Origin of the sequence: Arthrobacter sp. cf158 (genome assembly GCF_900106835.1) — a bacterium.
Lineage (GTDB): Bacteria > Actinomycetota > Actinomycetes > Actinomycetales > Micrococcaceae > Arthrobacter.
Genome location: NZ_FNNR01000002.1, coordinates 510,797 through 568,467 on the forward strand (window position 1 = coordinate 510,797; position 57,671 = coordinate 568,467).

A 57,671-nucleotide genomic window follows, 5' to 3' on the forward strand; every position below is an offset into this window, starting at 1 on the left:
GAGACCATGGCCTCATGCTTAAGCACTTTGTCCATTACCGCGCAGTGACCAATGTTCCTTTGCTGGTGCACGTGCCGGGCAGCCTGCCGCGCCGCACAGAGGCCTTGGTTTCCAGCGCGGATTTGGCTCCGACACTTCTTGAACTCACGGGCTCCGCTCCGTACAGGGGAATCCAAGGTCGGTCACTGGTGCCGTTGCTGGAGGGAAAGACGGAACAGCATCGGAAGGCGCTCTTGGTGGAGGAAGAACAGCCCTTTGGCCTGGAAGGACTGCCGGGGCCGGTCAGCATGCGTACAGTCATCACCCTTGAGGGTCGTCTGACCCGGTACTTCGGAACGGACATCACCGAACTCTACGATCACCATGACGATCCCGGGGAACTGCTCAACCGAGCGGGGCATCCGGCGTCCGCAGGGTTGGAGGACCGCTTAATGCGGACGATGTTGGACGAGATGGCTGCGTTCGCGGACCGCGGTACGGCCCCGACGGCGGCTGCCTAGCGGTACGGCCCCGACGGCGCCTGCCTAGCGGTACGGCCCCGACGGCGGTCGCTGCGTTGGAGGCGCGGGCCGCCGTCAGTGGCTGTTGCGGTAGCCGGTGGGGGAGTTCCCGAAGGCGGCCCGGAAGATACGGCTGAAATGCGCGGCATCGGTGAACCCCCACCGCGCGGCGATGGCAGTCACCGGGCGTTCTGCAAGCACAGGATCCCTCAGGTCGCGCCGGCAACGCTCAAGCCGCCTTTGCCGGATGGACGAAGCCACCGTGGTACCAATTTCCTGGAAAAGGTCATGCAGATGTCGGGTGGAGATGTAGTGGGCCGAGGCGATGGTTCCGGGGGAGAGCTCCGGGTCGCCGAGGTTTGCCTCAATGTAATCGTGGATGCGGCCCAGCAGCAGCAGATGGGGATCCCGGCCCGTTTCGATCAGCTGGTCGAGTTCGCCGTTGAACAGCGTTGTCACCAGATCCAGGGCGTTGTGGACCAGGCGGAGGCCGTTGGCGCCCGACAAAGCCTCAAGGTTGTCTGCCAGTTTCACCAGGAAGGGGCTGATGAGTTCGCCGAGTCCCTCGTCACCCGGAATGCGCAAGGCCGTCACATGGCCCATGGCTTCGGCCGGCAAATCCAGCAACACGTGCGGGAACATCAACACCAGGGTACGGAAGTCGTCGTCGAACGTTAGCTCATAGGGGCGGGAGGTGTCGTAGATGGAAAGGTCGCCAGGGCGCAACACGGCTTCGCGTTCGTCCTGAACCAGTCGGCCGGATCCAGCGAGCTGGATGCTGAGTTTGAAGAAACGCCCCGATGACTTGGCGATCAGCTCAGGGGTGCGCAGAACAGTATGGGGTCCGGCCGTAATCTCCACTACGGAGATCTGTCCCAAAACGCGTGCCCGCATGGTGCCGTGGAAGGTGGAATCACGCGGCCCTTGGGCCAGTAATGGAACGAACGATGCGGAGATTGCCCGGCTCCACTCCTGGAACGACTCTGCCACGATGGTGTCCACGGTTGCGGGGCCCGTGTCAGCCGCAACGGTCATCAAACTCCCTTTCAATGGCCCGCGGTGCCGCTGCCACTGGGGCCGGAAGGCCGATCCTGCGGACGTGAGCTTGCCCACGATTCTACACCGGGGCCAGTGGGCCGCCGTGCTTGCGTGCAGCGACAAACACCTTGCCGTGTGAGACAAGTCACGCAACCTCCCGGCGGTGGAAGATTGCGGAATGACAGACACCGTGCCGCGCAATCTCCCGCGGCACCGAGGCAGGAGCACACTATGAGCGTGGACAACCCCGTTAAGGGCAGGACCGCCGCGGCCGCCGGCACCAAGAGGCGGCTGGGCGTACCGGCCGTGACTTTCATGATCATCGCGGCCTCGGCGCCGCTGACCGTCCTTGCTGGCGGAGTAACCACCACCTTCGCGGTCACCGGCGTAACGGGGGTGCCATTGTCCTTCCTGATCCTGGGCGGAATCCTGGCGCTGTTCGCCGTGGGCTATGCCGCCATGAGCCGCTACGTTACCAATGCAGGAGCCTTCTACGCCTACATAGCACAGGGCATCTCAAGGCCGGCAGGGGTGGGCGCATCGCTGATTGCCCTCATGGCCTACAACCTCATGCAAGTGGGCATCTACGGGCTCTTCGGCTTCACGGTCTCGTCACTGTTGTCCGCGAGGCTGGGCGTCAGCGTTCCCTGGTGGATCCCGGTGCTGGTGTGCATCGCCATCGTTGGGTGGCTGGGGGTGAACAGGGTGGACCTGTCCGCCAAGGTACTCGGCGTCCTGGTGGCACTCGAGTTCCTGGTGGTCATCGTGTACGACGTCATCAGCCTTGCTGTGGCTCCGGAGGGTATCAGCGCCGCGACGTTCAGCCCGGAGAGCCTGTTTGTTCCGGGCATCGGCGCCGTCCTGTCTTTCGGCATTGCCGCGTTCATGGGCTTTGAGTCCGCCGCCATCTACGGTGAAGAATCCAAGGACCCCAAACGAACTGTTGCCCGAGCCACCTTTGCAGCCGTGGGCATCATTGCCGTCTTCTATGCGGTATCGGCGTGGGCCATGACCATCGGAGCGGGACCGTCCGCCGTGATAGAGACGGCCACCAACAATGGTCCGGACATGATCTTCGCCTTTCTTGGAGCAAACGGGGGTGTGCTGCTGAGCGACATCGCCCAGGTCCTCTTCGTCACCAGCCTCTTCGCCGCATTGGTGAGTTTCCACAACGCGGTTGCCCGCTACTTCTTCTCTCTCGGCCGCGAACGTGTCTTGCCGGCGGCGCTGGCCAAGGTGCGGGCGCAAAGCGGTGCACCCTTCGCCGGTTCGCTGGCGCAGACGGTGATTGCCGTCGTCGTGACGGTCGCCTTTGCCATTGCAGGAACGGGTTCCGAACTGGGCGAACTGTACCCCGTACTGACCATGTTCACCTGGCTGACCAACAGCGGTGCCATCGGCCTCGTGTTGCTGATGACTGTGGTCTCTGTGGCTGTGATCGGCTTCTTCCGGCGGGAACAACACGGCGCCAGCCTGTGGGTCAGGGTTATCGCCCCGGGCTTGGGCTTTGTGCTCCTGGCCGTGGTCTTCGTGCTCATCCTGGCCAACTTCAACGTTCTGCTGGGCCAGACTGAGTCGACAGCCGTTACGTTCGTCTTGCCGATGCTGGTCCTGTTGCCCGGACTTGCCGGCGTGATCTGGGGCTTGCGTCTCCGGCGCTCGCAGCCGGCACTCTATGCCCGGATTGGGCACGGTGCCGAGGACTGATTCCGGCCCGATAGCAAAGTAAGCCCCGGCGGTTCGTGAACCGCCGGGGCTTACGTTCGTTCTCTGCAGTTGGATTAAGTCGCGTTGGCTTGGTTCAGTTCGGCGGCAGGGTTCAGTTGGGTGGCAGGGTTCAGTTGGGTGGCAGGGTTCAGGTGGGTGGCAGGGTTCAGTTCGGCGCTGTGGTGGGTAATGCTGATCAACCTGCCGTATGCACCAAACGTGAAGTGCACGGGTTCTGTTCCTGCCTCGTCCCAGCCGAAGAGGCTGCCGTGTGAGCGGATGGCGTGGGGATCCCGGTGGTCGGCCACCGTTACCGAGCCGCAGGGGATGACTTTCTCCCGCCACGTGAAGACAAAGATCCCGGGGCGTATCTGGAAGACGGTGTTGGAATCAGTGTCTGCCAGTCCCCGTTCCGGGCCGGCGAGGCATTGCCAGGTGTACCAGGTGGGGCTGAGGTAGATGTGCTCGTACGCGTGTGCATCGCTGTAGACCCATTCGACGCGTCGTCCGATGAGTGCATTGCTTTCAGAGATCGCCGGGCCGAGGGTGCCGTATCCTTCCAGGGTTCCGGCCCGGAAGTCGTGGTGGACTGCGACGCTGGATGGGGTTGCCCTGCCCAGCGCGGCGCCAATGTAGAGCGCCCGGCCGTTGGCCAGATCCAGGACCAGGGATACGGCAAGTTCCCGGTCCACAGGGCTACGCCATTGGGCGTAGTAGAGATCTTCGGCCACGGAAAAGGCCTCGTAGTTGGAGGTTCCCGCGTGGCCGGCGGCAGCCCATTGGACGTCTTCGTCGTCGAAGCTGAACGTCATTGGGCCGCCTTCGCTGCGGACGGAAAACTGTTGTCCTGCCAGGTCTTGCACGGCAGGGGCCTTGTTGGCATCGAAGCCGGGTGCCAGGCCGTCCAGTGGCAGCCAGTTGGAGGTGTCAAGAAGATTCAGGCTCATGGGTTCCTTCTGGTGTTCAAAAGAAGGACGGAACGGGTTTGTCCTGTCCTTCTTCGAGTATTCGGTGAACCGATGATTGCCGTCTTGTGCTGTGGGGCACGTCGTTTGACCTGGAAGGAAAGGTTCAGGCCAGTTGGCTTTCGATGCGGGCTGCGCTGGCGGCCAGCGCCTTGCCCACGGCGTCGGCGTCCTGGTCCAAGCGGATGTACACGACGGCGATCGCTGCCGGCCGCCCGCCGGGAACCCGGATGGGGGCTGCGATGGAGGAGAGGCCGGCGATGACTTCGTCATGGCTGGTTGCATAGCCCAGCCGGCGCGCCTCGTGCGCTTCAGCGCGGTAGGGGTTTCCTGCTCCGACTTGCTGCCAGCGTTCCTCGGTCATGGTTGATTGGATCGCAATTCCGGGAGCGCCTGTGGCGATGGGGTGCCGGTTTCCGGGGTGTTGGGCGAGGGCGGCTCCCGAATGTCTGGGTTCCACTGTGACCAGGTTGACGCATTCCTGGTGGTCCCACACGGCCACGAAAGCGGTCATGTGCAGGGTATTGGCCAGCTGGGTGAGTTCCGGGAGGGCAGCGGTTTGGAGGTTCCGGGAGACTCCGCGGGCCAGGACGGACAGGCCGGGGCCTGGTTGGACGCGTCCGGAGTCATCGCGCACCAGCAAGGAGTGGTCCTCCAGGGTCCGCAGGATTCTGTAGGCGACAGAACGGTGCACTCCGAGTGCCTCTGTCAGTTCCGCGATGCTGAGGGGGCGCTCGGCCGCGGCAAGAATCTCCAGTGCCCGGATGCCCCTGGACAGGGTTTGCGACGGCGGAACTTGCGTCGCTGTTTCCGGTGGACCCTTGATGTCGCTGCGGGGATTCATGCGGACCATCCTATGTTGGCGGGGATGTTCCCGGCCGGACGCCCGCTGTGCGGCGGCGTCGACGAGGCGTGTTCCATATGGGAACCATCATTCCGATTATAGAAGTGCCCGGTCTATTCACTCGGCGGGACGGCACAACTCACGCGATGTGGGGCCGGCTCTGCGCCCCTACTCTCCGTCGAGCCGCGCACGCCGGGCCCCGCAACGCGGAAGCCCTGTGCTTTGGGTCACAGTATGTAGTATCCTTTCCTAACTGACCGTTCTGTCGGTTAATGCACGTCACGCGCCGACCAGTCACTCTCACCCCATGGAGTTCCAATGACCGCAACTTCCACTGTCGACTCCCTGTCAGGACCCAGCAGCAAGCGCGAAGAGCGCCGGGTACTCGCGGGGACACTGGTGGGCACCACCATCGAGTGGTACGACTTCTTCATCTTCGCCCAGCTCACGGCCACCTTGCTGGCTCCGCTCTTCCTTTCTCCCCTTGAGAAGTCCAATCCTGGCGTAGCCCAGCTCTTGTCCTTCGCCACCATTGGTATCAGCTTCCTGTTCAGGCCACTCGGCGCCACCATCGCCGGACACCTCGGAGACCGCCTGGGCCGCAAGGCTGTGCTGGTCATGACGCTGGTGATGATGGGTGCAGCCACGGCCCTCATCGGTGTGCTTCCGACCTACGACACCATCGGCATCTGGGCTCCCGTGCTGCTCATCACCCTCCGTGTTGTCCAGGGCTTCTCCGCTGGCGGCGAATGGGGAGGAGCGGCGCTGATGGCAGTGGAGCACGCTCCCATCAAGAAGCGCGGGCTCTTCGGCGCTTACCCGCAGATCGGCGTTCCCATCGGCATGATCCTGGCAACAGGGCTCCTGTTCTTCCTGCAGTCCGGCATGTCGAAGGAAGATTTCGCTGCCTGGGGCTGGCGCGTCCCGTTTCTGCTGTCCGTGGTCCTCATTGTGGTGGGCTACCTGATCCGGCGTGCTGTGGGCGAAAGCCCGGTCTTCAAGGAAATCGCGCAGCGTAAGGCAGCCAGCAAGGCACCCCTGGGCGAGCTCTTCCGTAAGAACAAGAAGGAAGTCATCCTTGCGGCCATGATCTTCATTGCCAACAATGCTGCCGGGTACCTTCTGATCGCGTTCTTCATCTCCTACGCCACCAAGACCCTGAAGATGCCAACTCCCCAGGTCTTGCTGGCCACCACCATTGCGTCCTTCGGCTGGTTGATCTTCACCATGGTGGGTGGATGGTTGTCGGACAAGATCGGCCGCGTGAAGACGTTCCTGATCGGCTATGGCCTGGTCTTCGCCTGGATGATTCCCATGTTCGTACTCATCGATTCCAAGGACATCCTGCTCTACGGAACCGCCCTGTTCGTTCTGACCATCGGTCTGGGTCTCTCTTATGGCCCCATGTCCGCCATGTATGCGGAGATGTTCCCGGCGCAGGTCCGCTACTCGGGTATCTCCATCGGCTATGCCCTGGGGGCAATTCTGGGCGGTGCCTTTGCTCCGCTGATCGCCCAGGCCCTTCTTGATTCCACCAAATGGTCGGGCTCTGTTGGCCTCTACATCATGGGCCTCTGCATTGTCTCGGCAGTTGGCGTGATCCTGGCCAAGGAAACCAAGGGGCGCCCGCTGGGTTTCAGCGCGCACCACTAGCCCTTCACGGGAATTGACGTGAAAGGCGGGAGCGGTCCAAGTGGCCGCACCCGCCTTTTGCTTTCAGGCAGCGTTTCCGTCAGTCACCTGTTGGGGGTGCCTGCGCCTTCCAGTTGATGGACGACGTCGGAATCGGACAACTGCTCGAATCGTTCGTAGAACGCGCCAACAGCATGGAACTTGCCGGGCGTGTGGAGAGCGAACACGTAATCGCACACCCTGGCCAGGGAAGTGGATGCCTCGAGGGATGCCACCGGCACCGCAGCCACGATGACGCTGGCGCCGCCGGCCCGGACTGCTTCCACGGCTGCACGCATGGTGGCTCCCGTGGCCAGGCCGTCATCGGCCAGCACTATTGTCTTGCCCCGGAGGTCATGGTCCGTACCGGGATACTCTTCTGCCCGCCGAAGAAGCTCCGAGCGTTCATGGGTTTCCACAGCATCCAATGCGGACTGGGAAATACCGCGGGAAAGGATGAGCTCTTTGAGCGGCTTGTTCACGATGCGAAGAACGTCGCCCCGGGACCATGCCAGCGCCCCAAAGGCGGTCTCGTCACGGCCGGGGATACCGAGCTTGCGGACCAGCACGGCGCCAAATGGGAGATACAACTCAGCTGCCGCAGCTGCGGCTACGGGGATTCCTCCCCGGGCGAGGCCCAGGACAATGGTGTCCGGGCGCTCCCTCAGCTGGGGGAGTCCTTCAGCCAGGCGTCGACCGGCTTCCGCACGGTCCTTGAAACGCATGCCCATCTGCTCCACTTCCACGATATTCGTTGCACTTCCAAGCCTACCGTCCATGCCTTGCCCGGGGGCGCCTCCGCTGGAAGCATGGCCTTGTGAACAAGCCCATCGGATACTGGATCAAGAGGCTCGACGCTGCGCTGGACATCCAGCTGGACAGTACCTTGGCGCGGATCAAGCTCAGCAGGCGTCAGTGGCAGACCCTGGGCACTCTCTCAGGGGGCGCCATGCTTCCTGACGAGCTTGAGCAAGCACTGCTGCCACTGTGGGGCAGCGATATCCGCTTGCGCGAAAGGGAGCTTGAGGCCTTGGTGGGCCGCGGATTAATCACCATGATCGATGACCGGCTGGCGCTCAGCGAACGCGGCCGCGAGAAGTATCACGAAGCCCAGCGCCTGGTGGAAGATGCGCGCCGGGACTTGTCCATGGGCATCGGAATTGACGAGTACGCCATGACCTTAAGCGTGTTGGAGCGCATGAGCCTTAACGCGGAGCGGCTGGCCCGCTGACGTCAGCCAGCAGGACCAGCCGAGGGCGTCGGCGGGCCAGCGCCTTACACGCAGGCGCCTTGCACGCAGGCGCCTTACACGCAGGCGCCCTGCACACCAATGACCCTACACACCAATGAATTGGACGGCGGCTTCCTTGAAAGCGCGGCTGGTGATCACGTTGGTGTGCGTGCGTCCGGGGATAACCAGGGTTTCCACCATCCCGCCGCGCTTGCCGGCGATGGAAGCCAGCTCCGGCATGGTGGCAGCCCGCTCGTCCTTCTCGCCCGCAACCAGCAGCAGCGGTACCTGCGGAGCTGCCTCGGCGGGATCGAAGGGCTCACCCTTGATGGCCTCAATGAGGGACAACATGGCGAAAAGGTTGTTGCTGGGCAGCATTTGCGCCATCTTCAACAAGCCGGCAGTTGATGGGTCCTCGATGGGCGTGCCGTCGGCCAAATGCCGTTGGGCGGCCACGAGGTCGAACGCCGCCAACGGATCCGCTGAGCTGGGTCCACCCAGGACAATCCGGTGGACGAGGTCGGGCTGGGTGGCACCGAATTCCCACGCGAGCCTGGAGCCGAGCGAGTAGCCAATGAGGTCCAGCCCCGTGGACGAGTCGCCATCGCGCAGAGGCCGGGCGCCGACGTCGGTCACTATCTGCAGGAGGTCGGCACGGATGCGGCTGGGGGTGTACGAGTCCAGGTCCTCGGGGGAGTGACTGCGGCCGTGACCGGGCAGGTCAACAGTAATCACCCGCCGGCCGGCGTCCTGCAGGGTGGTAATCCATCCGCTGTCCGCCCAGTTCAGTTTGCTGGAGGAAGAGAAGCCATGGATCAACAGGACGGGGCGGAGTCCGGCATCGGCGGCGGGCTCATGGACTTCCACAAACAATCCGGGGTCGGTGCCTTCCACGGTGTGCCTGTTGTGTTCCACGGTGTGCCTGCCGGTCATGGTGTCAGTCCTCATCGAGTACGGCGCTCAGGCGGACCCGGCGCTTGGGTGCTTCGTCCTTCGGAACAGTGCCCACGATACCGGCAGTGTCATCCGGAACCTCGAACACAATCAGGGGTTCGCCGACGTTGATGGTGTCACCGGGCGCCCCATGAATACGCACCACTTTACCTGCCTGCGGGCTGGGCAATTCGAGGGCCGATTTGCTGGTTTCAAGCTCCACGAGCGGCTGGTTCCGTTCCACCTGCTGCCCCGGCTCCACCAGCCAATCCAGCACGGTTGCTTCGATGAGGCCTTCGCCCAGATCGGGGAGCGGGAAGGAAATTTCAGCCACGGCGGTACTCCAGTACGCGTTGGATCCCAAAGAGGATGCGGTCGATGTTGGGGATGTATTCGTCCTCCAGGTCTCCGGAGGGATAAGGCACGTCGAAGCCGGTGACACGCTCCACCGGCGCCTTCAGGGTTGCGAAACAGCTCTGCGTAATGAGTTGGGCCACTTCGGCGCCCAAGCCTGAGGTCAGCGGCGCTTCATGGACGACGACGGCGCGTCGCGTCTTGCCGACGGAGGTCGCCAATGCTTCGGCGTCAATCGGCTTCAGCCAGCGCAGGTCCAGGACCTCGACGTCGATGCCGTCCTCGGCCGCGAGCTCGGCAACCTGCAGGCATCGGGCAACCATTGCACCCCATGCCACCAGCGTAAGGTGGCGGCCTTCCCTGACCACGCGTGCGCCCGTGAGGTTTCCGCCGCTGTCCGTTCCGGCGTCGTGCGCTGCTGTATCCATGTCCGCGGACGCAAGGTTCACCGGGCCCTTTTGCCAGTAGCGGGACTTCGGTTCCATGAAAATGACAGGATCCGGCCGCGTGGCTGCGTACTTGAGCAGATGATAGGCATCGTGCGGGGTGGCGGGCGAGACTACCTTGAGGCCCGGTACGTGGGCGAAGAGCGCCTCCAGGCTTTCGCCGTGGTGCTCGGGTGCGCGGATACCGCCGAAGCTGGGCACCCGCAGCGTGATGGGCATCGGCAGGGTGCCGCGGCTGCGGTAGTTCATCCGGGCGATCTGGCAAACGATTTGGTTGATGGCCGGATAAGCGAAGCCGTCGAACTGGACCTCGGGGATGGGGTGGAATCCGGCCATGGCCAGCCCCACCGACATTCCGAGGATGCCGGACTCAGCCAGCGGGGTGTCGAAGACGCGGTCCTCGCCGTGCTTCGACTGGAGGCCGTCGGTGATCCGGAAAACGCCGCCCAGGCGGCCGCAGTCCTCACCAAAAATGACGGACTTCGGATTGTCGGCCAGGATCTCGTCCAAGGCCCGGTTCAGTGCCAGCTGCATGGACATGTGCTGAACGTTGGCGTCGGTTTCACCAGTTCCAGTCAGGGCTGTGATGGTCTCAGACATGTTCGGACTCCTCGCGCCACGCAGTGGCCTGGGACTGAAGGGTGGGTGTTGGCTCTTGGAAGACCAGGCTGAACATCTCAGCGCCGGGGCGGGGACCGAGGACCTCTATACCGGCACGGACGGCTTCTTCCTCTTCTTCTGCCAAACGTTGGGCCTCCATGAAGAAGGCCTCATCGGCAACTCCGTCGGCCAGCAGGCGCTGCCTGAACCGCTCGAGCGGATCCTCGCCGGCTCCGAGCCTCTCCTCGTCCAGCGTGCGGTAACGGCCAGGATCGTCGGCGGTGGAGTGTGGGCCGCGGCGGTAGGTCATGGCTTCAATGACCACGGGACCATTGCCGGCGCGGCAGTGGGCGAATGCGGATCGGGTGGCTTCAAAAACGGCCACTACGTCATTACCGTCCACTTGAAGGGATGGGATGCCGTACCCGGCGGCGCGGGCTGCAACGGAGCCGCCCGCCACTTGGCGTTCCGTGGGGACGGAGATGGCCCAGCCGTTGTTCTGGATGAAGAAGACCACAGGTGCTTTCATGACGGCGGCGAAGTTCATGGCTTCGTGGACGTCTCCTTGGGAGGATGCGCCATCGCCGAAGTACGTCATGGCGACGCCCATCTCCGGTGCCCCGGAGAGCGTCTGGCCGTGGGCCCAGCCGACGGCGTGCAGGACTGAACCTGCCACTACGGCCTGGATCGGTGCGAAGCGGGACTCCAGCGGGTTGTACATGCCGCCGTGCCAGGTGGCCTTGTGCGTGGACATGTAGCCCACCATGTCCAGGCCCATGGCCCGCGCAACGCCCATTTCGCGGTAGGTGGGAAAGACGAAGTCGCGGCTGCGGTCAACAGCGTAGCCGCTGCCCACCTGCGCGGCCTCCTGGCCCAGTTCGGGTGCATAGCCGGGAATAATTCCCTGGCGCTGCCAGGCGACAGCTGCGGTATCCAGGTGACGGACGGCGGCCATCAGGGTGTACAGCTCACGGAGTTGATGGTGGGTGAGCGGGGCCGCGTCATCATCGACAGCGGCCAGCACAGGTTCTGTAGTCATGGCTGTGACCCTAGTCACCCATCTTGTGTGTGCGCAATCAGCTCAGTTTAAATGGAACAGTTTGTACAATTTGGGCATACACAGAAGCCCTGCACGGTACAAATTGTGCAGGGCTTCTGGAAGGTTGCTAGCAGGTGCTATTCCGCGTGTGATGCCTGCTTGGCGGCCTTGGATTTGGCGTTGACGAAGCAGCCCGCCGCGATGACCAGGATCAGCAGGAAGGTGCCGATCAACTGCCCGGCGCTCTCCGGGTTGGCGAAGCCCACCACGAGGATGAGGCCCAACAACACCAAGCCAAGAATCGTGAGGTAGGGGAAGCCCTTCATTCGCAAGGGAAGGTCGGTGCCCTCCTTGTCCGCCCTGCGGCGCAGGATGAACTGCGACACCAGTGCCGTGCCCCAGACCACCAGGCAGGTGGAGCCCACAAGGTTCAGGAGTGCCGGCAGGATCTTTTCCGGGAACAGAAGTTCAAGGACGGTGGCGATGAAGCCAAACGCGACGGAGACGACGACGGCGGCCACGGGAACCTTGGAAGCGCTCAGGCGCGACAGGATCCGCGGAGCTTCCCCGCGCTCGGAGAGGGAGAAGATCATCCGCGAGGCGCCGTACAGGTTGGCATTCAGCGCGGAGAGCAGAGCCACAACTGCAACCAGCGTGATCGCAGCTCCGGCGCCCGGGATGCCTGCGATGTCCAGTACTCCGGCGAACGGAGACTTGAGTCCCTCTGAGCCTACGGGGAGAACGGCTGCGATCACGAAGACAGAGCCGATGTAGAAGACCAGGATGCGCCAAACCACCGTGCGGATGGCCTTGCCAACGCTGTGGGCGGGGTTCTCGGTTTCAGCGGCAGCAACGCTAACGATCTCTGTTCCACCGAAGGCGAAGATGACGACGAACAAGGCGGCGGCGATGCCGCCGATGCCGTTGGGGGCGAAGTCGCCGAACGCGGAGAAGCCGGGCGACGGGACGTTCGGCAGCCAGCCGAAGAGCAGGGCTGCGCCAATGAGCAGGAAGATGACGATTGCAGCGACCTTGAGGATGGCGAACCAGAATTCGAACTCGCCGAAATTGCGCACGCCCACCAGGTTGATGCCGGTGAACACCACCATGAACACCAGTGCAAGGACCCATACGGGGATGACTGGCCAGATGGAAAACAGGAGCCCGGCCGCTCCAATGGCTTCGGCGGCAATCACCACTACCAGCTGCAACCACCACAGCCAGCCGATGGTTCCGCCGGCTGTCTTGCCCATGGCTTTCTCCGCGTATACGGAGAACGCGCCGCTGTTCGGGTTGGCGGCCGCCATCTCGCCGAGGGCCCACATGACCAGGATGATCAGGGTGCCGGCCACGAGATAAGAAATGAGCACCGCCGGTCCGGCAGCCTGAACGCCTGCTCCCGAGCCGAGGAAGAGGCCGGCGCCGATCGCGCTGCCCAGGCCCATCATGGTGAGCTGGCGTGGCTTGAGGGAGTGGCCGAGGCCGGATGTAGGGGCAGGAGCCGCGATGGACTTCGTTGTCATACGTGTCTACCTTCTATGGATTACATGCTGGTTTTGCGCGTTGGCCTCATGGGCTTGGCACGCGGGCGTCGACGACGCAGCAAGAGCCGTGGAATAATTCTCGCAGATTGTAAGATACATCACTTTTTGCTGTAGCGATGTGATGGGTAAGGATCCCCGGGGACAGGAACTTTGATGCTGGTCGATGCGCTTGATGCAAAAATTGTACGTTTCTTTACTGATTCACCACGATCCTCGGTGCTGGAGGCCTCGCGCGTTCTGCGGGTTGCCAGGGCCACGGTGCAGTCCAGAATCGATCGCATGATCGAGAATGGGGTCATTGGTTCGTGGGTTCCCCAGCCGGATCCAGCCAACTTCGGCTTTCCCGTGGTGGCGTTCTGCTCGGTCACCATCACGCAGGAGATCGGCCATGACGCCATCATCGAAAGCCTGGGCGCCATTCCGGAGATCATCGAAGTGCATACCGTGACCGGAAACTCGGATCTCATGGTGCGGATTGCGGCGCGATCCAATCCGGACATGCAAAGGGTGCTGGATGCCATGATCGCCACCAAGTCCGTGGTGCGCTGCTCGTCGGTGATTGTTCTCAACAGCCACATCCAGGGCCGGACTCTGCCATTGATGGAAGCCGCCGCGAAGTCCGTGTGACGTAAAGCATTTTGCCAGAGGCCGGATCAGTCGTACCATTAGTTCTAGTCAAGATGACTTTAACTAATTCTTCGGCTTATGGGCCGGGTGGCGATGAAGCGAGGTGAACGCCGTGAACACCAACTCAGCAAACGTTGCAGAGCGGCGGCTCGCACCGCCGTCGTTGGCTATTTCCACGGTAATTTTCGCTCTCCGTCCCAGTGAAAAGTCCGGCCGCCCCACCCTGTGGCTCCCGCTGGTCCGCAGGATCCGCGAACCGTACAAGGACATGTGGGCCCTTCCCGGTGGACCGCTGGCCCATGACGAATCGCTCCAGGACGCAGCCTCAAGGAATCTTCGCGAAACCACGGGCCTCACCCCGCACTACCTCGAGCAGCTCTACGCTTTTGGCGGCCTCCACAGGTCACCCACCCAGCGCGTGGTCTCCATCGTGTACTGGGCCTTGGTGCAACCCACCGAGGCCGCCCTCGCTGACGAATCAGAGAATGTGCGGTGGTTCCGCGCGGACCGGCTGGGCGAACTCGCTTTCGACCACAACGCAATCGTGGACTACGCACTGTGGCGGCTCCGCAACAAGATGGCCTACGGATCAATTGCGTACCACCTGCTGGGGGAATTCTTCACCCTGGCGCAGGTCCGCGAAGTCTACGAAGCTGTGTTGGATCGCCAACTGGATCCGGCGAACTTCCGCCGGCACATCAAAGCCACACCGGAAATCGAAGAAACCGGTGAATACCTGCAAGGCGGAAAACATCGTCCGCCACGCCTCTACCGCTTCACCGGCACGCCCGGCCTCGGGCCAGATAACAGGAGTACACCATGAGCAGCGTCAACACTGCCGTCCAGCTGATCACTCGCGAGGAGGCCGAGAAAGGCCTCTCCCGCGCAGGGTCCACGTGCAGCCCGGCCCTGGCCAGGGGCCCATGGGAATACGACCTCGCTGAAGCCGTAGCGGGTGCGCCCGCCTACGGCCCCGGCGCTTCCAGCGAGGACGTCGCGCCCAAGGCCACTCCACGGCAAGGCCAACTGCCTGAGGAATATAAGAAAGCCAGCGACGCCGAACTTGACGCCCGGATCCGGGCCGCCAAGGCGACGCTCGGGGACCGTGCCGTCATCCTTGGCCATTTCTACCAGCGTGACGAAGTCATCCAGTACGCGGACTTCGTAGGCGACTCGTTCCAGCTTGCCAATGCAGCACTCACCAAGCCCGACGCCGAAGCGATCATCTTCTGCGGTGTCCACTTCATGGCTGAGACAGCGGACATCCTCTCCACGCCCCAGCAAGCAGTCATCTTGCCCAACCTCGCTGCTGGCTGCTCTATGGCGGACATGGCGGATGAAGACTCCGTGGAGGAATGCTGGGAGCAGCTTGAAGAAATCTTCGGCACGGAACCGGACGCCGACGGCCGCGTACCCGTCATCCCCGTCACCTACATGAACTCTTCGGCAGCGCTGAAGGCGTTCTGTGGGCGGAACGGCGGGATTGTCTGCACCTCCTCCAACGCCAAAGTGGTCCTGGAGTGGGCCTTCGAACGCGGACAGCGCGTCCTGTTCTTCCCCGACCAGCACCTGGGCCGCAACACGGCAAAGGCACTCGGCGTGCCCCTGGAGCAGATGCCCATGTGGAACCCGCGCAAGGAACTCGGCGGGAACGACGAACAAACACTGCAGGACTCCCGAGTCATCCTCTGGCACGGCTTCTGCTCGGTCCACAAGCGCTTCAACGTGGGCCAGATCGAGAAAGCCCGCCAGGACTTCCCGGGCGTCAACGTGATCGTCCACCCCGAATGCCCCATGGAGGTAGTGGACGCCGCGGACTCCGCAGGATCCACCGACTTCATCAAGAAGGCCATCGCCGCCGCCACCGAACCCACCACATTCGCCATCGGCACCGAGATCAACATGGTGAACCGGCTCGCCGCCGAAAACCCGCACCACACCATCTTCTGCCTCGACCCCGTCATCTGCCCGTGCTCCACCATGTACCGGATCCACCCCGGCTACCTCGCCTGGGTCCTTGAGGAGTTAGTGGAAGGACGCGTCGTCAACCGCATCACCGTGGACGACTCCGTGCAGGACAACGCCAAGATTGCGCTGGAGCGCATGCTGGCCGCCAAGCCGGCCTAGCAGCCAGGCACACCCGACCCATCGAATCGAGCCTCGCATGACCACAGAGAGCTTTGCTGAAGGGCACCGGCCCAAGCGGTTGATCGTCGTCGGAAGCGGCATCGCCGGACTGTACTCCGCCCTGTTGGCAGCCGAAGCGGGAACCGACGTGGTGCTGTTGACCAAGGGCGCGCTCGCGGACAGCAACACGTACTACGCCCAGGGTGGCATCTCAGCTGTTCTGGACGAGCCTGCTCCCGGCGACACCGTGGCGGCCCACATCGCCGATACCCTGAAGGCCGGTGCCGGGCACTGTAACGAAGAAGCAGTGCGAGTACTGTGCACCGAGGCGCGGCTGGATATCGCCGGGCTTGGCAGGTTTGGTGTCCGCTTCGACCTTGACGACGACGGAGGGCCCGCCTTGGGTCTGGAAGCCGCCCACTCAGCGCCACGCATCCTGCACACCGGTGGCGACGCCACGGGGGCCGGGGTAGCTGCTGCTTTGATCCGGGCCGTCCTGGACTTCCAGGCGGCAGGAAAGATCCAGGTCATCGGGCACGCCCAGGTCACGTCACTGTCCCAAGGCCCTGACGATCGGCGCGGCAACAGGGTCATAGGGGCAACCTTCCTTCACGACGGCCGTGAGCTTGGGGTCGACGGCGATGCCGTGCTTCTGGCTACCGGTGGCGCCGGGCAGTTGTTTGCCCAAACCACCAACCCTGCCGTGGCCACAGCAGACGGGCTGGCGCTCGCGTGGCGTGCGGGTGCCGCCGTGGCAGATCTGGAATTCTTCCAATTCCACCCCACCTGCATGGTGCTTGCTGATGACGCCAGGGAAGCCGAAGGCAACAACGACCCCCTGCTCATCTCGGAAGCAGTGCGGGGTGAAGGCGCCGTCCTGGTTGACGCCAGAGGACACAGATTCATGCCCGACTACCACCCTGATGCAGAACTTGCCCCACGGGACGTCGTCTCCCGCAGCATCGCCCTGCACCTGGCAAAACTCGGGGACCCCAACGGCCACGTCTTCCTCGACGCCACCGTGATCGAAGAACAGCGGGGCCGGGGCTTCCTGGCCAAGCGTTTCCCCACCCTCAGCCGACGCACCCGCCAAGCCGGAGTTAACTGGACAACAGAGCTCGTCCCCGTGGCACCCGCGGCCCACTACTGGATGGGTGGCGTGGTGACCGACCTCCACGGCCGGACGTCTGTTCCTGGTCTGCTTGCTGCTGGTGAGGTTGCCTGTACCGGTGTGCAGGGAGCCAACCGTTTGGCGAGTAACTCCCTCCTTGAAGGCCTGGTGTTCGGGCGTCGGGCCGTTGAAGCGTTCCTCTACGGTGACAGCGGCCCCACAGGCCCCTTGGCTCCGCTGGATGAGCTGGAAGCTGACGTCTCCGCTCACATTTCCTGGGAGTTTGAGTCTTTGCCTGGGCCGGGGGCCCGTGAGGTTACTTTTGCGCAGGCGGGAGCATTCTCCCGGCAGGCGCTGCGGCTCCTGATGACCGCCAAGGCTGGCGTACTCCGGAGCGGGGAATTGCTGGCTGAGGCCGCAGAGGTCTTGGCGGCTTGGGACGGTGACGTCATGCCTTTGAATGTGCCGGACTCTTTGGACGCCCGGGTGCATGAGGACTCCAACCTCCTGTTGGCTGCGCAACTGCTTGTTCATGCTGCACGGGAGCGGCGGGAGTCGTTGGGGGCGCATTACCGCAGCGACAGCGTGACCGAAGCGGCCGCCGTCGACGATTTTGACAAGCGTTACACCATGAGCCGGAAAGTGAGCCTCGTCCATGACTAACCTGACCCTCCCCGCAGCCCCTGTTCGGGAGATCCTGGAAAGGGCGTTCGCCGAGGATGCACCAAGCGGGGACATCACCTCGCAACTCCTGATCCCGGCCGACGCACACGCCACGGCCGTGCTGAATGCGCGCGTCCCCGGTGTTTTCAGCGGCGGCACAGTGTTCCGCGACGCCATGAAACTGGTGGACCCTGACACGGTGGTTGAGTTGCTGCTCGCCGACAGTGAAGCGTTCGACGCCGGAACGCACCTCGCGCGCGTCAGCGGCCGCGCCCGTTCGGTGCTGTTGGCCGAACGCATAGGGCTCAACCTGGTGCAGCGCATGAGCGCGATTGCCACCAAGACTGCTGAGTTCGTGCGGTTGGTTGAAGGGACCCGCGCCCGGATTACCGACACCCGCAAGACCACGCCCGGCCTCCGTGTTCTGGAACGCTACGCGGTGCGATGCGGCGGGGGAGCGAACCACCGCTATAGCCTCTCCGACGCCGTCTTGGCCAAAGACAACCACCTGGCCGTCATGACCGGAGGCGATTCCAGCAAGTTGACTGAGCTGCTGATCGCCGCCAAGGCGCAGCTGGGCCACACCACCCACTTCGAGGTGGAAGTGGATAAGGCTGAGCAGATCGAACCCGTCCTGGCTGCAGGAGTGGACACCATCATGTTGGATAACTTCTCCATCGCTGAGCTCCGTGCAGGGGTCAAGCAGGTTGACGGGCGGGCGATCATCGAAGCCAGCGGCAACGTGAACGTCAGCACCGTCACGGAGATCGCCGCGGCTGGCGTGGATGTCATCTCAATCGGGGGACTGACCCATAGCGTGAGCGCCTTGGACCTCGGCCTCGATATCGAACTCACAGCACCCCGGAACTGAAGGTCGCGTAAGCCATGATCTTCCTCGACGCTGCCGCGACCACTCCGGTCCGCCGCGAGGCACTTGAGGCCATGTGGCCCTACTTGAGTGGCGAGTTTGGTAACCCTTCCAGCCACCACAGCCTTGGCGAGGCCGCCGCAGCCGCGCTCGCAGAGGCGCGTTCCGGCGTCGCGAAAGTCCTTAATTGCCGCGCCGGCGAGGTGACCTTTACCTCGGGTGGCTCTGAGGCAGACAACCTTGCCGTCAAAGGCATAGCCCTTGCCCGGCAGGCGACTGATCCGTCGCTGAACCGCCTGGTCATCAGCGCAATCGAGCATCCCGCTGTGGAAGAGTCTGCCCGCTACCTGGAGCGGGTCCATGGCTTTGCCGTGGATGTGGTGCCGGTGGACCGCGACGGCCTGGTCTCCGCGGACGACCTTCGGGACATGCTGCGGGCCGGGACTGCGCTGGTCAGCATCATGTATGCCAACAATGAGATCGGAACTGTTCAACCAGTGGCCCACCTTGCCGCTGTTTGCCGGGAGTACGGAGTGCCCTTCCATACTGACGCGGTGCAGGCCGCGGGGTGGCTCCCCGTGGACGTCAAAGCGTTGGGCGTGGATGCATTGAGTCTCTCCGGACACAAGCTCGGAGCGCCCAAAGGATCTGGCGTGCTGTTTACCAAGGGCCGTTTGCGGGTGGAGCCCTTGGTTCACGGCGGCGGACAGGAACGCGGAAGGCGTTCCGGCACCGAAAATGTGGCCGGAGCTGTCGCATTGTCCACGGCGTTGGCAATGTCCCACGCCGAGCAGCCGGACCAGGCGGCGCGGGTTTCGGGTCTTCGGGATCGGTTCATCGGCCACATCCTGGCCACCGTGCCCGATGCCATGCTGACCGGACACCCCAGCCTGCGACTTCCATCAGTAGCTTCCTTCTGCTTCCCGGGAACAAGCGGCGAATCGGTGCTGCTTGAGCTTGAACGGCTGGGCGTCGTGTGCTCCAGCGGTTCGGCCTGCGCGGCTGGTTCCGATGCTCCTTCGCCCGTACTGGTAGCCCTCGGCCTGGCGACGGAAACCGCTCAGACCGCCGTGCGGTTCAGCTTCCCGTCGACTGTCACCGGGGCCGAACTCGAGCAAGCCGCCGCGGCCGTGGAAGCCGCCGTCGGGCGTGTCCGTAACCTGGCATCTCCACAGCCGAACTGACTACACGTGCCGGGCGCGACGGAAGATCCAGTGCCGCAGCAACGTGAACCGTACGGCGGTGGCAACAAATCCTGAAAGCGTAGTGGTCCAGAGTTCTTCAGTGACCGTAGCTTCCGGGCGTAAGAGGTGGAGCACAGCCAGGGAGCCCCCGGTGATGATCAACGCAATGGCGATGACTATCACCCCACTCAGATGGTCCTGGGCGCGTTTCTTCTTGCCCGTGATTTTGAAGGTCAGCCGACGGTTCAGCGCGGTGTTCATCAGCGATGTCACTATCAGGGCCACCGCGTTGGCCAGTTGCGGATCAATCCATGGGCGCAGCAGCGCGTAGATGGCCAGCGAACTCGCCGTGCACACAACGCCGACGCCAGTGAAGCGCAGTAATTGGCGCACCATAGGATATTTCAGGGGCCCGCGATGCCGTTTCTTGGGTGGCTTTTGTGCGGGAGAAGGGCGTAGCTCAGTGGCCTCCGCAGCGATCTCCATGAGGTTAAGCCTGACACACTATGCGGGATGTTCCTCCCAGGAGGCGCCGGTGACGGGGTTGTGCAGCTCGCCGATGCCCTCCACACGGCACACCACGGTGTCGCCGGGCTGGATGCGCGCGCACTCCGCCGGGAATCCGGTGAGCACCAGGTCGCCGGGTTGCAGGGTCATGAAGGAGGTGAGGTAAACGAGGATCTCTTCCACTTTCCAGCCGAGGTCCGCGGAACTGGCAGCCTTCAGTTCAGTGCCATTGTGGATGATCCCGATGGAGAGGTCTGAGTGGTCCAGCTCCGTGACAATCCACGGACCCGCGGGTGTGAAAGTGTCCTGGCTCTTGGCGCTGATCCAGAGCTCGTCGGTCTTTTGCAGGTCTCGCGCTGAGACATCATTGCCGATGGTGTAGCCCAGGATGGCGGACCGCGCTGTTTCGAGGGTCAGGTTCCGCGAAGCAACCCCGACGACGACGGTCAGTTCAGCCTCCGGGTCCACGTAACCCACCGTGGGGCTGAGCTGGATCGCCTCGCCCGGGCCGATCACGCTGGACGCCGCTTTGTGGAACGCCTGGGGTGGCAGGTCGCGGCCCGGTTGGCCCGTGTTGTGGGCCATGCCGAACACGTTGGCCGGAACTGACGGGGCCAGGAAAGTAAACGCGTCCTCGCTGACAACAGCGCCACGTTCCCATCCAAGCCGGGCTGGGCTGTTCACGTTGGCCCTTGATGCCGGGAAGGGCGAGTCGATGACGGTCCACTGCATGCCTTCGGCGGAATCGAACACGGATGCGTCATTGGCCACGAAGTATTGCTCGTCCAGTGACTGGTCAGTGAAAGACGTGTCCGGGGAGGACTGGCCTGCGGATGGCGGGCCGTCGAGGGGCCGGACACGGGCAATGCGACGGGGGAGGCGTGAAGTCATGAAGACATCCTACGTCCCCTCAGTTGTCATCAGTGCGTTGGCGGCCAGCTTTACGCCCCGCGACGACACGCGACCTCGCGGAGGTCAACCCGTCGCGCGGCCCCACAACGCGTCAGGCGAGAGGCGCAGAGCCGAAAGCCACGCTGAAACGGTCGCACCACAGAACTACGGAGGTCAGGCCTGAGAGATCGGTGCCGGCAGGGATGACGTAATTGTGATTGCCATGCGTGGCCTTGACCGCTCCGAGATCTACGTATCGTCCGGAGCGGTACTTGAACCAGTCGCCGCCGGCTTCGAGGCTGCTGAGCCACACCTTGACGTCCGGGCCATCGCTGCTGGCCAGGTTCTCAAGCCGAAGCAAGTGACCGCCATCGGGCAGCTCCAGGACCAGTGCGGTTCCGGATGTTGCGTGCTCCTGTGATTCGAAAGTACCCGAGCTGACCACCACCGGTTCCTGGGACACGGGACGTGGACCGTTGGCCGCAGAGGACGATGGTACGGAATGTGGTGTCCCGCTCACGGAAGCCCCCACAGCAGGCAGGGCCTCGTTGATGCTGCTGGAAGTGAAGATCCGCCACGGCTGAAACAGTGCGGCTCCTGCCAGCACCGCGCAAACGACCGCTGCACCGGCGATCGCGGCGAGTGTCGTGTGGGCCCGGATCAACCTCCGGAAACGGTTCATGGTCCAACGTTAGGCTTCAACACAGCACCGTGGGGGCGTCATTGCTTACAGTACGATGACATGCCGTTGACCGTGCCCCGGAGCTGGAACACAGGGCCCGGGCTTAGAATCCGTTTCATGCGTCTGGCGATCATCGGCTTGGTCCTTCTCGTGGCAGGTGGGGTCACCGTCGCCACGGGTGTCCTGCCATGGCAGGAAGTCGCGGTCCTGATAGACCGGGTGGCGCCCATCCTGGGCTTTGTGGTTGCCATGACAGTGGTGACCGAGCTGGTGAGCGAGGCGGGTGCCTTCCAATGGATTGCCCGGCATCTGCGCGGGTGGGGACGCGGACGCAGCGTCCTGCTGTGGCTACTCGTGGCACTGTTCGCCACCTTGAGTACCATCTTTCTGTCCTTGGATACGACGGCGGTGCTCCTCACCCCGGTGGTGGTCACGGTGGCCCGCCAGGCTGGCTTGCCCGTCCTGCCCTTTGCTTTGACGACTGTGTGGCTGGCGAACACGGCAAGCCTTTTGCTTCCCATCTCCAATCTGACCAACCTTTTGGCGCAGCACAATCTGGGAGGCATCAGTCCTGCCCAGTTCGCCCAGCTCATGTGGGCGCCGTCCCTGGCCGCCGTCCTGGTGCCTTTGGCATGTGTCGCTGTGGTGTTCCGGCGCGATCTGCGGAAGACCTATGCCAGGGACTCCACGCGTCCCGTCCACAGCCCTTCGGCAAGTCCGGCCGCGGACGGGGTCCTGTTGCTGGTCAGTGCGATTGTCCTGTTGTTGCTGTTGCCGGCTTTGGTATCCGGAGTGGCCATCTGGATTCCCGCCGCAGCGGCCGCGGCCATCCTGGCCGTGGCCTTTGCCGTCCGTCGGCCCAAGGTGCTCACAGTGACCTTGATTCCGTGGTCCTTGCTGCTGTTCACCTGCGGCCTCTTCCTGGTGGTTGAGGCCACCCAATACCTCGGGGCCTCCGTGGTGCTGGGAGAGGTGGCAGGCCAGGGCGATGGGTTCTTTGAACTGCTGCGGTTGGCCATGACAGGAGCCCTGGGCTCCAACGTCGTCAATAACCTGCCCGCCTACTTGCTGGCCGAACCACTGGCCGGGACATCCCAAAGAATGGCTGCACTGCTGGTTGGCGTCAACGCGGGCCCACTGATCACGCCGTGGGCATCACTGGCCACCCTGTTGTGGCATGACCGCCTGGTGCGGATGAATGTGCTGATCAAGTGGAAGGGGTACGCCGTCTTGGGCTTGATCGTGGCCCCGCTGACCATACTGGCTGCCATCGCGGCGCTCACCGTTGTGGGGCCTGGCGGGTTGTTTGGCTAGCCCAGGTACATTTCGCCGACGGGAACCTCACTGGCCAGGCGATTGGCTGGTCCTGCCAGTGGGCATGCCCAAGCTTCGTTGTAGGCGCACGACGGGTTGTAGGCGAAGTTGAAGTCCAGAATGAATTCCTGTTCCGCCGACGAGCCCCTGGTCCCGTGGAATGAGCCCTTCACCGTGTCCAGGAGATACCGCCCGGCTCCGTAGCTTCCGCCGGTTTTCCCGGCCGTGGCGTCGCGGAAGGGTACGAAGATGCCGCCCCCGTAGCTCCGCAGTCGCCAGGCAGCCAACGAGCCAAGACCGGGCAACTCAAAAGTGCCGATTCTGACAAACGGCACCACACCGTCGGTGCCTGTCTCAACATTCATTTCCTGCCCCGCACCTTCGGGGGACAATGCGGCGTACCTGCGGAAACCGGGATCGTACTCGGCGGTGCGCAGTCCGGTGAATGAAGCCTTCACTTCGGGTGTCAGTGCTGAGGCTGGATGCGTGGCGAACATCAGATCGCGTTCCTGCCGCCAAAACACGTGGGCGTCGAACGGATTGGTGGCCGCAAGCTGACGCACTTTGTCGTAGAGGGCGAACGTCCGCAAGCGCCAGTCAGCTATTTCCACTGCGGACATTGGGGGGACACTGTCCTCTAATTCGTCGTGCTGATCGGGAGCCATACCTTCAGCCTAGTCCTGTGCGTGTCGCGGCAACGCCGCCACTAGGCTGTGCTCATGAACCCGCACCGCATTCCAAGGAGGCTGGCCGCGTCGGCACTGGCGGTATCCCTGCTGACGGCGACTGCCGCATGCTCCACGGAAAACAAGGGCCCGCAAGTCAGTTCCACTGCCACCTCGCGTCCGAATACGTCGGAGTCAGGCACGGCGACTCCAACAGAAGGCACGACGACGGCACCCGGTTCACCGTCGGTGTCGCCAGGGTCCAGCGGGACGGCTTCTCCAACGGATTCAGCTGAGGTAAGCCCGACTCCGGCGGCCACGGCGGTGTCGTGGAAGACATACACCGATGCGGCCAAGTCTGTGAGTTTTGACTTGCCCAAGGAGTGGATTGCACAGTCGGTAGCTCCGGAGGCGGGCTCTTTGCCCGGCGCGCTGAAAGTCGAAGTCAAGGATGGAGAGGGACGCTACGTAGCCACGCTGCAGACTGGCCTGCCACCTGCTGTGCCGGCTGCCTGCCCAGCAGGACAAGGGCGGCCATACGTGGTGATCAGCAGCGTACCCTTGGATGTTCCGCACTCCGACGGCCCGGACACCATAGATCCCAGGGTGGTTTTTCGTGTTATTCAGGGCTATAAGTTTTTCGGCTCCTACGGAATCACCAATGTGGTGGCCGGTGCTGACGGGCAATCCTGCGAACTTCGGAACCGGGTGCTCGGGCCCGCCAACAAGGGGGATTACTCGTTCGGGGACGTCCCGGCTGTCCATGCCTTCGCCGCTGATGAGAAGGTGGCACCGGCCAAAGCATTCGACACTCTGGACCTGGCCGCCAAGTACGCAGTCCATGGCTCTGAGTTCGCCAATGTCCAGCGGATGCTACTGTCTCTGAAGGTCAATTTGTAGTCCTGCGATTGGCTGATCCACGCAACGGCGGCATTGGGGCTGCCCGCCGCAACCCACCCCGGAGATCAATTGGAACGCAACGTTGCTGCCACGCTCGTTTTCAAGACCGCAGCCAACACCAAGGTAGCGATGGCAATAGCCGTGGCCCGGAACTCCGGCTACGAGTCATTGACGGAGACCCTGTCCATCACTTCGGCTGGAGGAGATGTTCCGTTCGCCGAACTTAGCGACCACCACGGCGGACGCTTCCAGTACATGGAGTTCAGCGAACCGAGCGAAGTGTCGGTGGAGTACCGCGCCACCGTCCACGGCTTTGGCGTGCCTGATGAATCCTCTCCCATGGAGCTGATCCGTTACGTCCGTCCCAGCAGGTATGCCGAGTCCGACCGGCTGCTGCCCACGTCCTATGCCGAATTCGGTGGCCTGCAGGGAGCCGAACTGCTCCACGCTGTCCGCACCTGGGTCAACGGTGAGCTCCGCTACGTCAGCGGATCCTCGCGAGGTACCGACGGCGCCGTGGAAACGCTGCTTCACCGGAAGGGCGTATGCCGGGATTTTGCCCACCTCGCCATCGCCCTGTTGAGGGCAAAAGATGTTCCCGCCCGACTCGCCGCGGTCTACGCTCCAGGCTTGAGTCCCATGGATTTCCACGCCGTGGCGGAAGCTCACATTGACGGTGCCTGGCACATCATCGATCCCACTGGACTGGCGCCACGGGAATCCATGCTCCGCATTACGGCGGGTCGTGATTCCTCGGACACGGCGTTCCTGTCCACCGTGGGAGGCAGCCTTTCCCTCAAGACACTCAAAGTGAGTGCATCGATCAACGGGGAGCTCCCGGTGGAGGACCTCCGGGAGCTCATCAGCCTGCGTTAGTGTCCAGCCACGGAGGCCCGGAGCTTTTCGGTCAGGCGCAACAGCTCCCGCTGTTCGTCTGCGGTGAGTGCTGGTGCCACCAAGTGGGCGATGTCGCGAACGTGTTCGCGGCCGATCGTCTTTTGCAGTTCACTGCCGGCCTCGGTGAGTGACAGCAGGACCCCACGGCCGTCGTCGGGCGCTGTAGTCCGTTCCACCAAACCGCGCTTCTCCAAGCGGTCCACCAGCCGGCTCAGGCTGGACTGGCTCAACAGCACTTTGTCGTTGATTTCGTTGAGGCGCAGCTGGCCGGAGGGGCACCGGGACAGGGTGAACAGGACGTCATACTCCTTGACGGGGAGATTCTTGAACGCGGGTCCGGATTGGAGCTTCCGCATCACCGCCACCTGGGAGCGGAACAACGACTCCCAGGTTTCGGCGGCGAGGCGGACGGCGGACGACGCCGAGGGGCCGGACATCAGGCGTCCTGCCCCGCGGCCCCGGCGGCTGCGGATTCGCTGACCCTGGCCTCCAGCGCTGCGGCAACGCGGGAAGCGTGGGTGGGAGCGTCGGGTACATGGGCCGGCTTCATGGCAGCGTATTCCTTGCGGAGGACAGGAAGGACTTCCTCGCCGAAGAGGTCCAACTGCTCCAGGACGGTCTTCAATGGAAGACCAGCGTGGTCGATCAGGAACAACTGGCGCTGGTAATCGCCGAAGGCCTCGCGGAATGTGAGTGTCTTTTCGATGACTTCCTGCGGGCTGCCTACCGTCAGGGGTGTTTGGGACGTGAAGTCCTCCAGTGAAGGTCCGTGGCCGTACACCGGTGCATTGTCGAAGTAGGGGCGGAATTCCTTCACCGCGTCCTGGGAGTTTTTCCTCATGAAGAACTGGCCTCCCAGCCCGACGATTGCCTGGTCAGCCTTGCCGTGCCCGTAGTGCTCGTAGCGCTCACGGTAGAGGCCGATCAGCTGCTGGTAGTGCTCCTTGGGCCAGAAAATGTTGTTGGCGAAGAAGCCGTCGCCGTAATACGCCGCTACTTCCGCGATCTGTGGCGTCCGGATGGAGCCGTGCCACACAAAGGGAGCGACGTCGTCGAGCGGTCGCGGCGTGGAGGTGAAGTTCTGCAGCGGCGTGCGGAACTTGCCTGACCAGTTGACGGTGTCCTCGTCCCAGAGCTTGCGGAGCAGGCTGTAGTTCTCGATCGCGAGCTCGATCCCGTCCTGGATGTTCTTGCCGAACCAGGGGTACACCGGAGCCGTGTTGCCGCGTCCCAGGACCAGGTCCACGCGACCATCGGAGAGGTGTTGGAGCATGGCGAAGTCTTCGGCAATCTTGACCGGATCATTGGTGGTGATCAGTGTAGTGGCCGTGGAAAGTGTGATGCGCTCTGTCTGGGCGGCAATGTAGGCCAGCGTGGTGGTGGGGGAGGAGGAGAAGAAGGGCCGGTTGTGGTGCTCGCCCAAGGCGTAGACATCCATGCCGATTTCTTCGACCTTCTTGGCGATGGCAACGGAGGCCTTGATGCGTTCGTTTTCCGTGGGCGTGCGGCCCGTGGTGGGGTCAGTGGTGATGTCACTGACGCTGAATACGCCGATCTGCATGATGTGCCTTTCTCCCTGCCCGTGGTTCCGGGCTCTGTAAACAGTGTACCTCAAACTAGATGCATTTGCATGTATCACTGCCTGTAACAGGGCAGGGCCGGGAAATGTTCCCGGCCCTGCTGATGGTGTCGAGGGTGGCTACTCCGCGGTGTTGTGTGCCGCGCGGCGGCCCTTGACCCGGGGAATCATGCCCGTGGTCCAGTCCTGGAACTCGTCCGCTCCATTGCCGGATGGGCTGCCTGTGCCGCTTGTCGGCGTCGGCTTATCCTGAAGGTCCTTCAATAGTTGCTTCTTCTCCCGGCGGCCTTCCACCAACTTGTACAGCACGGGCACCAGGACCAGTGTCAGCGCAGTGGAGGAGACCAAGCCACCGATGACCACAATGGCCAAGGGCTGGGAAATGAACCCGCCGCCGCCCGTCAGGCCCAAAGCCATCGGAGTCAGGGCGAACACTGTGGCCAGCGCCGTCATCAGGATCGGCCGGAGGCGCTGGCGGGCACCGTGCGTGATGGCATCCGCCACGTTCATGCCCGGACTGCCGTCATGTGGTTTGCGGTATTGGTTGATGAGGTCGATCAGCACAATCGCGTTGGTGACCACGATTCCCACCAGCATGAGCATGCCAATCAGCGAGGGGAGTCCCAGCGGAACGCCGGTCAGCAGCAGCAGGCCAACGGCACCCGTTGCGGCGAAGGGGACCGAGACCAGCAGGATCAGCGGTTGGATCAGTGATTTGAAGGCTGCCACCATGATCACGTAGACGATGGCGATGGCGGCCAGCAGAGCCAAGCCGAGTTGCCGGAATGACTCCGCCTGTTGGGTGGTGGCGCCACCGATGGTGGCGGTGACCCCGGCCGGCAAATCGACGGAGGCCAGCCGCTCCTGAACCGCTGTGCTCACGCTTCCGAGGTTGGAGCCCGACGGCGTCACGGTCACCTTCGCTGTCCGCTGGCCGTTGCTGCTGGTGATGGACACAGGAGTGTCCACCTGCTCGACGGCGGCAATGGACTCAAGCGCTACGCCACCCCGGGCTGTGGGGAGTTGGAGTCCCCGGACCGCTGCAATGCTGGTGAAACGCGTTCCTTCACCAATCTGCACTGGGTAGTCGTTGGTGTCGATCCTGACAGTGCCGGCAGGAATGGGGCTGACCGTGGAGGCAAGGAAGGCTCCTACCTGCTCTTCGGTCAGGCCTGCCGCCACTGCCTTGGCCCGGTCAACGCGGACCTGGACCACCGACTGCTTGGCGGCCAGGTTAGTGGCTACTTCGGAACTGCCGGGAACGCCTTCCATGGCCTTCACCATGGCATCGCTGGCTGTCTGAAGATCGGCGGAGTTCGCTGCCTTGATGGTGATGTCCACGGTGGAGGAGGTGCCGAAACCGCCCTGCTGGGATCCCACCGTGACTTTCCCGGCGGCCCCTCCGAGCTTGCTGCGGACCTCGTCCTGAAGCTTGGTTTGGTTCACTTTCTCGTCCGTGACAATGGTGAACGTCGAGTTGGATGAGCCGGTGGACGTCAGCGCGGCAAAGCCCGTTTGGGCGTTGCCTGACGTGACCTGGACGTCCTTGATGCCGTCGATGCCCTTGAGGGAATCTTCGATCTTTGTGGCCTCTTCGCTGGTGGCCTGCAGGCTGGTTCCGGCCGGGAGGACCTGGCGCACAGTCATGCTGTTCTCGCCGGAGCGGCCCAAAAGATCAGTGGCCAGAAGAGGCGAGACGGCGATGGTGGCCACCAGAATCAATGCCGCGGCTGACAAGGTGATGACGGGATGTTTCTGCGTCTTGGCAAGAATCGGAAGGTAACCGCGCTGGAGGCGGCTCCGTTGTTCGGCTTCCCGGGCCTTCTCGGCGGCTTCCTTGGCTGATGCCTGTGCCTCAGCGCCCTTTCCGGGTGAGGAAAGGAACCAATAGGCCAGGACCGGAACGATCGTCAGGGAAACCAGCAGTGATGACAACAGCGCGATGGTTACAGTGAGGGCGAAGGGCCGGAACAGCTCACCGGCGAGGTCGCCCACGAAAGCGATGGGGAGGAACACGGCCACAGTGGTGAGGGTGGAGGCGGTAATGGCTCCGGCAACTTCACGGATGGACGTCACGATGGCGTTCAGTTTGTGTTCGCCATAGCTGAGGTGTCGTTTGATGTTCTCGATCACCACAATGGAATCGTCCACCACACGGCCGATGGCAATGGTGAGGGCACCGAGGGTGAGGATGTTCAGGGAGTACCCAGTGGCCGAGATGCCGATGAACGTGATGAGCAGGGACAGCGGAATGGACACTGCCGTTACCAAAGTAGACCGCACAGACATCAGGAACAGCAGGATGACGGCCACAGCGAAGCCCAAGCCCAGGAGGCCTTCGGTAGTGAGGTCCTTGATGGATTTCTCAATGAAGGGGGCTTGGTCGAACACCGGGGTGAAGGTGGCGTTGTTTCCCAGCTCGGCTTCCATGGGTGCAATTGCATCGCGTACGGCGTGCGATATCGCCACCGTGTCACCTTCTGGTTTCTTGGTGACAGACAATGCCAGCGTGGGCTTGCCATTGGTGCGCGTGATGGACGTGGCGGCATCGTCCTCAATGCTGACTTCCGCGACGGCCCCGATGGTGGCGGCGGTCCTGGTGCCCGCCAAGGGAAGGCCCTTGATAATGTCCAAGGAGTCCACCGGGCTGCCGAGCTGCAGGGAGAGGGTTTTTCCCTGATCCTCGATGGTTCCCACCGGAACCAAGGTCCCGTTGTTCTTCAGCGCATTGTTAATGGCCTGGACGGAAGCTCCGGTGGCAGCGAGATCGGCAGGACGTGGCTGGATGAGGATGTGCTGGCTGGCGCCGCCTGTCACATCGGCGCCGCGGACGCCGTCGATCTTCTGGAGCCGCGGGACGCTCAGCCGCAGGAGGTCGGCGTTGAGTTCGCTGAGCGGCTTGTCCGAGGACACGGCGAGGTAGACGATCGGGAAGTCACTGATGTTGCCGGCGATGGACTGTGGTTCCACGTTGGCGGGCAGTACCCGCTTCGCGTTGGAAATGGCCCGGTCGATCTGGTTGCGTGCCCGGTCCAGGTTGGAACCGTAGGTGAACACCATGGTGATCTGCGAAACGCCGTTGCGTGAGGTCGACGTGGTGGACTCAAGGCCCTCGACGCTGTTCAGCGCTGTTTCCAGGGGCTGGCTGAGCTGCTTGTCCACCACTTCCGGAGAGGCCCCAGGCATGGAGGTGACCACGGTGATTTGAGGGAACTCGATGGACGGGATGAGTTCCTGCTTCAGTGACCCCATGGTGATCACGCCGAACACCGCCGCAAAAACGGTGATCAGCGCGATCAGGGCACGATTTCCCAGGGACAGCGTGGCCAGGCGGAACATTTCATTGACTCCTGAGGTCTAACGAACGATTCAGCTGACGGGAACCGGCCGCAGCCCCGGGTGTGGCCTAGCTTTGGACGGCGTTGGCCACTTCCAGCTGCAGGGACCGTGCTGTGCTTGCTTCCAGCTCGGAAGCGAGCTCAGGGTTCTCGTTGAGCTTGACGCCGTAGCCCGGCATCATGTCCTTGAGCTTGGACTGCCAACCCTTGAAGTTCTTGGGGAAGGACTTCTGCAGCAGTTCGATCATGATGGGCACGGCCGTGGAAGCACCCGGGGAAGCTCCCAACAGGGCACCAATGGAACCATCACGGGAAGCAATGACCTCGGTGCCGAACTGCAGGACGCCACCCTTCTGCGGGTGCTTCTTGATGATCTGCACCCGCTGGCCGGCCGTGATGAGTTCCCAATTGGCGCCGGCAGCCTCGGGGTAGTACTCCCGAAGGGACTCCACCTTGGCTTCGTGGCGCTTGGCCACTTCCTTGATGAGGTAGGCGGTGAGGTCCATGTTGTCCTTGGCCACTGCAAGCATCGGGATGATGTTTCCCGGACGGATGGACAACGGGAGGTCCAAGTAACTGGAGGTCTTCAGGAAGTTCGTGGAGAACCCGGCGTACGGGCCGAACAGCAGGGAGCGCTTGCCGTCCACGTACCGGGTGTCCAAGTGGGGGACAGACATGGGGGGAGCGCCAACGGATGCCTGGCCGTAGACCTTGGCGCTGTGCTGGGACGTAATGGCGTCATCCGTGCAACGGAAGAACTGGCCGGACACGGGGAAGCCGCCGTAGCCCTTGCTTTCGGGAATTCCCGAGGCCTGCAGCAGGTGGAGTGCTCCGCCGCCGGCTCCTACAAAGACGAACTTCGCGTGGATACGGCCGTGCTCCCCGGACTTGGGGTGCTTGATGGACAGGTCCCATCCGCCGCCGGCTGCACGGCTGATGTTGGTGACATCGTGGCCGTAGTTGACCTCTGCGCCGCTGTCCTGCAGGTAAGTGGTCAGTTCGCGCGTCAAGGCGCCGAAATCGACGTCGGTGCCCTCAGCTGCGCGGGTGGCGGCGACGCGCTGCTTGCGGTCCCGGCCCTTGACGATCAGCGGCGCCCACTTGGCGATCTGGGCCTGGTCCTCGGTGTATTCCATGCTGCGGAACAGCGTGTTGGGCTTAAGGGCCTCGTACCGGGTCTTGAGGAAGTCCGCGTGGTCATCGCCAATGACGAAGCTCATGTGCGGAACGGTGTTGATAAAGCCCTTCGGGGACCCGATCACGTTGCTGTCCACCAAATGGGACCAGAACTGGCGGGAGAGCTGGAACTGTTCGTTGATGTGGAGGGCCTTGGACGGATCCACAGAGCCGTCCTTGGCTGCGGGGGAGTAGTTAAGCTCACACAGCGCAGCATGTCCCGTGCCGGCGTTGTTCCACGGCCCGGAGCTCTCAAGCCCCGCTTCGTCGAGTCGTTCGAACAGGGAGATGGTCCAGGTGGGTTCAAGTTGCTTGATGAACGCACCAAGGGTGGCACTCATGATTCCGCCGCCAATAAGGACGACGTCGGCATGTTGAGTCTTGGAAATGAAGGTCACGATCAATCTCCGTTAGCGGCGGCACTGGCTGTCACAGAATATCCCCGCTCAGACCCAATACTGAAATTGCGGGGAATCGTCAAGGCTTTAAGCGGACGTTCGTGAAAACTTCGTTGAGGACGGGGGAAGCGGGGTAGCTTTCCACCTTGTTGGACAACGCCAGTGCAGAGATGGGGAAGGCAATCGGAACGGCCGGCACCGATGCCGCGATCTCCGCGTTGATGGCCTGGTACTGGGCATTGCGGTCGTTGCCGTTGGGCATGGCCCGGGCCCGTTCGATCTTGTGGAAGACCTCAGAGTCCGAGTATCCGAACTCCGCCCGTGTTTCCCCGAAGAGTGGGCCGAGGAAGTTGTCGGCGTCTGCGTAGGAGCCGTTCCAGCCGAGCAGGTGCAGGCCACGGTCCCCGGCGGACTGTACGCGCTGCAGGTAGCCGTCCTCCCAGTCCACTGGCACAGGCTTAATGTTGAAGCCCACTGCCACAAGCTGGCGGCTGATTTCTGCGTAGATCTTCTCCGGAGTGGGCATATAGGCGCGGGTGGCGTTGAGTGGGTAGTAGAACTTGATTTCCTCGCCCTTGTAGCCCGCTTTTTCCAGCAGTTGCTTGGCCTTCTCCGGGTTGTATCCAAGGGACGGAGCGTTGTTGTTGAAGCCACTGAGCTTTGGTGGCACAAACTGGGATGCTTGCGCCGTGTTGTCGATGAAGAAGCGCCGGATGAGCGTTTCCTTGTCAACGGCCATTTCGATCGCTTGGCGGACTTCAAGCTTCTCCAGCGGGGCAACAGCCTGGTTGATGCCGAGGTACATCACCGAGAAGGGGTCGCGTTGGATGATCTGCACGCCCTTTTTGACCAACTGGTCAAAGGTCCCGGATGTCACGAGGTCGTAGGCGTCGATCTTGCCGTCCAGGAGGGCCTGCTGCCGGGTTTCCGCGCGGTCGTAAGGGATGAAGTTGATGGTGGCGATCTGGCCCCTGTTTCCCCAGTACCCCTTGTAACTGGACAGGGTGACCTTGTTCTCGTCCCATGCGCTGAACTGGTACGGGCCAGTCCCCACAGGATGGCTGGAGTAGGCGGAGACCGCTTGCCCGTTCTGGACTTTATCCAGGACGTTGGCCTTCTGGGCCTCCAAGGCAGTGGGGGATGAGATGGCAAATGCCGGCAGCGTCAAAGCCTGCAGGAAGCCTGTGAAAGGCCTTGTCAGGTTGATCTGGACGTTGCTGGGCGAGACCACCTTGCAGTCCTTGAAGATGGAGAACACCGGCTCGTCCGAATAGGCCTTGAAGACGCCTTGGAACGAGATCCCGGGTGCTTGTTTCCGCAGCTCGGCGGGGAAGGAGAACCACCGGTTGAAGTTGGCGCAGACCGCGGCAGCATCCAAGGGAGTTCCATCATGGAAGGTCACCTCGGAACGGAGCGTGAAATCGTAACTGAGTCCGTTGTTGCTGTCCTTCCACTCCGTGGCGAGGAGGGGAGTGGTATCTCCGGTCTCCCCGTCGACGCCGACGAGGCCTTCCAGAACCTGACGCGTAACCCGGTATGACTCCGAGTCGGCCGTCATTGCGGGGTCGAGTCCCAGAGGCATGGAGGCTGTACCGAAGTTGAACGTGGCAGAAGGCTCTGCAGCCGCGGTGCTGCTGGACGATGATGAAGGCGTCGGGGCTGGTGAGCCCGTGCATGCTGCCAGTGCCAAGACCGCGACGGCGGCTCCGAATTGTACGGTCAGGCGCCGCATTTTGATGCTTGCCACTCTTGTCCCCTCAAGCCGGTTGGAAGTGCTGTGGCCGGCTTCGGCCTGACCGCATTCCAGTCTAGTTGAACGTCCTGAGTGCACTTCCCAGCGCATCTTCAGGAAGCAATCCCCGCTGCTTGAGGAAAAACACCCCTGGTTGCGGCTTCCGCAACCAGGGGTGTTCCGGCAATTGTCCATTGCCGCTGTGCGCAAGGGGGGACTTGAACCCCCACGCCCGAAGGCACAGGAACCTAAATCCTGCGTGTCTGCCAATTTCACCACTCGCGCTGGCTGGCATTTGGGCCGTCTTGGTGGACGCCCCTGCCATATACCGGACTACAGTGTACCCGCTAGTTGTCCAGCTTGAGATCCCGCCGAAGCTTGGCCACGTGGCCTGTCGCGCGGACGTTGTACTGCGCCAAGGAAACCTTCCCGTCCGGGTCCACAACAATGGTGGAACGGATCAGTCCCATGTACGTCCGGCCATAGTTTTTCTTTTCGCCCCAGGCCGCGTAGGCATCAGCCACGGCGTGGTCTTCATCCGAGAGCAGCGGAAAGGTCAGCCCTTCATCAGCAGCGAACTTGGCCAGCGCCTTGACGGGGTCCGGTGAGATGCCCACGACGTCGTAGCCCGCGGCTTGGAGGGAACCCAGAGTGTCGCGGAAGTCACAGGCCTCTTTGGTGCACCCCGGCGTGGAAGCTGCCGGGTAGAAATAGACGATGGTCTTCCGCCCGCGGAAGTCCGACAAGCTGACGTTTTTGCCGGATTCGTCCTGAAGTGTGAAGTTCGGGGCATCATCGCCCGGGATTAGTCTTTCAGCCACAATTTGCTCCTTGCTTACGTTCGCGATTCCCCAGTTTAGTGGGAAGACGCCGCGCCTTCACCCCGTCCGCGCATATACTGGCGGCATGCCAGATATGGAGAGATGGCCCACCACCCGATTGCTTTCGACAGCTGCGCGCCTGGTGGAAATCTCGTGGAACGAAAAATTGAAGTCCATCGGCCTTACCCATGCCGGGGTCATTGCCATGCAAGTGCTGGCAGCCAAGGGTGCAATTACCCAGGCAGCGTTGGCCGAAGTTGCGCGGGTCAAGGCCCAGACCATGGGCACCACTCTTGCGCGTTTGGAGTTGCACGGGCATATCACCCGCCAGCGCAGCGACTCCGACCGGAGAAGCCATGTGGTGACCCTTACAGAGGCCGGCATCGCCGCTCTGGCCGAGGCTGTGAAGCTCGAGCAGGACGTCTTGTCGCCCGTGGCGGTTGATACCGCGCGTCTTCGCGAGGAGCTCAGGGTAGTGGTACGCGGCTTGGCCGGACTGCCCGCGCCGGACGCGGGTTCCCCGGAGCTCGATACCGACGTTCCCCGGGCCTGACCACATTCAGTGCGGAGCGGCCCCTCCGGGGCCCAGCCAATGGTAATTAATGGCCGGGAATAGCAGAAAGGCTCCGGATCGTGGAAACGATCCGGAGCCTTTCTTGTTGGTGCACCCCCCGGGACTCGAACCCGGAACCCATTGATTAAGAGTCAATTGCTCTGCCAGTTGAGCTAGAGGTGCATCTATTGTTTTGGCCCGCTGAAGGAATTCCCATTCCTCATTGACCTCCGCAACGACAAATAACTCTACACCACATTTTCGGCACTCATGACCATTGGATGCTGATCGTGATGCAAGCCATGCTTTCACTATTACGAGAGTGGAAAGCAAAAAGGCCTTGGAGTGAAATTCACTCCAAGGCCTTTCTTTAGTGCACCCCCCGGGACTCGAACCCGGAACCCATTGATTAAGAGTCAATTGCTCTGCCAGTTGAGCTAGAGGTGCAGCTGTTGATTTCGACCAACCCGGGGCTTTTCTTTCCCCGGCGATCTCCGCAACGACATGTAACTCTACACGACTTCTGCCGAACTGTGAAATCCACCGGATCCCGCCGTGATCACTTAGTCAGCTACCCCCAAAATCAGCACAAAATCAGGGTTTCTGTTGTTGCTGAGGATCCACAAAGTGCCGTCGGGGGCGCGGGCAACGTCCCGAAGCCGCCCATACTGTCCTGTGAGATAGGCCACGGGGCTCCCTGCGGCCTCGCCGTTTAGTGGAACGGCCCAGAGCCGTTGGCCCCGGAGGGCGCCGGTGTAAGCGACTCCTTCCAGGATTTCCAGGCCACTCGGTGAGGCGTCGGAGGTGGACGGCCAGACGACTTTGGCGTCGATCAACCCGCTCCTGCCGGGTGCGCCGGTCACGGTGGGCCATCCGTAGTTGCCGCCCGGAGTGATGAGGTTCAGTTCGTCATCCACGTCAGGTCCGAATTCGCTGGCCCACAGCCTCCCCTCCGCGTCCCAGGCCAGGCCTTGCACGTTCCGGTGTCCGTAGCTGTAGACCGGATTGTTGCCGAAGGGATTCCCCGGGGCCGGCTGGCCCTCCGGAGTCAGCCGCAGGATCTTGCCACCCAAGGTGTCGATGTCCTGCGGCTGCTCCCGACGCTGCGAATCGCCGGTCCCCACGTACAGGAATCCGTCCGGGCCAAAGCGGATCCGTCCACCATTGTGCGTCGATGCCTTGGAGATGCCGGAGAAGATGACCTCGGGCTGACCAAGGGCAAGTTTGCCGTCGGCATCCGCATCAAGCCGCATGCGGGCCACTCGGTTGTCGCCGGCGGACGTGAAGTAGGCATACAGCCATCGGTCGCTGGCGAACGTCGGGGAGAGGGCGAGGCCCAGCAGCCCGCCTTCGCCGCCGGGAACCACGCCGGGCACCTCACCAACCGTGGTTGCCTTGCCATCGCGGATGCTTTTGATCTGCGCGGAATCGCGCTCGGAGACAACAGCTGTGCCGTCCGGCAGGAAGGCCACAGACCATGGCAACTGCAGGCCGACGTCGAGCTTTTGAAGAAGTTCGGGAGTCTGCGTCGGGGCCTGTGTCGCCGATGCCTGCGGCGTGGCGGCAGTGCCCGGAGACGAGGGGCTCCCGGTACACGAAGCCAGCCCCAGGATCAGCGTGAGCGCAAAGGCAGGCACCAGGTGCGTTCTGCGAATAACCCAGTGCCTGCTCATGGCGGTTACAGCCGGTTCAGTGCCGGTTGCGCCTGGGCGGGCGGAATCCTGCAGCTTCGGCATGGGCTGCGGACTCGAACCACACGTCTGCGGCAACGTCTCCGTAGCCGGCGGCGTCTTCATCGTGATAGGTCATGTCCGTTGCGCTGGCCTTCACCGGATAGGCCTCGCCCGGCGTACTGGATGAACCGGTTCCGTAGGGATGCTCCGCGGCCAGGTGACCGGAAGCGGCCGGATCCTCAGCGGCGGCGGACTCGGCGCCTGGCAGGGTGGGGGAGTGTGCGTCCGTGTACTCGTGATGATGCACTGGAGTTCCGCCGGCATCCGTCCACGAGGATTCCCACTCGGCCTTGTCTGCTGCTTCATCGGCCCGCGTGACGTCGTCGGCGGTGACCTGCGGCGCAGGGGAACCACCTGCCGTCGCCTGCGCCTCTTCGGCTGTCGTCGGGGGCGCGCCTGCATCCCAGTCGTCAACGTCGCCGGCGTCGGCTGCATGGACTTTGCCGTCCCTGTCAACCAGCGGTTCGTCCACCACAGGTTCCTCAACTGCGGGCTCGTCCACTGCAGGGGCGGCAATGGCCGGTTCCGGCACCATGAGTCCCGGCGTCGCGGCCGGCTGGGATTCGGCAGGCACCGGCTGGGTTTCGGCAGGAACAGTCCCCGGTGAATCCTCGATGACGGAACGGGGTTCAGTTTCCATGTCCTGGCCGCTCCCGGTGGCGTGGGAGGCGTCAGGGGTCCTGTCCTCCACGCTGTTGGAGTGTCCTTCGGTGTCCGGCTCCGCGTCGCCGGGTTCGTCAACAATGCCGGGTTCGTCATGAGTAGGGCCACTGCCCTCGGCGGCCGCCTTGCCCAGGTTGGTCACTCCCGCCAAGCCCGCCACGCCGGCTGCTGCGGCAGCGGTGTCCGGTATTGACCCCGTGTTGCTTGGCTCCATGGCGGCAGGAGCTTGGGGGGAGGTGGAATTGCGCGTTTTGTTGCGGTTCATTAGCCACCAAACAATGGCAATGACCAAAACAATGACAATGACCCAAATAAACCAAGTATCCATGGTGGGCGCCCTTCTGCTCGCAGCGGTGCAGTTCGTGGTGTTCCTGACGTTACGTGCCTGTTTATGGGCTGTCCAGCCTCTGACCTGCTGCTCCACGGAATTGATCAGCTTGCTGAGTAAAGCTGGGGGTTCGAATTCCTTGGAAAGGAAATTGGTTCGCGTCGCCTAGTCTGGCTGCATGGACTTCAAAAGGCTGCAGATTCTGCGCGAACTGGCAGACCGGCAAAGCATTGGAGCCACGGCCGATGCCATGAATGTGACGGCTTCGGCTGTCTCCCAACAGTTGAAGACCTTGCAGGCGGAAATCGGTGTTGTGCTGGTGGAGAAGGTGGGCAGGGGCGTCCAGTTGACTGAGGCGGGGTACGCCATGGCTGCCGCTGCTGCAGACATCGCCACGGCGATGGCCCGGGCAGAATCCACCATTGACACCTATAGGAAGGGCTGGCAGACCCGCGTTTCCGCTGCATTCTTTCCCAGCGCTGCCGAAATGCTGTTGCCCGGAGTGCTGCATCGGGTCGCGGCAGTGGATGGACTCACCTTTGATGCCCATTTTGAGGATCCAGGAACCGCGCACTTCGCACCCTTGGTTGCTGACTACGACATCGTGCTCGCCCACAGTGTGGACGGGCCGGAGGTTTTCGCGCGCCAGGGACTGACGGTGGTTCCGCTCTTGGAAGAGGCGCTCGACGTCGCCATGCCCACCGGGCATCCCTTGGCGGAGAAGGAGCGCTTGAGCCCCGGGGATGTGGTGGGCTACCCCTGGATCGGCGTCCCTGAAGGCTTTCCGTTTGATACGGTCCTTCGCCAGATCGAACTCCATGCCGGCAGGCAGGCGATGAGGGGCCAGCGATATCCCGATCTCCGGGTGTTGGAGGCCTTGGTGGGGGCCGGCCACGGGATCTGCCTCCTCCCTCGCTATACGGCGCGGGCGAGTGCCCGCCGCGGCCTGGTCCTGCGGCCACTGACCGAGGTGAAAGCCAGCCGGAGCATCGTGGCTTTGGCTCGGCAGGAGGTTGCTGCCCGGGCCACCATCGCCAGCGTCCTGGACATGCTCACCACTGAGGCCGCTGCCATCGCGAGGGAGCTGAGCGAGTCACGTCCCACCATTTGAGATACGAATCCAGTATCCGGTCCGGATGTGAGCGCAATATTCGGCAGTTCCCACTTAACCCTGTGTGGAACAACCCTTGGCGGGACCAGGTACACATAGACTTTGGACCATGAGCGACACCACCCAGATTGCGACAGACAACACGCCGGACATCAAACCCCGCAGCCGGGTAGTCACCGACGGGATTCACGCGGCGCCCGCCCGCGGCATGTTCCGCGCGGTAGGCATGGGCGACGACGACTTTGCCAAACCCCAAATTGGTGTCGCCAGCTCATGGAACGAGATCACCCCCTGCAACCTGTCCCTGAACCGTCTTGCGCAGGGTGCCAAGGAAGGTGTCCACGCCGGCGGTGGCTTTCCGATGCAGTTCGGCACCATCTCTGTTTCCGATGGCATCTCCATGGGTCACGAAGGCATGCACTTCTCGCTCGTTTCCCGCGAAGTCATCGCCGACTCCGTGGAGACAGTGATGCAGGCCGAGCGCATCGACGGGTCAGTTCTCCTGGCTGGTTGCGATAAGTCCCTCCCCGGCATGCTCATGGCTGCTGCCCGGTTGGACCTTGCTTCTGTCTTCCTTTATGCCGGCTCCATCATGCCGGGCTGGGTCAAGCTTGAGGATGGTTCGGAGAAGGAAGTCACCTTGATTGACGCCTTCGAGGCGGTCGGTGCCTGTGCTGCAGGCAAGATGAGCATGGAAGACCTCACCCGCATCGAAAAAGCCATCTGTCCTGGTGAAGGCGCCTGTGGTGGTATGTACACGGCCAACACCATGGCCTGCATCGGCGAGGCACTGGGTATGTCCCTTCCGGGTTCGGCCGCGCCGCCGTCGGCAGACCGCCGTCGTGATGATTTCGCACGCAAGTCCGGCGAAGCAGTAGTAAACCTCCTGCGCCTTGGCATCACAGCCAGGGACATCATGACCAAGAAGGCTTTCGAGAATGCCATTGCCGTCACCATGGCTTTCGGCGGTTCCACCAACGCTGTTCTCCACCTGCTGGCGATTGCCCGTGAAGCCGAAGTGGAGCTGACCCTGGATGACTTCAACCGCATCGGCGACAAGATTCCGCACCTTGGAGACCTCAAGCCGTTCGGCCGCTACGTGATGACTGACGTGGACAAGATTGGCGGCGTGCCGGTCATCATGAAGGCGCTGCTCGACGCCGGCCTGCTGCATGGCGACTGCCTCACCGTGACGGGCAAGACCCTCGCGGAGAACCTTGCTTCGATCAACCCGCCGGACCTTGACGGAAAGATCCTCCGCGCGCTGGACAACCCGATCCACAAGACCGGCGGCATCACCATCCTCCACGGCTCCATGGCTCCGGAAGGGGCCGTGGTGAAGAGCGCAGGCTTTGATGCGGATGTGTTTGAGGGCACCGCGCGTGTGTTTGAGCGTGAACAGGGTGCCTTGACTGCCCTGGACAACGGCGAGATCCACAAGGGAGATGTGGTGGTCATCCGCTACGAAGGCCCCAAGGGTGGTCCGGGCATGCGCGAAATGCTTGCCATTACCGGTGCCATCAAGGGTGCGGGCTTGGGCAAGGACGTCCTTCTGCTGACCGATGGCCGCTTCTCCGGCGGTACCACCGGCCTCTGCATCGGCCACGTTGCGCCGGAAGCCGTCGACGGCGGTCCGATCGCCTTCGTCAAGGACGGCGACCGCATCCGGGTGGACATCGCGGCCCGCTCGTTCGATCTCCTGGTTGACGAGGCTGAACTTGAGGCCCGGAAGGATGGCTGGGAGCCGCTGCCGGCCAAGTTCACCAAGGGCGTTCTGGCCAAGTACGCCAAGCTGGTCCACAGCGCCTCCACCGGCGCTTATTGCGGCTGATTCCTGCCGGTGGCTCCGGCTGTCATGAGACAGTCGGAGTCCGGTAGGCGGACATTGCTGTCCAAATAGTGAGATACGATGGTGGTCAATTGACACGTATCTCACTTAGAGGGAACACTGAACGCATGATCACATTCGTTACCGTCGGCGTCGTCGTCCTTACCAAGCGCGTGGCTTAGCCCGACTGGTAACGAACCGTCACGCGCAAACCCCTCGAAGAGCCGGAAGGCTGAGGGGTTTTTTTATTCCCAAGACCCACCCATTGAAGATCCACTAAGGAAGAGTCCGATGAGCAAAGGATCGCCGATCAGCCCCTCGCTGATGGCTGCAAAGTCCGCTGGAGCCCACAAAGCTCCGGAAAAGGTCGACCGTCCGGCTGACGCCGTCGTCGTCGACGCTGCTGCACCTCTCTCTCCTGTCCTTGGGCCGAACACCGTTGTACCCCCAACGGTGATGTCCGGCTCGCAAGCAATTGTCCGTTCGCTCGAAGAACTCGGCGTGGACGATATTTTCGGTTTGCCCGGTGGCGCGATCCTGCCCACCTACGACCCCTTGATGGCTTCCAGCATGAATCACATCCTGGTCCGTCACGAACAGGGAGCCGGCCACGCCGCGCAAGGCTACGCCATGGTCACCGGACGGGTTGGCGTTTGCATCGCTACCTCGGGCCCGGGTGCCACCAACCTCGTTACCGCCATCATGGACGCCCACATGGACTCCGTGCCGATGGTGGCCATTACCGGCCAGGTTTCCAGCGGAGTCATCGGTACCGATGCCTTCCAGGAAGCTGACATTGTGGGCATCACCATGCCCATTACCAAGCACTCGTTCCTGGTGACTGACCCCAATGACATCCCTCATGTGATGGCAGAGGCTTTCCACCTCGCCTCCACGGGCCGTCCCGGTCCGGTCCTGGTGGACATCGCCAAGGACGCCCAGGTGGGCCAGATGACCTTCTCCTGGCCGCCGAAGGTAGACCTGCCCGGCTACCGTCCGGTGGTCCGTGGCCACAACAAGCAGGTCCGCGAGGCTGCCAAACTGATCGCAGCAGCCAGCAAGCCTGTCCTGTACGTGGGTGGCGGTGTGGTCAAGGGCCATGCTTCCGCGGAACTGATGGAGTTGGCGTTGGCCACTGGAGCTCCGGTGGTCACCACTTTGATGGCACGCGGCGCCTTCCCTGATTCGCACCCGCAGCACGTGGGCATGCCGGGTATGCACGGTTCCGTCTCCGCGGTCACGGCACTCCAGCAGGCTGACCTGCTGATTACGCTCGGCGCCCGCTTTGATGACCGCGTGACCGGTGTCCTGAAGACTTTCGCTCCCTTTGCCAAGGTTATTCACGCCGATATCGATCCCGCGGAAATCTCCAAGAACCGTACGGCCGATGTCCCGATAGTTGGCTCCGTGAAGGAAATTATTCCGGAACTCACTGAAGCCGTGAAGACCCAATTCGAACTGAGCGGAACACCGGACCTGGATTCCTGGTGGGCCTTCCTGGGCAACCTCCGGGACACATACCCGTTGGGCTGGACGGAGCCGGAAGACGGACTTACCGCCCCGCAGCGCGTGATCAAGCGCATCGGCGAGCTCACGGGTCCCGAAGGTATCTACGTTGCCGGCGTTGGCCAGCACCAGATGTGGGCTGCCCAGTTCATCAAGTACGAACGGCCCCACGCCTGGCTGAACTCCGGTGGCGCAGGAACCATGGGATACTCGGTTCCGGCAGCCATGGGTGCCAAAGTGGGTGAACCGGACCGCGTGGTCTGGGCCATCGACGGTGACGGTTGCTTCCAGATGACCAATCAGGAACTGGCCACGTGCGCCATCAACAACATCCCGATCAAGGTCGCCATCATCAACAACTCCTCGCTGGGCATGGTCCGTCAATGGCAGACACTGTTCTACGAGGGCCGCTACTCAAATACGGATCTGAACACCGGCCACGACACCATCCGGATTCCGGACTTCGTGAAACTGGCCGACGCCTATGGCTGTGCAGCACTGCGTTGTGAGCGCGACGAAGACATCGACGCCACCATCCAGAAGGCGCTCGAGATCAACGACCGCCCGGTGGTCATCGACTTCGTCGTCAGCCCCAACTCGATGGTGTGGCCGATGGTGCCGTCCGGCGTCAGCAATGACCAGATCCAGGTTGCCCGCAACATGACCCCGGAATGGGAAGAGGAGGACTAGGCATGAGCCGCCACACACTGTCCGTTCTGGTAGAAGACAAGCCCGGCGTGCTGACCCGCGTGGCCAGCCTCTTCGCCCGGCGCGCATTCAACATCAATTCCCTTGCTGTAGGACCCACAGAGGTTCCCGGCATGTCCCGCATGACGGTTGTCGTCGACGCCGACGGCGACCTGATCGAGCAGGTCACCAAGCAGCTCAACAAATTGGTCAACGTGATCAAGATTGTGGAGCTGACTTCCGAATCTTCCGTACAACGTGACCACATCCTGGTCAAGGTACGTGCGGATGCCGCGACACGTCTGCAGGTTACCCAGGCTGCAGACCTGTTCCGTGCCGCCGTCGTCGACGTGTCCACAGACTCGTTGGTGATCGAGGCAACCGGTACCCCCGAGAAGCTCGCCGCGCTGCTCTCAGTGCTCGAGCCGTTCGGCATCCGTGAAATCGTGCAGTCCGGCACCTTGGCCGTTGGACGGGGATCCCGCTCCATGAGTGACAGGGCGCTCCGCTCCGCATAAGGGAAGGCAACCCAGGCTTCGGCCTGCGTTGCCTCCATGCTGAGCATCGCGCCCAGTACCGCAGCACCACTATCAATATCTACGAAAAACCACTCAAGAGGAGTTACGCAAGTGACTGAAATGTTCTACGACGACGACGCAGACCTGTCGATCATCCAGGGCCGCAAGGTAGCCATCGTTGGCTACGGCTCCCAGGGCCACGCCCACGCGCTTAACCTGCGCGACTCCGGCGTCGAAGTTGTTATCGCCCTCAAGGAAGGCTCCAAGTCGACCGCCAAGGCCGAGGACGCAGGCTTCACAGTCAAGAACGTTGCGGACGCCGCCGAATGGGCAGACGTCATCATGATCCTGGCACCGGACCAGCACCAGCGCTCGATCTACAACGACTCCATCAAGGACAAGCTGACCGAGGGCAAGGCACTGGCCTTTGCACACGGCTTCAACATCCGCTTCGGTTACATCGAGGCGCCGGCCGGCGTTGACGTTATCCTGATCGCCCCGAAGGCTCCGGGCCACACCGTGCGCCGCGAATTCGAAGCCGGCCGTGGCATCCCGGACATCATTGCTGTGGAGCAGGATGCCTCCGGTTCCGCTTGGGACCTGGCAAAGTCCTACGCCAAGGCCATCGGTGGCACCCGCGCCGGCGTCATCAAGACCACCTTCACCGAAGAGACCGAGACCGACCTCTTCGGCGAGCAGTCCGTCCTCTGCGGCGGCGTTTCCCAGCTCGTCCAGTACGGCTTCGAAACCCTGACCGAAGCCGGCTACCAGCCGCAGATTGCCTACTTCGAGGTTCTTCACGAGCTCAAGCTCATCGTTGACCTCATGTGGGAGGGCGGCATCGCCAAGCAGCGCTGGAGCGTTTCCGACACCGCAGAGTACGGCGACTACGTCTCCGGCCCGCGTGTCATCACCCCCGAGGTGAAGGAAAACATGAAGGCTGTCCTCGCGGACATCCAGAGCGGTGCTTTCGCCAAGCGCTTCATCGACGACCAGGACAATGGCGGCACCGAGTTCAAGGAACTGCGCGCCAAGGCCGAGCAGCACCCGATCGAGGGCGTTGGCCGCGAACTGCGTTCCCTGTTCTCCTGGCAGCAGCAGGACCAGGACTACGTCGAAGGTTCCGCAGCCCGCTGATCGCCACTCCGGCACCAGCACTGACAAACGACGCCCGTCCGGCCACAACAGCCGGGCGGGCGTCGCTGTTTCAGCCGTCATTTCTCCACCGACTTGGCCAGCAAGCCAGGCTGTGAACTTCTTCACAACGGCTACCGGTCCGGCCGTAACATCACTCGCCGGCACCGGAAACCCCGCCCGGATTCGATATTCTGGGCTGGTCCCGGCGCCGTGCCCGGGCCACGCATCCGCTCCTTGTCCAGTTCTGTCCCAAAGTTGTCCAAAGTAAGGTGCCACCCCGTGTCAGCCAGCAAACCCGTCGTCCTCCTCGCTGAGGAACTTTCGCCCGCCACAGTCGAGGCATTGGGCCCGGACTTTGAAATCCGCCAGACCGACGGCGCCGACCGTTCCCAGCTGCTGTCTGCCATCGCTGACGTTGATGCGATCCTGGTCCGCTCGGCCACGCAGGTGGATGCCGAAGCAATCGCCGCGGCCAAGAACCTCAAGGTCATTGCCCGCGCCGGTGTAGGCCTGGACAACGTGGACATCAAGTCCGCCACCCAGGCAGGCGTCATGGTGGTCAACGCCCCGACCTCCAACATCGTCTCGGCCGCAGAGCTCACCGTGGGCCACATCCTGAGCCTCGCCCGCCATATCCCACAGGCCAGCTCCGCGCTGAAGAACGGCGAGTGGAAGCGCTCCAAGTACACCGGCATCGAGCTGTTCGAGAAAAAGATCGGCATCATCGGCCTGGGACGCATCGGCGCGTTGGTTGCCGCCCGTCTGCAGGGCTTCGAGACCGAAATTCTCGCCTACGACCCCTACATCACGTCTGCCCGCGCGGCGCAGTTGGGCGTCAAGCTGGTCACGCTGGATGAACTTCTGCAGAATTCCGATTTCATCACCATCCACATGCCCAAGACCCCTGAGACTGTAGGCATGCTGGGTGCTGACGCCTTCCGCAAGATGAAGGAATCCGCCTACGTCATCAACGTTGCCCGCGGTGGACTGGTGGACGAAGAAGCGCTCTATGTCGCTCTGAAAGAGGGACAGATTGCCGGCGCCGGCGTGGACGTTTTCGTCAAGGAACCGAGTACCGACCTCCCGTTCTTTGAGCTGGACAACGTCATCGTCACTCCGCACCTGGGAGCGTCCACTGACGAAGCCCAGGAGAAGGCCGGCGTCTCCGTTGCCAAGTCCGTCCGCCTGGCACTCGCTGGCGAGCTTGTACCGGATGCCGTGAACGTTGCCGGCGGAGTCATCGCACCTGACGTGCGTCCCGGCATCCCGCTGATTGAAAAACTGGGCCGGATCTTCACCGCGCTGACCCACGCGTCCTTGACGCAGATCGACGTCGAGGTCGCCGGCGAGATTGCTGCACTTGACGTCAAGGTGCTTGAGCTGGCCGCACTGAAGGGCGTTTTCGCTGATGTCGTTACCGAGCAGGTCTCGTATGTGAATGCTCCGGTCATCGCGGAGCAGCGCGGCATCAACACCCGTCTGATCACCACGCCGGACGCTGAAGACTACCGCAACGTGCTGACCATCAGGGGCGCTCTGAGCGATGGCTCACAGATCTCCGTCGCCGGTACCTTGACCGGACCCAAGCAGGTGGAGAAGCTGGTAGGCGTCAACGGCTATGACGTGGAAATCCCCATCAGCGAGCACTTGGTGGTGGTGGCCTACGCCGACCGTCCGGGCGTCATCGGAACCATCGGACACATCCTGGGCATGAACAACATCAACATTGGTGGCATGCAGGTGGCCCGCCAGACTGAAGGTGGCCAGGTCTTGGCGTTGCTGACCATCGACAGCTCTGTTCCGCAGCAGGTACTGGAGGCCATCAAGGCCGGTATCGGCGCTGACATGGTCCGCGAAGTGGACCTGGAGGACTAGAACTGCTGATCCCCATCAGCTAAGTTCGCGTGCCGGCGACACACCTTTGGCACGCAGGAGTGGCCGGTCTGCTTACAATGGCTGGGTCCGGGATTCGGACCCGGCAGCAGGCCGGCCACAACTTTTTGCACATACAGCCCGGTATTCCTCTGTGTTTTTCGAGGAATCACGGACCATGTGTGCGCGCCCGCAATCAAGGTCTCAGGGAGCCCAATGAACGCCGTCCAAAGGTTCATCAGAAGCCGTGTGCTGCTGCTGACCGCGGCCATTTTGATCGTCGCAATGTGCTTGTCCGTCCTCGTCCAAAGCCAGTCGCAGGCTGCTTTGAACCGGACTGTGGATGAGAACTCGCGGGGACTCTACGACATCCTGGTCCAGGCGAAGCCTGACCAGACTCAAGACGGCGACGGCGGTGCATTGATCCAGCCGGAAATAGCGAACGGCCAGGGTGGCATCAGCTTTGACCAGCTGGAGAAGATCCGGACCATGGGACAAACGGCTGTGGCCGCCCCCATCAGCCTGGTTTCCCGCGTATCCCAGAACCTTGAGGCACCCCGCCTCAACGCCATGGATTACCTCGGCTACAACGCCGGCCTCGCAGGGGCTGTGACTGCGGGTGACCCCTCCGCCATGGACTCCAGCAAGTGGCCTGCAGCGGAATCCGTGTTGTCCGACTCACCCAAGAAGTACCGTCTGACCGCTTCAGCGACGAGCTCCGATGGCGTGAACCAGCAAACCCTGTTCAAGACCAGCGCTGAAGGCACCCTGGGCAAGGGCCGCCTGATCCAGGAACAGGCAGCAGGCGGCACGAACGTACGGATCGCAGGCCCTGAAGGTGAGACAGGTGTTAAGTTTCCTGCTCCGGCGCTTGGATCCGAGCACAACCTCTTCAATCTTTCCGTGGCGCTGCCCCTGGCGCCTGAGGTGACAGAATCCGTCGTCGCGGTTGATCCTGCCGCCGAAAGGGCGCTCCTTGGCTCTGCGGGTGACTTCCTGGCACCGCTGGAGAAGGCGCCGCCGGCCGATGCCCGTGACGCAGGCGCCATCGGTCGCCACTTCGAAAGCCTCTTCACCACCGGTCTCAGCATGGACCAGCTGGAAGAAGGGCCGGACTTCCTTGGCGTGAAGCTCAAATACTGGGCTCCGCTGATGACGCAGTACCAGCAGGCCAAGCGTGATGGCTTGCTGACTGACGACTCGCAGGCCATCCCGCTGATTGTCCGCTCCGGTACTTCCCTTGATCTGCAGTACTCGGTGAAGATCGAGGAACTGGACGCCAGTGGCAAGGTCGTCAAGGAAGTCGGGACCGTGACGCGGTCCTTGGACAAGGATTACCTCCCGTTCGTCTCCAAATCCCCGTTTGCCCTGGAATGGCCGGGATCCACTGATCACAGCAAGCTGCTGGGCAGCACTGCTTCGTTCAGCCAGGGCCTCTACAACCCGGCCACGTGGAGCACGGCTTTCGCGGCCGCTCCGCAGTACAAGGACGGCGACGAAGCCGCCAACGGCGCATCGGACAAGAGCGCCACTCCGGGGGACTGGGTCACGGTCAACCGCCTGCCTGAGAAGTCTTCCTTCGGCGCGGCCGTGGACCAGACGCAGCGCAAGCCTGTCGACGAACGCTCCTACCGGGAAGACCTGGAAACAGGCAAGAAGCCGGCCGCTCCGCTGCCCATGGTGTACGGCACCTTTGACCCCGCTGACGTCCAGGCCGCGGCCGGAGACGTCAACAAGCTTCCCCTGGGTGGCTACGACCCCGCTCCGATGACCCTCAGCAAGGACGCCGACGGCAAAGACGTTGATGGGACCGAACTGAAGCCCTCGCTCAGTGCCACGGGCCTGGTTAGCCAGTCCGCCGGCGCCATCACCGATTACTACGGACTTGCAGCAGCCCGAGGCTACGACACCAACGCCAACGTCATCGACGCCATCCGTGTCCGTGCCAGCGCAACCGGCAACTGGAAGACGGCGCAGCCTGAGGTAGAGAAGCTGGCCGCACAGATCCGCGACCTTGGCCTCGAAGCCACCGTGGTTGCCGGTTCCGCCCGCGAAGATGCCAACATCTTCGTCCCCGGTTACAGCAAGGACGACGCCGGCAAGGAGTCGCCGCTGGGCACTGTCCAGCAGTCGTGGGTACGCCAGGATGCGGCCGACGCCGTCTCCGGCTCGCTGACCGGCACCAACATCACGCTGCTCTTCCTGACACTGCTGGGGGCTACGCTCCTGACGGGTGCCTCCACCGTGAGTTACATCCGCCAGCGCCGAAGCGAAGCCGGGATTCTCCGTGCAATGGGTTGGACGCAGAAACGTATCCGCTCGTGGGTCCTCGAAGAATTTGCTGTGGGCGCGGCTGCGCTTGCGGCGGCGGGAATTATCCTGAGCCTGCTGAGCTGGAATGTGGCCACCGTGATCGTGTCCGTCACGATGCTGGTGATCTACTGCGGCGCTGCCTGGCTGGCGGCCCAGCAGTTGCGCCACCGCGTGGTCATCGACCAGGAACCGCAGCACGATGACCGCTTGGTGACAGTGGACTCGCCGTTGACGTTCGCCAACAGGCAGCTCACCACCAATCGGTTCAATTCGGTTTCCTTGGCGGTGGCAGTTGGAGTGTTCGGCGCGGCAGTTGGTGCGTTGATCGCACTCCTGATCGACATCCCACGTGCTGCCGGAGCCAGTGCGCTCAGTGGCCTGGCCGCTGCCAGCATTGCCTTGCCCAGCGTCATCCTCGCCGTCTTCGGCGTGGTTGTTGGCCTGCTGCTCACCCTCGTCACTGGACGTTTCGAACTCCACGCCAAGAGGGAGTACCTCGGTACCCTCCGCGCCATGGGCTGGAACCCGGACATGCTGGGTCAGGTCCGCTTCTTTGAAAACGCACTTGTAGGCACTGTGGCACTTCCCCTGGGTGTCCTCGGCGCCCTTGGGCTGGGACTGCTCCTGGCTCCCTACGCGGCTCTCTGGGCCGGACTGGCCGGTCTGCTGGCCGTAATTTGCTGGATTCCGATTGCAACGAAAGTAGTCAAATGACTGACAACCTCAACCCCGAGCTGACGCCCACCCCGGAGTCCACGGACGAGTCGCTGCAAACCCGCGCCAACACCATCGTGAAGGCCGCGGACCACGCAACTCCCTTGGAACTGAGCCGTGTCACCATCCACTACGGTGGCGACAAGGGCGGTGCCGAGGAAGTCGACGTCGTCGATGACTTCAATCTCACGCTGCACGCTGGAGAGATGCACTGCATCGCCGGCCGAAGCGGCTCCGGCAAGACCAGCATCCTGACGGTGGGTGCCGGCCTCACACTGCCTACCTCGGGCAAGGTCTTCTGGGAAGGCCATTCCCTGGAATCCATGGGCGATGATGAGATCGCTGACCGCCGACGTGCCCTGATTGGGTACGTGGACCAGGGCGGTGCTTTGATCGACGGCATGAGCGCCCTGGAGAACGTCCTGCTCCCTGCCGTACCGGACGGCGAAGTGGAGCAGCGCACTGAGATGGCCAAGGACCTCCTGGACCTGGTGGGTCTGGGACGCCGCATGCGCCACCGTCCCGCCCAGCTCTCCGGCGGTGAGCGCCAGCGCGTGGCCATCGCCCGCGCCCTCATCCTGGGTACCCGTGTGCTGGTGGTGGACGAACCCACAGCCAGCCTTGACCGTGCCGCGGCCAACCGGATCATCGGCATCCTGAAGGACACCACCAGCGACGGCATCGCTGTGCTGGTTGCTTCGCACGACCATGAGCTGGTGCGGCTCAGCGATTCGCTGACCGAGCTTAACTAACGCTATTTCATTCCAAAAAAAGGTAACTTCTTAGAGTGACGTCTCCAGAGAAATCCCCGTTCTACATCACCACCGCAATCAGCTACCCCAATGGCGTGCCGCACATCGGCCACGCCTACGAGGTCATTGCGACTGATGCCATGGCGCGCTTCAAGCGCCTGGATGGCCATGAGGTGTTCTTCATGACCGGAACGGACGAGCACGGACTCAAGATGCAGCAGTCCGCTGAGAAGGAAGGCATTACTGCCAAGCAACTCGCGGACCGCAACTCTGCTGCCTTCAAGCAGATGAGCCAGGATCTGGGCATCTCCCATGATCGCTTTATCCGCACCACGGACCAGGACCACTACGCCGCCTCGCAGGCCATTTGGAAGAAGATGGAAGCCAACGGCGACATTTACCTGTCCAAATACGAGGGCTGGTACTCGGTCCGTGACGAGGCGTATTACGTCGAGGACGATACCGTGGTGAAGGAGGACGGCCTCCGTTACTCCAAGGAGACGGACACCTTGGTGACCTGGACGGCTGAGGAAAGCTACTTCTTCCGGCTTTCCAACTACCAGGAGAAGCTCCTGGCGCTCTATGAGGAACAGCCTGAGTTCGGCGCGCCGCAGTCCCGCTTCAATGAGGTCATCAGCTTCGTCAAGCGTGGCCTGGAAGATCTGTCCATCAGCCGCACCACGTTCGACTGGGGAGTTCCTGTCCCTGGCGACCAGAAGCACGTCATGTACGTGTGGGTTGACGCGCTCACCAACTACTTGACGGGCGTTGGCTACCCGGATGTGGATTCAGAGTCCTTCAGGAAGTTCTGGCCGGCCGACGTTCACGTCATCGGCAAGGACATCTCGCGCTTCCACGCGATCTACTGGCCCGCATTCCTTTTGAGCGCGGGGCTGGAGCTGCCAAAGCGCGTCATGATCCACGGCTTCCTCACCAACAATGGTGTGAAAATGTCCAAGTCTCTGGGCAACGTTGTGGCACCGCAGGATTTCGTGGCGCAGTACGGCCTGGACCAGTGCCGGTACTTCTTCCTGCGCGAAGTTCCGTTTGGTGCGGACGGCAACTACAACCACGAAGCCATTGTGGGTCGTATGAACTCCGACCTCGCCAACAACTTCGGCAACCTTGCCCAGCGTTCGCTGTCCATGGTTGCGAAGAACTGCGAGGGCAAGGTCCCGGTACCCGGCGAGTTCACAGCAGAGGACGAGGCTTTGTTGGCGCAGGCCGCCGGGTTGCTGGAAACCGCCCGTTCTGCGTTTGACAAGCAGGAATTCAGCCGCGCGCTGGAAGCCATTTGGACGGTTCTTGGTGACACCAATGCCTACTTCGCTGAGCAGGCTCCGTGGGTGCTGCGCAAGACGGATATCGACCGTATGAACACGGTCCTTTACGTCACGCTGGAGGTTGTCCGGATCGTGGCGATCCTGGTGCAGCCGGTCATGCCGTCGTCGTCGGCCAAGCTCCTTGAGGTCCTGGGCCAGCCCGAAGGTGAGGCGCGCCAGTTTGCTGCCATCGGCACACCGATCGTTGCCGGCACGGTTTTGCCGGCACCGGCGCCGGTCTTCCCTCGGTACGAAGAACCTGTCGAGGCTTAAGGCCCGACGCTCTCTCGCGTCCCGCCGTCAGACGCGAAACGCTCTCTCATCACCAACCGGTTAGCCGGCAGGGGGTGAGAGAGCGTTTCGCTTTAAGGGTGTTTAGGTGAGAGAGCGTCGGTTCCTTAGGCGGTAGCGAGGCCTTCCACGGGCGATAACCGTGCCGCCCGCCGGGCAGGGATCACCGACGCCAGGAGTCCGGCCACCACCGCGACGCCAAACACTGCAGCCAACTGCAGCCACGGGACTGCCGGAACAACGGTGGCCACGCCGCCCAGGGTCGCCTGGGCGCCGAGCCAGCCGTAAACGATTCCCATGCCGGCTCCCATAATGGCGGCTACGCCTGCGACGAGCACAGCCTCGATGGCCAACATCCCGCGGAGCTGGCCTTTGGTCAGGCCGAGTGCACGGAGGAGTGAGTTTTCCCGTGTGCGTTCGAAGACGGAGAGGGAGAGGGTATTGGCTACACCGATCAGGGCGATGACTACCGCCACGCCGAGCAGCCCCGTGACCACCAGCAGGAGGACGTCGATGATGCTGTTGAACGTGACGCGCTCGATCGCGGCCCCGCTGACCGTGCGCTCCTGCACTCCCAACGCTGCGGCAACTTCTTTCTGGATGGCCTGAACCCGGTCTGCTGACACGGAGTCGTCCAGTTTCACCCACACCATGGCAGGTGTTTCCGGCAGGGCGGCGGACGGGATGCTGGCACTCTCCACGAACGGTGGCACGTGGCGGGTCCGCAGAACCTTAGCGTCGAGCGATACGTTGCCGGACGCCGTCTTGATGGTGGCAGGGCCCTCAGGGGAGTCTTCAGGCAGGTAGACCGTACCCGGAGTCGGCTTGAGGTGGTTGTCGCGGAGGACCGAGCCGGCATCTGAGGCGCTGAGGCTGTAAATCGTGCTGCCGCCATCGGGCGTCGTGGCATCACTCAGCGTTCCCACCGGTTGGAGCAGCACCGCAGCGCTCACGCCGTCGAGGGCTTTGATTCGGGAGACAGCATCGCCGGGGTCGCGTCCACCGTCCACGGCGGTCTGCGCGGACAGGTCCACCGGGTAGTTCTCGGCCAAGGTGTCGTTGAACGCCTGCCGGGAGGTGGCTGCTCCGGTCATCATGAGCGACACCAGGGTGACGCCGATCAGCAGCGCAGCAGCTGTCGCCGAAGTGCGGGCGGGGTTGCGCGTGGCGTTGACAGCGGCGAGCTTGCCCGGAACGCCGGCCGGAGCTGCCAAGCGCCCGGCCAGCGACACAACGGTGGGGATGAACAGCGTGGAGCACAGCAGGATTCCCACGAACGAGGCCGCGCCACCCAACAGTGCGAGCGGAAGCGACACGTTCATGCTGCCGTACACCAGGAGCGTAGAACCACCCGCCAGGGTGATGAGGCCCAGTATCAAGCGGAACTTGCCGCGTCGGTTCCGCACGGATGCGTCATCGGCAGGCCGCAAGGCGGCAAGAGGTGCGACGGCGGTCGCGGCCTTGGCGGGCACCAGCGCCGCCACCACGGTCAGCGAGGTTCCGGCCACCAGGCCGGCAATGATGGCCGACGGCGGCACCGCCAACGTCGCGAAGGCTTGCTCGGGTTGGGACTTGGCCCAGGCAATCAAGCCCGTCATCAGGCCCGTCGCGGCCAGGACGCCCAGTACCGAGGAAATGAAACCAACCACGAGTGCCTCGAGCATCACCGATCCGCGGATCTGCGAACGTCCGGCGCCCAGGCAGCGCAAGAGTGCCAGTTCCCTGGTCCGCTGGGCCACCAGGACGGAGAACGTGTTGGCCACCACCAAGGTGGAAACAAGGATAGCCACACCGGCAAAGGCCAACAGGACAACTGTGAGCTGGTCCTGCCCGGCACTCAGCATGGCCACAGTGGAGGTGACCTTTTCCTGGGCGGTTTCCAGCACAGGCTCAACGGCACCCGCGGCCTCCATACGGTGGGCGATATAGTCCTTGGCCGCAGGCACATCTTCGCCAGGCTTGAGCGTAAATTGCAGACCCGAGTACCCGGCTCCTGCATCCTGCACGGCGTTCAGCACGCTCTCCGAAGCAATCAACTGTGCCGCAGACGACGAGAAGGGATCGTTGGTGGCCTGGATCAGGCCCGTGATGGTCACCTTGGCATTCTTGACAGGCCCGGCACCGTGCAGCTCCAGAGTGCTGCCGACGGAGAGACCCAGGTGCGCGGCAGTTTTCAAATCGACGGCTGCGTCCAAGGCGCGTGAGGGCATGGAACCCGAGGAAAGGACGGCACCTTCCAGGGAAGTGGGGGCTACATTGCGGAGACGGCCATACTGCTCGCCACCGCCGGCCTCGAACGTCACGTACGTGGATCGCTCGGCATAGCTGTCTTCCACTGCGGGGGAGGAAGCAGCAGCATCCACCGCAGCCTGGGTAAATGCTTCGCCGTTCTTGGACGTGGCAACGAGGTCCGCGTTGCGGTAGGCCTCGCCGAGACTTGCACCCAGCGATGCGTTGGTGCTCGCGCCCACCATGAGGGTGGAAGAGAGGAACATGACGGAGAGCATCACGGCCAGGCCGATGGCAACGAAGCGCCGGAAATGCGTCGTCAATTGGGAAAGGGCAACACGCAACATGCCTCAGGCCCCCAGCTTGCCGAGGGCGGCCAGGACGGAGTCTGCGGTGGGGTTGTGGATTTCGCCCACCAGGCCACCGTCGTTCATCAGCACTACACGGTCGGCGTAACTGGCGGCAACGGGATCGTGGGTGACCATGATGATGGTTTGGCCCATCTCCTGGCTGCTCCGCCGCAGGAGGGCCAGGACTTCTCCGCCTGCCTTCGAATCCAGGTTGCCGGTCGGCTCGTCGCCGAATACGACGTCGGGCCGCGTCAACAGTGCTCTCGCCACGGCGACACGCTGCTGCTGGCCACCGGACAACTCATGTGGGCGGTGTTTGAGCCGGTCCTTCAGGCCAAGCGTGCTGACAACGGTATCCAGCCACCCGGCGTCGGCGGTGGTACCCGCCAAGGCAAGCGGAAGCGTGATGTTCTGCTCCGCAGTCAATGTAGGCACCAGGTTGAACGCCTGGAAGACAAAGCCGATCCGCTCCCGCCGCAGCGCCGTCAATTGACGGTCATTGAGCCCCGTGAGCTCTGTTCCGCCCAGCACAATACGTCCGGAATCCGCCGTGTCCAGTCCTGCCAGGCAGTGCATCAGCGTGGATTTGCCTGAACCGGACGGGCCCATGATGGCAGTGAATTTGCCGGCGTCGAAGCTCACTGAGACTTCGTTCAGGGCCGTCACAGAGGTATCGGCGCGGCCGTAGCTCTTGGTCAGCTTGAAAGCCTCGACGGCCGGACGGGCCTGGGCGGCGTCCGATCCCGCGGGGCGGCCGGTACCTGACGGGTGGGGGAGTGGCGTGAATGTTGTCATGGTTCCACGCTATGTTTCAGCCTTGCCCGGCGGGATCGGGCCATGGGCCCATTATCAGGAAGCCCTGCTCATACCCTGGTCTGAGTCCGGGGACAGCCCGGGATGAGGCCGTTAACCCCCGGGCGCCACGATCCCTGTCTCGTAAGCGATGACCACTACCTGCACCCGATCCCGTGCGCCGAGTTTCGCCAGGATATGGCCCACATGGGTCTTCACCGTTGCCTCGGAAAGGAACAGACCCGCCGCAATCTCGGGATTGGACTGTCCCTGTGCGATCAGCTGGAATACCTCTCGCTCGCGGGCAGTGAGGCGCTCCACGGCCGCGGCGTGCTCACCCTGCTCGGGAGTCTGGGCCCGGAGCAGAGGTGCCACATGGTCCAGCAAGCGGCGCGTGGTGGAAGGCGCGATCACTGCGTCCCCCCGGTAAACAGTGCGGATAGCCTCCAGGAGTTCCTCGGGTGGCGCATCCTTCAGGAGGAACCCGCTGGCACCTGCCTGGATTGCGGCAAGGGCGTACTCATCGAGGTCGAAGGTGGTCAGCACCACAATCTTGATCTCGGCCCGCTGGGAGCCAGAGGGCTGTGCCGCTGCTTGCTCCAGAATTCGTCGGGTTGCCTCTATGCCGTCCATGCCAGGCATGCGGACATCCATCAGGACCACATCGGCTGCAGTGGCGCTCAGCGCTTGGACAGCCTCGATCCCGTTGCCTGCCTCGGCAACGACTTCCAGGTCCGGCTGCGAATTGATCAGCATGCCAAAACCTGAACGGACCAGGTGCTGGTCATCAACCAGGGCCACCCGGATGGGTGCAGGAACGTCAGACATGGGTTTAGGCCTCCGAGTAGGGGATGAAAGCGGACACACGGAAACCGCCGCCCTGTTCGGGGCCAGCGGCCAAGGAACCATCGTAGAGGGAGACGCGCTCGCCCATTCCCCGGAGCCCGTTGCCGCCCCCTGCCGACGGCGGATCAGCAGCGGCGCCCCGGCCGTCGTCGACGATGTCCAGTTGCAGGCCGCGGGCCTGCCACGTCAGGGTGACGCCCGCCGTCGCCTTCGGCCCGGCGTGCTTCATCACATTGGTGAGGGCTTCCTGAATGATGCGGTACGCGGTGAGCTCGGCGCCGGCGGGGAGAGAACGGCGGGGGACTCCTACCTGTTCAAACGCGACCTGCAGGGTGGCGGCCCGGAATCCGAGGAGGAGCTCGTCCAAATCTGACAGGCGGGGTTGCGGACGGGTAGGGGAGTCGTCGTCGGAGCGGAGTACGCCCAGCAGCCTGCGCATTTCCCCCAGCGAGTCCCTGCCCGTGGCCGCGATGGTGGCCAGCGCTTCGGTGGCGAGCTCCGGTTTTGCCGCGGCTGCGTATCGGGCACCGTCGGCCTGGGTAATGATGACGGACAGCGAGTGGGCCACGATGTCGTGCATTTCCCGCGCGATGTGGGAGCGTTCATCGGCCGCAGCCAGTTGGCGCTCCTGCTGCTGCTCAACTTCAAGCCGTCGGGTCCGGTCCTCCAGCGCCCGAAGCTGGAGCCTGCGGACGCGTGTGAGGTCACCCAGCGTCCAGCTCACCAGCACCAGCATCCAGATCAACACCGTGTAGAGCGCTCCGATGGTGAGCCCCATGATCCCTGACTCGGCGGTACTGGAGTACTCGCGGGTGGTCAGCATGATGCCACCCAGCATTCCGGCCACCAGGACTGTGCGGCTTGCCCACGCCGGGCCGTAGGCCGCGGTTGCGTAGATGACCAGCGGGACCGCGATCTGGCCGGCTACGGGCTCGGAACCCACCGCCCACTGGATCAGGCACACCAGAATGACGACGCCGGCTGCAACGGCCGGGCGCGTGCGTCGCCAAGCGAGCGGAAGCAGGAGGCTGCAGGAAAGGACAAAGAGCCAGGGCCGTGAGGCCAGCAGATAGACCGGACCAAAAAGGAGTATCAACAAGGACGTCGCCGTCATATCCACTTTGAAGCGGTTGATCCGGAACCATTCATATACTGCGTGCCTTCTGTCCACGCTACGACTCTATGCGCTTGGTCCGGAGGCGGGCATCATGCCGTGGTCTGAATCGGCACGACGTCGAGTGTTCGCAGAATGAGACGATTTTGACCAGCATGTGGATTGCTTGGCTAGATAGAGCTATGAGTGCATCGTCCATCAATCTCGCTGTCATCCCCGGCGACGGCATTGGCCCAGAGGTCATCGCCGAAGCTGTCAAGGTCCTGGAAAAGGCTGTCGCTACCGAAGGCGTCTCCCTCGAGCTGACCAATTACAAGCTCGGTGCCCAGCACTGGCTTGAGACAGGTGAGACCCTCCCCGACGAGGTCCTGGCAGACCTGCGCACCCGCGATGCCATTCTTTTTGGCGCAGTGGGAGCAGCCCCGGGCGATACACGCATCCCTTCGGGCATCATCGAACGCGAGATGCTGCTCAAACTCCGTTTCAGCCTGGACCACTACGTGAACCTCCGCCCGTCCCGCCTCTACGGAACGGTCGGCAGCCCCCTGGCCAACCCCGGGGCGATCGATTTCATCGTGGTCCGCGAAGGCACGGAGGGCCCTTACGTGGGTAACGGCGGCACCCTGCGTGGCGGGACTCCCCACGAAGTAGCCACTGAGG

At 62.9% G+C, this 57,671-nt stretch carries 49 protein-coding genes and 3 tRNA genes (2 of these 52 running past the window's edge); 24 read left to right on the forward strand and 28 right to left on the reverse strand.

What is annotated here, in order from left to right; genetic code table 11:
• A protein-coding gene (locus BLW08_RS05410; protein WP_091323777.1) for a sulfatase-like hydrolase/transferase crosses the window boundary here: on the forward strand, positions 1-500 show its final stretch. Its footprint begins 1,111 nt before the window's first position; the window shows 500 of its 1,611 coding nt (coding positions 1,112-1,611); the start codon falls outside the window, past its left edge; the stop codon is at positions 498-500.
• Positions 501-575: 75 nt separating this feature from the next.
• On the opposite strand, the gene BLW08_RS05415 is transcribed toward BLW08_RS05410, so the two are convergent.
• The gene (locus BLW08_RS05415; protein ID WP_090818710.1) at positions 576-1,535 is read right to left on the reverse strand and encodes an AraC-like ligand-binding domain-containing protein; all 960 of its coding nucleotides are present in this window, start codon (positions 1,533-1,535) and stop codon (positions 576-578) included.
• A gap of 234 nt (positions 1,536-1,769) precedes the next feature.
• On the opposite strand from BLW08_RS05415, the gene BLW08_RS05420 reads away from it, so the two are divergent.
• Positions 1,770-3,245 carry an APC family permease gene (locus BLW08_RS05420; RefSeq protein ID WP_090818714.1) on the forward strand — a complete coding sequence of 492 codons (1,476 nt, stop codon included), beginning with the start codon at positions 1,770-1,772 and terminating at the stop codon, positions 3,243-3,245.
• A 74-nt stretch (positions 3,246-3,319) separates the two neighbouring features.
• Here BLW08_RS05420 and BLW08_RS05425 read toward each other — a convergent pair whose 3' ends face one another.
• Both BLW08_RS05425 and BLW08_RS05430 read right to left on the reverse strand, forming a co-directional pair.
• The gene (locus BLW08_RS05425) at positions 3,320-4,192 is read right to left on the reverse strand and encodes a MoaF C-terminal domain-containing protein (RefSeq protein ID WP_091323779.1); all 873 of its coding nucleotides are present in this window, start codon (positions 4,190-4,192) and stop codon (positions 3,320-3,322) included.
• 124 nt (positions 4,193-4,316) lie between these two features.
• A complete protein-coding gene (locus BLW08_RS05430; RefSeq protein WP_175538585.1) occupies positions 4,317-5,054 on the reverse strand; it encodes an IclR family transcriptional regulator in 738 nt (245 codons plus the stop codon).
• A gap of 318 nt (positions 5,055-5,372) precedes the next feature.
• Between BLW08_RS05430 and BLW08_RS05435 the strand changes: the two genes are divergently transcribed.
• Positions 5,373-6,707 carry an MFS transporter gene (locus BLW08_RS05435; RefSeq protein ID WP_090818723.1) on the forward strand — a complete coding sequence of 445 codons (1,335 nt, stop codon included), beginning with the start codon at positions 5,373-5,375 and terminating at the stop codon, positions 6,705-6,707.
• Positions 6,708-6,790: 83 nt separating this feature from the next.
• Here the strand turns inward: BLW08_RS05435 and BLW08_RS05440 are convergent, their stop codons facing one another.
• Entirely contained in the window at positions 6,791-7,504 is a 714-nt protein-coding gene (locus BLW08_RS05440; protein WP_254779697.1) for a phosphoribosyltransferase, read from the reverse strand.
• 38 nt (positions 7,505-7,542) lie between these two features.
• Between BLW08_RS05440 and BLW08_RS05445 the strand changes: the two genes are divergently transcribed.
• A complete protein-coding gene (locus tag BLW08_RS05445) occupies positions 7,543-7,956 on the forward strand; it encodes a MarR family transcriptional regulator (RefSeq protein WP_091323781.1) in 414 nt (137 codons plus the stop codon).
• Positions 7,957-8,061: 105 nt separating this feature from the next.
• On the opposite strand, the gene BLW08_RS05450 is transcribed toward BLW08_RS05445, so the two are convergent.
• The 5 genes from BLW08_RS05450 to BLW08_RS05470 all read right to left on the reverse strand — a co-directional run bounded on the left by BLW08_RS05450 (position 8,062) and on the right by BLW08_RS05470 (position 12,851).
• Complete coding sequence (locus tag BLW08_RS05450; RefSeq protein ID WP_091323783.1) at positions 8,062-8,889, reverse strand: alpha/beta fold hydrolase; 828 nt, start codon at positions 8,887-8,889, stop codon at positions 8,062-8,064.
• A 4-nt stretch (positions 8,890-8,893) separates the two neighbouring features.
• A complete protein-coding gene (locus tag BLW08_RS05455) occupies positions 8,894-9,223 on the reverse strand; it encodes a biotin/lipoyl-containing protein (RefSeq protein ID WP_090818734.1) in 330 nt (109 codons plus the stop codon).
• Positions 9,216-10,289 (reverse strand): alpha-ketoacid dehydrogenase subunit beta, encoded by a 1,074-nt coding sequence (locus tag BLW08_RS05460; RefSeq protein ID WP_091323785.1) that lies wholly within the window; start codon positions 10,287-10,289, stop codon positions 9,216-9,218. Before BLW08_RS05460 ends, BLW08_RS05455 begins: the two co-directional genes overlap by 8 nt.
• Positions 10,282-11,328, reverse strand: coding sequence for a thiamine pyrophosphate-dependent enzyme (locus BLW08_RS05465; protein ID WP_091323786.1), 1,047 nt, complete (start codon positions 11,326-11,328; stop codon positions 10,282-10,284). The genes BLW08_RS05460 and BLW08_RS05465 overlap by 8 nt, the downstream gene beginning before the upstream one ends.
• Positions 11,329-11,465: 137 nt before the next feature.
• On the reverse strand, positions 11,466-12,851 hold the full coding sequence (locus tag BLW08_RS05470) for an amino acid permease (protein ID WP_090818741.1): 1,386 nt from the start codon (positions 12,849-12,851) through the stop codon (positions 11,466-11,468).
• A 174-nt stretch (positions 12,852-13,025) separates the two neighbouring features.
• Between BLW08_RS05470 and BLW08_RS05475 the strand changes: the two genes are divergently transcribed.
• From BLW08_RS05475 to BLW08_RS05500, 6 genes are all read left to right on the forward strand, one after another.
• Positions 13,026-13,499, forward strand: coding sequence for an Lrp/AsnC family transcriptional regulator (locus BLW08_RS05475; protein ID WP_090818744.1), 474 nt, complete (start codon positions 13,026-13,028; stop codon positions 13,497-13,499).
• A 103-nt stretch (positions 13,500-13,602) separates the two neighbouring features.
• Positions 13,603-14,322, forward strand: a complete 720-nt coding sequence (locus BLW08_RS05480; RefSeq protein WP_090818746.1) for an NUDIX hydrolase — start codon at positions 13,603-13,605, stop codon at positions 14,320-14,322.
• A complete protein-coding gene (gene nadA / locus BLW08_RS05485; RefSeq protein WP_091323789.1) occupies positions 14,319-15,626 on the forward strand; it encodes a quinolinate synthase NadA in 1,308 nt (435 codons plus the stop codon). The genes BLW08_RS05480 and nadA overlap by 4 nt, the downstream gene beginning before the upstream one ends.
• 37 nt (positions 15,627-15,663) lie before the next feature.
• A complete protein-coding gene (gene nadB / locus BLW08_RS05490; protein ID WP_091323790.1) occupies positions 15,664-17,400 on the forward strand; it encodes an L-aspartate oxidase in 1,737 nt (578 codons plus the stop codon).
• Positions 17,393-18,271 (forward strand): carboxylating nicotinate-nucleotide diphosphorylase, encoded by an 879-nt coding sequence (gene nadC, locus BLW08_RS05495; RefSeq protein ID WP_091323792.1) that lies wholly within the window; start codon positions 17,393-17,395, stop codon positions 18,269-18,271. The genes nadB and nadC overlap by 8 nt, the downstream gene beginning before the upstream one ends.
• A gap of 14 nt (positions 18,272-18,285) precedes the next feature.
• Positions 18,286-19,452 (forward strand): cysteine desulfurase family protein, encoded by a 1,167-nt coding sequence (locus BLW08_RS05500; protein ID WP_090818759.1) that lies wholly within the window; start codon positions 18,286-18,288, stop codon positions 19,450-19,452.
• Here the strand turns inward: BLW08_RS05500 and BLW08_RS05505 are convergent, their stop codons facing one another.
• The 3 genes from BLW08_RS05505 to BLW08_RS05515 all read right to left on the reverse strand — a co-directional run bounded on the left by BLW08_RS05505 (position 19,453) and on the right by BLW08_RS05515 (position 21,532).
• Positions 19,453-19,938 (reverse strand): GtrA family protein, encoded by a 486-nt coding sequence (locus BLW08_RS05505; protein ID WP_091323794.1) that lies wholly within the window; start codon positions 19,936-19,938, stop codon positions 19,453-19,455.
• 18 nt (positions 19,939-19,956) lie between these two features.
• Entirely contained in the window at positions 19,957-20,850 is an 894-nt protein-coding gene (locus tag BLW08_RS05510; protein ID WP_091323797.1) for a fumarylacetoacetate hydrolase family protein, read from the reverse strand.
• 112 nt (positions 20,851-20,962) lie between these two features.
• Positions 20,963-21,532 (reverse strand): DM13 domain-containing protein, encoded by a 570-nt coding sequence (locus tag BLW08_RS05515; RefSeq protein ID WP_090818768.1) that lies wholly within the window; start codon positions 21,530-21,532, stop codon positions 20,963-20,965.
• 117 nt (positions 21,533-21,649) lie between these two features.
• Here BLW08_RS05515 and BLW08_RS05520 point away from each other — a divergent pair, with 117 nt between their 5' ends.
• Positions 21,650-22,846, forward strand: a complete 1,197-nt coding sequence (locus BLW08_RS05520) for an SLC13 family permease (protein ID WP_091323799.1) — start codon at positions 21,650-21,652, stop codon at positions 22,844-22,846.
• Here the strand turns inward: BLW08_RS05520 and BLW08_RS05525 are convergent.
• Positions 22,843-23,511, reverse strand: a complete 669-nt coding sequence (locus tag BLW08_RS05525; RefSeq protein ID WP_091323802.1) for a DUF1684 domain-containing protein — start codon at positions 23,509-23,511, stop codon at positions 22,843-22,845. The two genes, BLW08_RS05520 and BLW08_RS05525, sit on opposite strands and share 4 nt — an antisense overlap.
• Positions 23,512-23,565: 54 nt before the next feature.
• Between BLW08_RS05525 and BLW08_RS05530 the strand changes: the two genes are divergently transcribed.
• Both BLW08_RS05530 and BLW08_RS05535 read left to right on the forward strand, forming a co-directional pair.
• Positions 23,566-24,411 (forward strand): hypothetical protein, encoded by an 846-nt coding sequence (locus BLW08_RS05530; RefSeq protein ID WP_091323804.1) that lies wholly within the window; start codon positions 23,566-23,568, stop codon positions 24,409-24,411.
• A gap of 69 nt (positions 24,412-24,480) precedes the next feature.
• Positions 24,481-25,287: a transglutaminase-like domain-containing protein gene (locus BLW08_RS05535; protein ID WP_090818780.1), complete on the forward strand. Its 807-nt coding sequence runs from the start codon at positions 24,481-24,483 to the stop codon at positions 25,285-25,287.
• On the opposite strand, the gene BLW08_RS05540 is transcribed toward BLW08_RS05535, so the two are convergent.
• The 7 genes from BLW08_RS05540 to bcp all read right to left on the reverse strand — a co-directional run bounded on the left by BLW08_RS05540 (position 25,284) and on the right by bcp (position 34,352).
• Positions 25,284-25,745, reverse strand: coding sequence for a MarR family winged helix-turn-helix transcriptional regulator (locus BLW08_RS05540; RefSeq protein WP_090818782.1), 462 nt, complete (start codon positions 25,743-25,745; stop codon positions 25,284-25,286). The genes BLW08_RS05535 and BLW08_RS05540 overlap by 4 nt on opposite strands.
• On the reverse strand, positions 25,745-26,869 hold the full coding sequence (locus tag BLW08_RS05545) for an LLM class flavin-dependent oxidoreductase (RefSeq protein ID WP_090818786.1): 1,125 nt from the start codon (positions 26,867-26,869) through the stop codon (positions 25,745-25,747). The genes BLW08_RS05540 and BLW08_RS05545 overlap by 1 nt, the downstream gene beginning before the upstream one ends.
• A gap of 138 nt (positions 26,870-27,007) precedes the next feature.
• Positions 27,008-30,226 (reverse strand): efflux RND transporter permease subunit, encoded by a 3,219-nt coding sequence (locus BLW08_RS05550; protein ID WP_091323808.1) that lies wholly within the window; start codon positions 30,224-30,226, stop codon positions 27,008-27,010.
• 67 nt (positions 30,227-30,293) lie between these two features.
• Positions 30,294-31,799 (reverse strand): malate:quinone oxidoreductase, encoded by a 1,506-nt coding sequence (locus tag BLW08_RS05555; RefSeq protein ID WP_091323810.1) that lies wholly within the window; start codon positions 31,797-31,799, stop codon positions 30,294-30,296.
• Positions 31,800-31,878: 79 nt separating this feature from the next.
• Positions 31,879-33,531: an ABC transporter substrate-binding protein gene (locus BLW08_RS05560; RefSeq protein WP_175538595.1), complete on the reverse strand. Its 1,653-nt coding sequence runs from the start codon at positions 33,529-33,531 to the stop codon at positions 31,879-31,881.
• Between the two features lie 203 nt (positions 33,532-33,734).
• Positions 33,735-33,816 (reverse strand) — tRNA-Leu (locus BLW08_RS05565).
• 62 nt (positions 33,817-33,878) lie between these two features.
• Complete coding sequence (gene bcp, locus BLW08_RS05570) at positions 33,879-34,352, reverse strand: thioredoxin-dependent thiol peroxidase (RefSeq protein WP_090818798.1); 474 nt, start codon at positions 34,350-34,352, stop codon at positions 33,879-33,881.
• 85 nt (positions 34,353-34,437) lie between these two features.
• Here bcp and BLW08_RS05575 point away from each other — a divergent pair, with 85 nt between their 5' ends.
• Positions 34,438-34,905 carry a MarR family winged helix-turn-helix transcriptional regulator gene (locus BLW08_RS05575; RefSeq protein WP_090818800.1) on the forward strand — a complete coding sequence of 156 codons (468 nt, stop codon included), beginning with the start codon at positions 34,438-34,440 and terminating at the stop codon, positions 34,903-34,905.
• 107 nt (positions 34,906-35,012) lie between these two features.
• On the opposite strand, the gene BLW08_RS05580 is transcribed toward BLW08_RS05575, so the two are convergent.
• The 4 genes from BLW08_RS05580 to BLW08_RS05595 form a co-directional block, all read right to left on the reverse strand.
• Positions 35,013-35,088, reverse strand: a tRNA-Lys gene (locus tag BLW08_RS05580).
• Between the two features lie 191 nt (positions 35,089-35,279).
• A tRNA-Lys gene (locus BLW08_RS05585) sits at positions 35,280-35,352 on the reverse strand.
• A gap of 116 nt (positions 35,353-35,468) precedes the next feature.
• Positions 35,469-36,578 (reverse strand): PQQ-dependent sugar dehydrogenase, encoded by a 1,110-nt coding sequence (locus tag BLW08_RS05590; RefSeq protein ID WP_091323892.1) that lies wholly within the window; start codon positions 36,576-36,578, stop codon positions 35,469-35,471.
• Between the two features lie 16 nt (positions 36,579-36,594).
• Positions 36,595-37,629, reverse strand: coding sequence for a sunset domain-containing protein (locus BLW08_RS05595; protein ID WP_254779699.1), 1,035 nt, complete (start codon positions 37,627-37,629; stop codon positions 36,595-36,597).
• A 178-nt stretch (positions 37,630-37,807) separates the two neighbouring features.
• Between BLW08_RS05595 and BLW08_RS05600 the strand changes: the two genes are divergently transcribed.
• The 9 genes from BLW08_RS05600 to metG all read left to right on the forward strand — a co-directional run bounded on the left by BLW08_RS05600 (position 37,808) and on the right by metG (position 51,662).
• On the forward strand, positions 37,808-38,740 hold the full coding sequence (locus tag BLW08_RS05600; protein ID WP_091323813.1) for a LysR family transcriptional regulator: 933 nt from the start codon (positions 37,808-37,810) through the stop codon (positions 38,738-38,740).
• A 109-nt stretch (positions 38,741-38,849) separates the two neighbouring features.
• On the forward strand, positions 38,850-40,571 hold the full coding sequence (ilvD, locus tag BLW08_RS05605) for a dihydroxy-acid dehydratase (protein ID WP_091323815.1): 1,722 nt from the start codon (positions 38,850-38,852) through the stop codon (positions 40,569-40,571).
• Between the two features lie 288 nt (positions 40,572-40,859).
• The gene (locus tag BLW08_RS05610; protein WP_090818809.1) at positions 40,860-42,764 is read left to right on the forward strand and encodes an acetolactate synthase large subunit; all 1,905 of its coding nucleotides are present in this window, start codon (positions 40,860-40,862) and stop codon (positions 42,762-42,764) included.
• 2 nt (positions 42,765-42,766) lie between these two features.
• The gene (ilvN, locus tag BLW08_RS05615; protein ID WP_011775174.1) at positions 42,767-43,279 is read left to right on the forward strand and encodes an acetolactate synthase small subunit; all 513 of its coding nucleotides are present in this window, start codon (positions 42,767-42,769) and stop codon (positions 43,277-43,279) included.
• 111 nt (positions 43,280-43,390) lie between these two features.
• On the forward strand, positions 43,391-44,416 hold the full coding sequence (gene ilvC, locus BLW08_RS05620; protein WP_090818812.1) for a ketol-acid reductoisomerase: 1,026 nt from the start codon (positions 43,391-43,393) through the stop codon (positions 44,414-44,416).
• A gap of 279 nt (positions 44,417-44,695) precedes the next feature.
• Positions 44,696-46,291, forward strand: a complete 1,596-nt coding sequence (gene serA, locus BLW08_RS05625; RefSeq protein WP_090818814.1) for a phosphoglycerate dehydrogenase — start codon at positions 44,696-44,698, stop codon at positions 46,289-46,291.
• A 213-nt stretch (positions 46,292-46,504) separates the two neighbouring features.
• Complete coding sequence (locus BLW08_RS05630; RefSeq protein ID WP_091323817.1) at positions 46,505-49,315, forward strand: FtsX-like permease family protein; 2,811 nt, start codon at positions 46,505-46,507, stop codon at positions 49,313-49,315.
• Entirely contained in the window at positions 49,312-50,067 is a 756-nt protein-coding gene (locus BLW08_RS05635; protein WP_090818820.1) for an ABC transporter ATP-binding protein, read from the forward strand. The genes BLW08_RS05630 and BLW08_RS05635 overlap by 4 nt, the downstream gene beginning before the upstream one ends.
• 35 nt (positions 50,068-50,102) lie before the next feature.
• Positions 50,103-51,662 (forward strand): methionine--tRNA ligase, encoded by a 1,560-nt coding sequence (gene metG, locus BLW08_RS05640; RefSeq protein ID WP_091323820.1) that lies wholly within the window; start codon positions 50,103-50,105, stop codon positions 51,660-51,662.
• Between the two features lie 125 nt (positions 51,663-51,787).
• On the opposite strand, the gene BLW08_RS05645 is transcribed toward metG, so the two are convergent.
• The 4 genes from BLW08_RS05645 to BLW08_RS05660 all read right to left on the reverse strand — a co-directional run bounded on the left by BLW08_RS05645 (position 51,788) and on the right by BLW08_RS05660 (position 57,068).
• A complete protein-coding gene (locus BLW08_RS05645; protein ID WP_254779701.1) occupies positions 51,788-54,232 on the reverse strand; it encodes an ABC transporter permease in 2,445 nt (814 codons plus the stop codon).
• Positions 54,233-54,259: 27 nt separating this feature from the next.
• On the reverse strand, positions 54,260-55,054 hold the full coding sequence (locus BLW08_RS05650; RefSeq protein WP_090818828.1) for an ABC transporter ATP-binding protein: 795 nt from the start codon (positions 55,052-55,054) through the stop codon (positions 54,260-54,262).
• A gap of 111 nt (positions 55,055-55,165) precedes the next feature.
• A complete protein-coding gene (locus tag BLW08_RS05655) occupies positions 55,166-55,879 on the reverse strand; it encodes a response regulator (RefSeq protein ID WP_090818831.1) in 714 nt (237 codons plus the stop codon).
• A gap of 4 nt (positions 55,880-55,883) precedes the next feature.
• The gene (locus BLW08_RS05660; protein ID WP_254779703.1) at positions 55,884-57,068 is read right to left on the reverse strand and encodes a sensor histidine kinase; all 1,185 of its coding nucleotides are present in this window, start codon (positions 57,066-57,068) and stop codon (positions 55,884-55,886) included.
• A 125-nt stretch (positions 57,069-57,193) separates the two neighbouring features.
• Here BLW08_RS05660 and BLW08_RS05665 point away from each other — a divergent pair, with 125 nt between their 5' ends.
• Positions 57,194-57,671 carry the 5' portion of a 3-isopropylmalate dehydrogenase gene (locus BLW08_RS05665; protein WP_090818834.1) on the forward strand. The gene runs 575 nt beyond the window's last position, so 478 of the gene's 1,053 nt are visible here — the first part of the coding sequence; the start codon lies at positions 57,194-57,196; its stop codon lies beyond the right edge, outside the window.

Excerpts from the sequence above, each read along its gene's own strand:
- BLW08_RS05550 (WP_091323808.1), bottom strand. The coding sequence starts at position 30,226 with ATGTTCCGCCTGGCCACGCTGTCCCTGGGAAATCGTGCCCTGATCGCG.
- BLW08_RS05525 (WP_091323802.1), bottom strand. The coding sequence starts at position 23,511 with ATGGCTCCCGATCAGCACGACGAATTAGAGGACAGTGTCCCCCCAATG.
- BLW08_RS05510 (WP_091323797.1), bottom strand. The coding sequence starts at position 20,850 with ATGACTTCACGCCTCCCCCGTCGCATTGCCCGTGTCCGGCCCCTCGAC.
- nadC (WP_091323792.1), top strand. The coding sequence starts at position 17,393 with ATGACTAACCTGACCCTCCCCGCAGCCCCTGTTCGGGAGATCCTGGAA.
- BLW08_RS05420 (WP_090818714.1), top strand. The coding sequence starts at position 1,770 with ATGAGCGTGGACAACCCCGTTAAGGGCAGGACCGCCGCGGCCGCCGGC.
- BLW08_RS05430 (WP_175538585.1), bottom strand. The coding sequence starts at position 5,054 with ATGAATCCCCGCAGCGACATCAAGGGTCCACCGGAAACAGCGACGCAA.
- BLW08_RS05415 (WP_090818710.1), bottom strand. The coding sequence starts at position 1,535 with ATGACCGTTGCGGCTGACACGGGCCCCGCAACCGTGGACACCATCGTG.
- BLW08_RS05540 (WP_090818782.1), bottom strand. The coding sequence starts at position 25,745 with ATGTCCGGCCCCTCGGCGTCGTCCGCCGTCCGCCTCGCCGCCGAAACC.
- BLW08_RS05520 (WP_091323799.1), top strand. The coding sequence starts at position 21,650 with ATGCGTCTGGCGATCATCGGCTTGGTCCTTCTCGTGGCAGGTGGGGTC.
- ilvD (WP_091323815.1), top strand. The coding sequence starts at position 38,850 with ATGAGCGACACCACCCAGATTGCGACAGACAACACGCCGGACATCAAA.
- nadA (WP_091323789.1), top strand. The coding sequence starts at position 14,319 with ATGAGCAGCGTCAACACTGCCGTCCAGCTGATCACTCGCGAGGAGGCC.
- BLW08_RS05575 (WP_090818800.1), top strand. The coding sequence starts at position 34,438 with ATGCCAGATATGGAGAGATGGCCCACCACCCGATTGCTTTCGACAGCT.
- BLW08_RS05425 (WP_091323779.1), bottom strand. The coding sequence starts at position 4,192 with ATGAGCCTGAATCTTCTTGACACCTCCAACTGGCTGCCACTGGACGGC.
- BLW08_RS05440 (WP_254779697.1), bottom strand. The coding sequence starts at position 7,504 with ATGGACGGTAGGCTTGGAAGTGCAACGAATATCGTGGAAGTGGAGCAG.
- BLW08_RS05610 (WP_090818809.1), top strand. The coding sequence starts at position 40,860 with ATGAGCAAAGGATCGCCGATCAGCCCCTCGCTGATGGCTGCAAAGTCC.
- BLW08_RS05500 (WP_090818759.1), top strand. The coding sequence starts at position 18,286 with ATGATCTTCCTCGACGCTGCCGCGACCACTCCGGTCCGCCGCGAGGCA.
- BLW08_RS05470 (WP_090818741.1), bottom strand. The coding sequence starts at position 12,851 with ATGACAACGAAGTCCATCGCGGCTCCTGCCCCTACATCCGGCCTCGGC.
- BLW08_RS05475 (WP_090818744.1), top strand. The coding sequence starts at position 13,026 with ATGCTGGTCGATGCGCTTGATGCAAAAATTGTACGTTTCTTTACTGAT.
- BLW08_RS05630 (WP_091323817.1), top strand. The coding sequence starts at position 46,505 with ATGAACGCCGTCCAAAGGTTCATCAGAAGCCGTGTGCTGCTGCTGACC.
- BLW08_RS05460 (WP_091323785.1), bottom strand. The coding sequence starts at position 10,289 with ATGTCTGAGACCATCACAGCCCTGACTGGAACTGGTGAAACCGACGCC.
- BLW08_RS05595 (WP_254779699.1), bottom strand. The coding sequence starts at position 37,629 with ATGGATACTTGGTTTATTTGGGTCATTGTCATTGTTTTGGTCATTGCC.
- BLW08_RS05435 (WP_090818723.1), top strand. The coding sequence starts at position 5,373 with ATGACCGCAACTTCCACTGTCGACTCCCTGTCAGGACCCAGCAGCAAG.
- BLW08_RS05600 (WP_091323813.1), top strand. The coding sequence starts at position 37,808 with ATGGACTTCAAAAGGCTGCAGATTCTGCGCGAACTGGCAGACCGGCAA.
- BLW08_RS05530 (WP_091323804.1), top strand. The coding sequence starts at position 23,566 with ATGAACCCGCACCGCATTCCAAGGAGGCTGGCCGCGTCGGCACTGGCG.
- BLW08_RS05515 (WP_090818768.1), bottom strand. The coding sequence starts at position 21,532 with ATGAACCGTTTCCGGAGGTTGATCCGGGCCCACACGACACTCGCCGCG.
- BLW08_RS05545 (WP_090818786.1), bottom strand. The coding sequence starts at position 26,869 with ATGCAGATCGGCGTATTCAGCGTCAGTGACATCACCACTGACCCCACC.
- BLW08_RS05450 (WP_091323783.1), bottom strand. The coding sequence starts at position 8,889 with ATGACCGGCAGGCACACCGTGGAACACAACAGGCACACCGTGGAAGGC.
- BLW08_RS05655 (WP_090818831.1), bottom strand. The coding sequence starts at position 55,879 with ATGTCTGACGTTCCTGCACCCATCCGGGTGGCCCTGGTTGATGACCAG.
- nadB (WP_091323790.1), top strand. The coding sequence starts at position 15,664 with ATGACCACAGAGAGCTTTGCTGAAGGGCACCGGCCCAAGCGGTTGATC.
- BLW08_RS05560 (WP_175538595.1), bottom strand. The coding sequence starts at position 33,531 with ATGCGGCGCCTGACCGTACAATTCGGAGCCGCCGTCGCGGTCTTGGCA.
- BLW08_RS05590 (WP_091323892.1), bottom strand. The coding sequence starts at position 36,578 with ATGAGCAGGCACTGGGTTATTCGCAGAACGCACCTGGTGCCTGCCTTT.
- BLW08_RS05635 (WP_090818820.1), top strand. The coding sequence starts at position 49,312 with ATGACTGACAACCTCAACCCCGAGCTGACGCCCACCCCGGAGTCCACG.
- BLW08_RS05505 (WP_091323794.1), bottom strand. The coding sequence starts at position 19,938 with ATGGAGATCGCTGCGGAGGCCACTGAGCTACGCCCTTCTCCCGCACAA.
- BLW08_RS05465 (WP_091323786.1), bottom strand. The coding sequence starts at position 11,328 with ATGACTACAGAACCTGTGCTGGCCGCTGTCGATGATGACGCGGCCCCG.
- BLW08_RS05650 (WP_090818828.1), bottom strand. The coding sequence starts at position 55,054 with ATGACAACATTCACGCCACTCCCCCACCCGTCAGGTACCGGCCGCCCC.
- ilvN (WP_011775174.1), top strand. The coding sequence starts at position 42,767 with ATGAGCCGCCACACACTGTCCGTTCTGGTAGAAGACAAGCCCGGCGTG.